Origin of the sequence: Komagataeibacter xylinus (assembly GCF_009834365.1) — a bacterium.
GTDB lineage: Bacteria > Pseudomonadota > Alphaproteobacteria > Acetobacterales > Acetobacteraceae > Komagataeibacter > Komagataeibacter xylinus_D.
On sequence record NZ_CP041348.1, the window covers coordinates 2,402,097 to 2,458,365 of the forward strand.

General features: G+C 63.7%; 52 protein-coding genes, 2 tRNA genes and 1 other RNA gene (2 of these 55 only partly in view). 14 read left to right on the top strand and 41 right to left on the bottom strand.

Translation table 11 applies throughout. The features are described from left to right. From FMA36_RS11470 to FMA36_RS11480, 3 genes are all read left to right on the top strand, one after another. A protein-coding gene (locus FMA36_RS11470; RefSeq protein ID WP_159262398.1) for a DUF927 domain-containing protein crosses the window boundary here: on the top strand, positions 1 to 187 show its 3' portion. It extends 2,411 nt beyond the left edge of the window; the window shows 187 of its 2,598 coding nt (coding positions 2,412-2,598); its start codon lies off the left edge, out of view; it ends in the stop codon at positions 185 to 187. A gap of 315 nt (positions 188 to 502) precedes the next feature. Further along, complete coding sequence (locus FMA36_RS11475; RefSeq protein WP_159262399.1) at positions 503 to 1,195, top strand: hypothetical protein; 693 nt, start codon at positions 503 to 505, stop codon at positions 1,193 to 1,195. Then, positions 1,192 to 1,812 (top strand): hypothetical protein, encoded by a 621-nt coding sequence (locus tag FMA36_RS11480; RefSeq protein ID WP_159262400.1) that lies wholly within the window; start codon positions 1,192 to 1,194, stop codon positions 1,810 to 1,812. The genes FMA36_RS11475 and FMA36_RS11480 overlap by 4 nt, the downstream gene beginning before the upstream one ends. 81 nt (positions 1,813 to 1,893) lie before the next feature. Here the strand turns inward: FMA36_RS11480 and FMA36_RS11485 are convergent, their stop codons facing one another. From FMA36_RS11485 to FMA36_RS11495, 3 genes are all read right to left on the bottom strand, one after another. Then, entirely contained in the window at positions 1,894 to 2,073 is a 180-nt protein-coding gene (locus FMA36_RS11485) for a hypothetical protein (RefSeq protein ID WP_141300422.1), read from the bottom strand. Positions 2,074 to 2,666: 593 nt separating this feature from the next. Next, positions 2,667 to 2,951, bottom strand: a complete 285-nt coding sequence (locus tag FMA36_RS11490) for a helix-turn-helix transcriptional regulator (protein WP_159262401.1) — start codon at positions 2,949 to 2,951, stop codon at positions 2,667 to 2,669. A 12-nt stretch (positions 2,952 to 2,963) separates the two neighbouring features. Then, on the bottom strand, positions 2,964 to 3,422 hold the full coding sequence (locus tag FMA36_RS11495; RefSeq protein ID WP_159262402.1) for a hypothetical protein: 459 nt from the start codon (positions 3,420 to 3,422) through the stop codon (positions 2,964 to 2,966). Between the two features lie 286 nt (positions 3,423 to 3,708). Here FMA36_RS11495 and FMA36_RS11500 point away from each other — a divergent pair, with 286 nt between their 5' ends. Continuing rightward, positions 3,709 to 4,071: a hypothetical protein gene (locus FMA36_RS11500; protein WP_141300416.1), complete on the top strand. Its 363-nt coding sequence runs from the start codon at positions 3,709 to 3,711 to the stop codon at positions 4,069 to 4,071. Between the two features lie 567 nt (positions 4,072 to 4,638). Continuing rightward, entirely contained in the window at positions 4,639 to 4,824 is a 186-nt protein-coding gene (locus tag FMA36_RS11505) for a helix-turn-helix domain-containing protein (protein ID WP_159262403.1), read from the top strand. 8 nt (positions 4,825 to 4,832) lie between these two features. On the opposite strand, the gene FMA36_RS11510 is transcribed toward FMA36_RS11505, so the two are convergent. Next, positions 4,833 to 5,420: a hypothetical protein gene (locus FMA36_RS11510; protein WP_159262404.1), complete on the bottom strand. Its 588-nt coding sequence runs from the start codon at positions 5,418 to 5,420 to the stop codon at positions 4,833 to 4,835. Positions 5,421 to 6,163: 743 nt separating this feature from the next. Here FMA36_RS11510 and FMA36_RS11515 point away from each other — a divergent pair. Next, entirely contained in the window at positions 6,164 to 6,712 is a 549-nt protein-coding gene (locus tag FMA36_RS11515; protein WP_159262405.1) for a recombinase family protein, read from the top strand. A gap of 291 nt (positions 6,713 to 7,003) precedes the next feature. On the opposite strand, the gene FMA36_RS11520 is transcribed toward FMA36_RS11515, so the two are convergent. Further along, positions 7,004 to 7,079 (bottom strand) — tRNA-Asn (locus tag FMA36_RS11520). A 144-nt stretch (positions 7,080 to 7,223) separates the two neighbouring features. On the opposite strand from FMA36_RS11520, the gene FMA36_RS11525 reads away from it, so the two are divergent. Beyond that, positions 7,224 to 8,306, top strand: coding sequence for an ABC transporter substrate-binding protein (locus FMA36_RS11525; protein ID WP_159262406.1), 1,083 nt, complete (start codon positions 7,224 to 7,226; stop codon positions 8,304 to 8,306). Positions 8,307 to 8,312: 6 nt separating this feature from the next. Here the strand turns inward: FMA36_RS11525 and FMA36_RS11530 are convergent, their stop codons facing one another. The 26 genes from FMA36_RS11530 to rnpB form a co-directional block, all read right to left on the bottom strand. Further along, positions 8,313 to 9,251: an ABC transporter permease gene (locus FMA36_RS11530; RefSeq protein WP_159262407.1), complete on the bottom strand. Its 939-nt coding sequence runs from the start codon at positions 9,249 to 9,251 to the stop codon at positions 8,313 to 8,315. Beyond that, the gene (locus FMA36_RS11535) at positions 9,248 to 10,312 is read right to left on the bottom strand and encodes an ABC transporter permease (protein WP_159262408.1); all 1,065 of its coding nucleotides are present in this window, start codon (positions 10,310 to 10,312) and stop codon (positions 9,248 to 9,250) included. Before FMA36_RS11535 ends, FMA36_RS11530 begins: the two co-directional genes overlap by 4 nt. Next, the gene (locus FMA36_RS11540; RefSeq protein WP_159263888.1) at positions 10,312 to 11,871 is read right to left on the bottom strand and encodes an ABC transporter ATP-binding protein; all 1,560 of its coding nucleotides are present in this window, start codon (positions 11,869 to 11,871) and stop codon (positions 10,312 to 10,314) included. The genes FMA36_RS11535 and FMA36_RS11540 overlap by 1 nt, the downstream gene beginning before the upstream one ends. 28 nt (positions 11,872 to 11,899) lie before the next feature. Beyond that, positions 11,900 to 13,027, bottom strand: coding sequence for a BMP family ABC transporter substrate-binding protein (locus FMA36_RS11545; RefSeq protein WP_159262409.1), 1,128 nt, complete (start codon positions 13,025 to 13,027; stop codon positions 11,900 to 11,902). A 111-nt stretch (positions 13,028 to 13,138) separates the two neighbouring features. Beyond that, positions 13,139 to 13,387 carry a hypothetical protein gene (locus FMA36_RS11550; RefSeq protein ID WP_159262410.1) on the bottom strand — a complete coding sequence of 83 codons (249 nt, stop codon included), beginning with the start codon at positions 13,385 to 13,387 and terminating at the stop codon, positions 13,139 to 13,141. Positions 13,388 to 13,852: 465 nt separating this feature from the next. Further along, positions 13,853 to 15,997 carry an NAD-dependent DNA ligase LigA gene (gene ligA / locus FMA36_RS11555; protein WP_159262411.1) on the bottom strand — a complete coding sequence of 715 codons (2,145 nt, stop codon included), beginning with the start codon at positions 15,995 to 15,997 and terminating at the stop codon, positions 13,853 to 13,855. A gap of 1 nt (position 15,998) precedes the next feature. Continuing rightward, entirely contained in the window at positions 15,999 to 17,720 is a 1,722-nt protein-coding gene (recN, locus tag FMA36_RS11560; protein ID WP_159262412.1) for a DNA repair protein RecN, read from the bottom strand. Between the two features lie 39 nt (positions 17,721 to 17,759). Continuing rightward, the gene (locus FMA36_RS11565) at positions 17,760 to 18,644 is read right to left on the bottom strand and encodes an outer membrane protein assembly factor BamD (protein ID WP_159262413.1); all 885 of its coding nucleotides are present in this window, start codon (positions 18,642 to 18,644) and stop codon (positions 17,760 to 17,762) included. An 82-nt stretch (positions 18,645 to 18,726) separates the two neighbouring features. Continuing rightward, a complete protein-coding gene (lpxC, locus tag FMA36_RS11570) occupies positions 18,727 to 19,683 on the bottom strand; it encodes a UDP-3-O-acyl-N-acetylglucosamine deacetylase (protein WP_408885616.1) in 957 nt (318 codons plus the stop codon). Between the two features lie 157 nt (positions 19,684 to 19,840). Continuing rightward, complete coding sequence (gene ftsZ, locus FMA36_RS11575) at positions 19,841 to 21,346, bottom strand: cell division protein FtsZ (RefSeq protein ID WP_159262415.1); 1,506 nt, start codon at positions 21,344 to 21,346, stop codon at positions 19,841 to 19,843. Between the two features lie 78 nt (positions 21,347 to 21,424). Beyond that, entirely contained in the window at positions 21,425 to 22,831 is a 1,407-nt protein-coding gene (gene ftsA, locus FMA36_RS11580) for a cell division protein FtsA (RefSeq protein ID WP_159262416.1), read from the bottom strand. Then, the gene (locus FMA36_RS11585) at positions 22,828 to 23,763 is read right to left on the bottom strand and encodes a cell division protein FtsQ/DivIB (RefSeq protein ID WP_159262417.1); all 936 of its coding nucleotides are present in this window, start codon (positions 23,761 to 23,763) and stop codon (positions 22,828 to 22,830) included. The genes ftsA and FMA36_RS11585 overlap by 4 nt, the downstream gene beginning before the upstream one ends. Beyond that, positions 23,760 to 24,701 (bottom strand): D-alanine--D-alanine ligase, encoded by a 942-nt coding sequence (locus FMA36_RS11590; RefSeq protein ID WP_159262418.1) that lies wholly within the window; start codon positions 24,699 to 24,701, stop codon positions 23,760 to 23,762. Before FMA36_RS11590 ends, FMA36_RS11585 begins: the two co-directional genes overlap by 4 nt. Further along, positions 24,698 to 25,669, bottom strand: coding sequence for a UDP-N-acetylmuramate dehydrogenase (gene murB / locus FMA36_RS11595; protein ID WP_159262419.1), 972 nt, complete (start codon positions 25,667 to 25,669; stop codon positions 24,698 to 24,700). The genes FMA36_RS11590 and murB overlap by 4 nt, the downstream gene beginning before the upstream one ends. After that, positions 25,666 to 27,114, bottom strand: coding sequence for a UDP-N-acetylmuramate--L-alanine ligase (gene murC, locus FMA36_RS11600; protein WP_159262420.1), 1,449 nt, complete (start codon positions 27,112 to 27,114; stop codon positions 25,666 to 25,668). Before murC ends, murB begins: the two co-directional genes overlap by 4 nt. Before the next feature lie 33 nt (positions 27,115 to 27,147). Further along, on the bottom strand, positions 27,148 to 28,263 hold the full coding sequence (murG, locus tag FMA36_RS11605; RefSeq protein ID WP_159262421.1) for an undecaprenyldiphospho-muramoylpentapeptide beta-N-acetylglucosaminyltransferase: 1,116 nt from the start codon (positions 28,261 to 28,263) through the stop codon (positions 27,148 to 27,150). Then, positions 28,260 to 29,426, bottom strand: coding sequence for an FtsW/RodA/SpoVE family cell cycle protein (locus FMA36_RS11610; RefSeq protein WP_159262422.1), 1,167 nt, complete (start codon positions 29,424 to 29,426; stop codon positions 28,260 to 28,262). Before FMA36_RS11610 ends, murG begins: the two co-directional genes overlap by 4 nt. Beyond that, positions 29,423 to 30,823 carry a UDP-N-acetylmuramoyl-L-alanine--D-glutamate ligase gene (murD, locus tag FMA36_RS11615; protein ID WP_159262423.1) on the bottom strand — a complete coding sequence of 467 codons (1,401 nt, stop codon included), beginning with the start codon at positions 30,821 to 30,823 and terminating at the stop codon, positions 29,423 to 29,425. Before murD ends, FMA36_RS11610 begins: the two co-directional genes overlap by 4 nt. Beyond that, a complete protein-coding gene (gene mraY, locus FMA36_RS11620) occupies positions 30,820 to 31,911 on the bottom strand; it encodes a phospho-N-acetylmuramoyl-pentapeptide-transferase (RefSeq protein ID WP_159262424.1) in 1,092 nt (363 codons plus the stop codon). The genes murD and mraY overlap by 4 nt, the downstream gene beginning before the upstream one ends. Beyond that, positions 31,911 to 33,302 (bottom strand): UDP-N-acetylmuramoyl-tripeptide--D-alanyl-D-alanine ligase, encoded by a 1,392-nt coding sequence (locus FMA36_RS11625; protein ID WP_159262425.1) that lies wholly within the window; start codon positions 33,300 to 33,302, stop codon positions 31,911 to 31,913. Before FMA36_RS11625 ends, mraY begins: the two co-directional genes overlap by 1 nt. Next, on the bottom strand, positions 33,299 to 34,771 hold the full coding sequence (locus tag FMA36_RS11630) for a UDP-N-acetylmuramoyl-L-alanyl-D-glutamate--2,6-diaminopimelate ligase (protein ID WP_159263891.1): 1,473 nt from the start codon (positions 34,769 to 34,771) through the stop codon (positions 33,299 to 33,301). Before FMA36_RS11630 ends, FMA36_RS11625 begins: the two co-directional genes overlap by 4 nt. Positions 34,772 to 34,776: 5 nt before the next feature. Further along, positions 34,777 to 36,780 carry a peptidoglycan D,D-transpeptidase FtsI family protein gene (locus FMA36_RS11635; protein WP_408885617.1) on the bottom strand — a complete coding sequence of 668 codons (2,004 nt, stop codon included), beginning with the start codon at positions 36,778 to 36,780 and terminating at the stop codon, positions 34,777 to 34,779. A 40-nt stretch (positions 36,781 to 36,820) separates the two neighbouring features. After that, positions 36,821 to 37,600: a cell division protein FtsL gene (gene ftsL / locus FMA36_RS11640; RefSeq protein ID WP_159262426.1), complete on the bottom strand. Its 780-nt coding sequence runs from the start codon at positions 37,598 to 37,600 to the stop codon at positions 36,821 to 36,823. Then, the gene (gene rsmH, locus FMA36_RS11645) at positions 37,597 to 38,598 is read right to left on the bottom strand and encodes a 16S rRNA (cytosine(1402)-N(4))-methyltransferase RsmH (protein WP_159262427.1); all 1,002 of its coding nucleotides are present in this window, start codon (positions 38,596 to 38,598) and stop codon (positions 37,597 to 37,599) included. Before rsmH ends, ftsL begins: the two co-directional genes overlap by 4 nt. Continuing rightward, the gene (mraZ, locus tag FMA36_RS11650) at positions 38,595 to 39,071 is read right to left on the bottom strand and encodes a division/cell wall cluster transcriptional repressor MraZ (RefSeq protein ID WP_159262429.1); all 477 of its coding nucleotides are present in this window, start codon (positions 39,069 to 39,071) and stop codon (positions 38,595 to 38,597) included. The genes rsmH and mraZ overlap by 4 nt, the downstream gene beginning before the upstream one ends. 323 nt (positions 39,072 to 39,394) lie before the next feature. Beyond that, positions 39,395 to 39,808, bottom strand: an RNA gene (gene rnpB / locus FMA36_RS11655) — RNase P RNA component class A. 94 nt (positions 39,809 to 39,902) lie between these two features. Here rnpB and FMA36_RS11660 point away from each other — a divergent pair. Further along, a complete protein-coding gene (locus tag FMA36_RS11660) occupies positions 39,903 to 40,859 on the top strand; it encodes an alpha/beta hydrolase (protein ID WP_159262431.1) in 957 nt (318 codons plus the stop codon). 374 nt (positions 40,860 to 41,233) lie between these two features. Here the strand turns inward: FMA36_RS11660 and FMA36_RS11665 are convergent, their stop codons facing one another. Further along, complete coding sequence (locus tag FMA36_RS11665; protein ID WP_159262433.1) at positions 41,234 to 41,686, bottom strand: hypothetical protein; 453 nt, start codon at positions 41,684 to 41,686, stop codon at positions 41,234 to 41,236. 7 nt (positions 41,687 to 41,693) lie between these two features. Then, on the bottom strand, positions 41,694 to 43,175 hold the full coding sequence (gene zwf / locus FMA36_RS11670; protein ID WP_159262435.1) for a glucose-6-phosphate dehydrogenase: 1,482 nt from the start codon (positions 43,173 to 43,175) through the stop codon (positions 41,694 to 41,696). Positions 43,176 to 43,429: 254 nt separating this feature from the next. Between zwf and FMA36_RS11675 the strand changes: the two genes are divergently transcribed. Both FMA36_RS11675 and FMA36_RS11680 read left to right on the top strand, forming a co-directional pair. Then, complete coding sequence (locus FMA36_RS11675; RefSeq protein WP_061275776.1) at positions 43,430 to 43,705, top strand: DUF2312 domain-containing protein; 276 nt, start codon at positions 43,430 to 43,432, stop codon at positions 43,703 to 43,705. 106 nt (positions 43,706 to 43,811) lie between these two features. Next, on the top strand, positions 43,812 to 44,501 hold the full coding sequence (locus FMA36_RS11680) for a hypothetical protein (protein WP_159262437.1): 690 nt from the start codon (positions 43,812 to 43,814) through the stop codon (positions 44,499 to 44,501). Between the two features lie 86 nt (positions 44,502 to 44,587). Here the strand turns inward: FMA36_RS11680 and proB are convergent, their stop codons facing one another. From proB to rplU, 4 genes are all read right to left on the bottom strand, one after another. Further along, positions 44,588 to 45,739 (bottom strand): glutamate 5-kinase, encoded by a 1,152-nt coding sequence (gene proB, locus FMA36_RS11685; RefSeq protein ID WP_159262439.1) that lies wholly within the window; start codon positions 45,737 to 45,739, stop codon positions 44,588 to 44,590. Beyond that, the gene (gene obgE / locus FMA36_RS11690) at positions 45,736 to 46,779 is read right to left on the bottom strand and encodes a GTPase ObgE (RefSeq protein WP_159262440.1); all 1,044 of its coding nucleotides are present in this window, start codon (positions 46,777 to 46,779) and stop codon (positions 45,736 to 45,738) included. Before obgE ends, proB begins: the two co-directional genes overlap by 4 nt. Positions 46,780 to 46,927: 148 nt before the next feature. Continuing rightward, a complete protein-coding gene (gene rpmA / locus FMA36_RS11695) occupies positions 46,928 to 47,197 on the bottom strand; it encodes a 50S ribosomal protein L27 (protein ID WP_061275785.1) in 270 nt (89 codons plus the stop codon). A 65-nt stretch (positions 47,198 to 47,262) separates the two neighbouring features. Continuing rightward, complete coding sequence (gene rplU / locus FMA36_RS11700) at positions 47,263 to 47,577, bottom strand: 50S ribosomal protein L21 (protein WP_061275787.1); 315 nt, start codon at positions 47,575 to 47,577, stop codon at positions 47,263 to 47,265. A 244-nt stretch (positions 47,578 to 47,821) separates the two neighbouring features. Here rplU and FMA36_RS11705 point away from each other — a divergent pair. Continuing rightward, positions 47,822 to 47,911 (top strand) — tRNA-Ser (locus tag FMA36_RS11705). A 125-nt stretch (positions 47,912 to 48,036) separates the two neighbouring features. Here FMA36_RS11705 and guaD read toward each other — a convergent pair. From guaD to FMA36_RS11725, 4 genes are all read right to left on the bottom strand, one after another. Beyond that, on the bottom strand, positions 48,037 to 49,380 hold the full coding sequence (gene guaD / locus FMA36_RS11710) for a guanine deaminase (RefSeq protein WP_159262443.1): 1,344 nt from the start codon (positions 49,378 to 49,380) through the stop codon (positions 48,037 to 48,039). A 35-nt stretch (positions 49,381 to 49,415) separates the two neighbouring features. After that, entirely contained in the window at positions 49,416 to 51,620 is a 2,205-nt protein-coding gene (locus FMA36_RS11715; RefSeq protein WP_159262444.1) for an FUSC family protein, read from the bottom strand. A 105-nt stretch (positions 51,621 to 51,725) separates the two neighbouring features. Further along, positions 51,726 to 52,946: a UdgX family uracil-DNA binding protein gene (locus tag FMA36_RS11720; protein WP_159262446.1), complete on the bottom strand. Its 1,221-nt coding sequence runs from the start codon at positions 52,944 to 52,946 to the stop codon at positions 51,726 to 51,728. A gap of 51 nt (positions 52,947 to 52,997) precedes the next feature. Continuing rightward, positions 52,998 to 53,786, bottom strand: coding sequence for a sulfite exporter TauE/SafE family protein (locus FMA36_RS11725; protein WP_159262447.1), 789 nt, complete (start codon positions 53,784 to 53,786; stop codon positions 52,998 to 53,000). Positions 53,787 to 54,008: 222 nt separating this feature from the next. Here FMA36_RS11725 and FMA36_RS11730 point away from each other — a divergent pair, with 222 nt between their 5' ends. From FMA36_RS11730 to sppA, 3 genes are all read left to right on the top strand, one after another. Continuing rightward, a complete protein-coding gene (locus tag FMA36_RS11730) occupies positions 54,009 to 54,410 on the top strand; it encodes an ArsR/SmtB family transcription factor (protein WP_159262449.1) in 402 nt (133 codons plus the stop codon). A 390-nt stretch (positions 54,411 to 54,800) separates the two neighbouring features. Beyond that, positions 54,801 to 55,292 carry a Ros/MucR family transcriptional regulator gene (locus FMA36_RS11735; RefSeq protein WP_159262451.1) on the top strand — a complete coding sequence of 164 codons (492 nt, stop codon included), beginning with the start codon at positions 54,801 to 54,803 and terminating at the stop codon, positions 55,290 to 55,292. A gap of 66 nt (positions 55,293 to 55,358) precedes the next feature. Continuing rightward, positions 55,359 to 56,269, top strand: partial view of a signal peptide peptidase SppA gene (gene sppA / locus FMA36_RS11740; protein WP_159262453.1) — the 5' portion only. Its footprint extends 13 nt past the window's final position; 911 of the gene's 924 nt are visible here — the first part of the coding sequence; it begins with the start codon at positions 55,359 to 55,361; its stop codon lies beyond the right edge, outside the window.

Sequence of the window (56,269 nt, forward strand, 5' to 3'; positions counted from 1 at the left end):
GATGTTCCGCAAGGAGGTGTGCAAGGGACTGGATGCCAAGCGGGCGGCCCGTGCGCTGTGTGATGCGGGCTACCTGCTGCCAGATCCATCGGGGCGGCGCATGTCGCAGTCCGTGCGCATCCCCGATGTGGGCCGGTCGCGCGTCTATGTCGTCAGCAGCGCGATCATGGGGGATGACGATGCGTGACATTCCCCCGTCCGGCTCCGGGTCAGTGTTTTTGCGGTGTTCCATGTGTTCCACGTGTTCCATCTCTCTGGAACCCGCACAAAACTGCCAGTTATCACATGTTCAGGGTGGAACACCGCGCAATTTCGCCGGTGTTCCACGTGTTCCAGATGCGGCAAAAACCGGGGTGGTGGAACACGTGGAACACGTTGGCATCTGCTTACGTGTTCCAGCACGAAGCGAAAAATATGGCTGTTTACCGCCATTAAATCAGCATGGAACACCGGGAACACGTGGAACACCGCATTTTTCATGTGTCGGGCCGGAATGCGACATATGGTGAGCCGTAACCTATCGGACTGGGTATCCGATCTGCTGCCCCAACTGGCACCGGAGCAGGTGCCAGAAATGGCAATGCCACCCGCTAATGATCCGCAGCCGGTCGAGGTGGTTCCTGCCATGCCGTCACCTCCGGCGGAGGGGATCGACCTGTCCAGTGTCACCCATGCCGAGCGCAGGGCGGCTCTGACCGGCTCCGCCATGGCGCTGCTGGGGGAGGCCAGGCATTACGGCGTGTCGATCGTCGTGCGGTGCGGGCATCCGCGCCTGTCCGGCAAGCTGCCACCCGAAGCCACCGAAACCCGTTTCCTGCATCGCCTGGGTGAAAGCCGCCGGGCGGTGGTGATTGCCGCCGATAGCCTGGCACGAGGATGGGCCGTGGAATGGGATGAAGAATACACTGAATCTCGCATCACCCCGCCACGACGGGCAGTGACGGCTGATGTTGAACCCTACGTCGTGGATGCCCGAGCCAATCGCAGGCCCGCGTCATGGGTCGATACGGAGGGTAAGCCTGTGCCGGAGGGATCGGTCTGCCAGTGCTGTCGCGGCACGCTGTGGTGGCGCGAGATGATGCGCCCGCAGGGATGGCGCTGCCGGACCTGCCACCCACCGACCGGGGCTGTGCCGGTCACCGAACAGGATACCCGTGAAGGGGCGGACGGCGCACCGGCAAGGATTGCATCATGAGCAACAAGGATGAAACGCGCCTGATCCGCAGCGTGAAGGGGCGCACCACAAGGGCCGTCCTGTCACCCGATCTGATCCACTGGCCCTCCGTGCGCTATCTGACGATCGAGCCGGTCATGGGGGCGGATGAAATGCCGGTGCCCGATCGCTGGCACCTATATTGCTGGTTTCAGGATATGAGCGTGGGACAGATCGCCAGTGCTGGGCCGTTGTCCGACCAGCGTCGGTCTGCCCTACGCATTGGGGCCATCCATGACGTGATAGTGCTGGATACGTCCCGGCCTTATCCGGCAGGGCCCTCCGTCACCAATGAGGACCGGCTCTGGAAGCGCATGCCCGGCGTTTATGGCGGGGAGGTTATGGGCGAGAGGGTGGCAGCCCATATGGCCTACACCCACAATCTCGATAACACCCAGGCGATAGAAAACACGTTCCGATACCTCTCCCGATGGGCGGAGGGCATCACGGACGCCCGGCTGAGGAACGAGATCCGGCACCAGAGCTTCTGGGCTGCCATGGACTACCTGCAGAAGTTCTTCACGCCAGATGATGAAGACAATGGCGACGACCCAGATGCCGATGACACGGGCGGGATCGGTGATAGGGAGCCGGTATAACTGCCATGACGGAGTGGAGTGTCATTTTGTGCAGGCTCGCCTCTTTATCTTAAAAAAATGGGGGCCGAAGCCCCCATTCCATTAAACCCGTCCGTCCCGGATTGTTGTCCGCTTTCCATTCTTGAATTCGGAAAGCCGTCCCTGATTGATCTTGTAGTCTGCGGCAATGAGGTGCTGATGTTCACCAGCACTGAGGCGCAAACGGATATCAGCCAGTTCAGCAGGGGAAAGGTGACGGATTGGTCGTTTCTGGGCTGCCATCGCAGGCCCTCCTGTAACAAGTTTCCACTTGACACCAGGACCCCAGACGGTAAAGGCTGCCTTTACTGCGGCGGTGGTGATTTTCTCCTCTTACCGTTTCGGGCCCTAACCCGGTTGTGGCTTACGAGTTGATGCACCAGCGTTGGATGGCTTGGGGCTGCAACCCCAGCCATCCGAAACCAATGCATCAGCATCACCAAAATATATCTCGTACTTTCCGCCGGTTTGGAAGTACTCTCCTTTGGTATTCTTCTATGAATACCAAGCGTTCCAAAATTCATAGAAAATATCAGCGAATTTTCGCAGTCGATTTTTGATGCAAGAATTTTAGAACTAACTGCGAACAGACCGAATCGACTGTTCACGATTCAATTTCCCTATCTTACTGCGCCTAAACATAAATGTTGTGTCACATACACGAGTCTGCGGAGAGGACGTCGACAGGTGATGGAGCCGCTAAATGGTGCACCTGAGCGTATGGAATGGTTCTTGGTCATATCTCCCATACAGGTCGTTATGCCGCCCAAAATGAGGGGCACAAATCTGATTGGTTTGCCGGTTTCAATCAGGTTGAGAGTTCCGAAATCGACTGATCATCGACCAGACTTCTTTTGTTTTTTACGATCAGCACCACTGCGTATGTCCGCACATATTTTCGCTATCAGTTCGTCCATCTCTTGTCGCCTTTCTGCTGCTGCACCAATCCCCATTGTTTCATCAACCTGATGACGATCCCATCGCGGCATACGTGGGCCCAGATGATAGGTTGGTTGAGGAATTTTTCCTTCCTGCTGAAGGCGGGCAATGCTGTGATATTTGACGGAGAGGTAATCAGCCAGCCCCTGTCGATCCAGCCAGCGTGGTAACGAATCATCCATTGTCGCGTCTCCCTACGCACCAAACAAACGGCTGAAAAATCCCTTCCGTTTGCTTTCACCATTATCGTCGGCAGCCACGTCAGCTTCGGCTGCATCAGGCAATGTCGAATGGTCCGGCATTGGGTGTGCGCTGCTCGCGGACACCTCCGTCATGACGTCCGCCTTATCACCTGCCATCGGTATTTCGGTTGGCCGGGCTTCATTATCCTGACTGCTTTGTGCGGGGGCGGCTGATTTCCGTGCCATCGTGGTGCGCTTGCGATGAATGACCTGTCGCTTCGGCCGGGCCAGTTCATGCTCCTGCCGGACGCGGGCCAGGGTGGTGATGAACGAGCTGAACGTGAGGGAGAGCCGCTCCTGTTTCCTGAGCATCTCCCAGACGGCTTCCCGGCTGTATCCATCCTGCATCTTGCGCTCGATCCACGGTAGTCGCTTGCGCATCACGGCGACGGCTTTTCGCTTGATCGGCATGGGCAGGTCGCTCCGCTCAGGGGATGGGGACTATGTTTCAGGCCATTGTGCTGGGTGGCGGGTGCCTTTTCAAATATGTCTCCGTTTTGTGTCCTTAATCTGGTCTATACACAATACGCAGTCCTGATGGACTGTAAGGCATTGAAAAACCTATGATAAAAAATCATAGCCGCTCAGAAACGGAAAAAAGTCTAATACCAGACCGGCATTTTTCCTTGGGAAACTGCCAACGCGGGTAATAATTTTTGACCCGTCCTTTTAGGCAGGTCGAGAACAAGGATTTCCCATGCCAATCATCACCTTCAAAGTGACCGAACAGCAGAAAATGGACCTCGATGCGGTGTGTGGGGCGAACCAGTCCCAATACATCCGCGACGCGGTGTTCAGGCAGGTGGAACAGAGTGAGCGATTGGACAGGATCGAATACCGGCTGTTTGACCTTGAGCGCACTGTCGGGCGGCTGGCGAACAGGCTGGATAAGGCTCATGCTAAGCCGGATGCACCCGTGAAAGCGGACGTGTCGCCGGAGGTTATGGGGATGCTGGCCGAAGTGGTGCTGCAGTTGCGTGGCATCATACAGCCGGGCAAGACGACCTCCGCCATAGCGAGTGTGAAACAGGCGGGCTGGCCTGCGCTGAGTATCCGGTAAGCCCCCCCCCTCCCGCGCCACTGGGGATCTGGGTAGTTGATTTGACCATCCAGGCACGTCCTTGCGCGTGTGCAGTTCGCTTATGGTTCGTCCGTATTTCGGACGATCAGTGCCGACGGATTTCGTCGCCACAAAGAGCTACCATTTTGATCCGCCGGAACTGGCGAACCAATCCTCGCGCGCGCGTATCTCGCAGCGAAGGCGGTCAGCGGGTCATGGCCCTGTCGCGCTATTGCGCGCGTGTGGGCCTGTCTCATGTGTATCACTTCCACCGCTTAACGCCCCCAGTCGGGGTATTTCCCGAGTGACGGATTCCAGCCCATCAATGCTAACATTTGCTAACAGGCACTTTGCGCAGGAATGGCGGAATACAGCCAAAAATAACACAGTCCTTCGCGTGCGCGCGCGTACTGGTCTGTTAATCCCGGCATTGCCGGGGTAGTTCAGCCCGCAATATGATGCGGCATGACAGGTATCAAACCCATATCCGAATGGACGCCGCCGGAGGTGGTGGACGTATTCAGCATCAGGCGAGGCGCACGAAACCCACAAAGGCGCTATTGCCCAATGTCGCAGGCCGCATTTGCCAGGCGGTATGGCTTTACCGCTTCTGCCATGGCCGACTGGGAGCAGGGACGCCGGAAGCCTGATCCAGCAGCCCGCACCTTGCTAGCGATGATCCAGAAGGATCAGCAGGCCGTGGACCGGCTATTGGGCCACAAAGATGCTGAACCAGCCAAGCAACGCCAGTGAACGGCGTTTTAGGCGGCCGGATAGCGTTTGAGAATACGGCTGATAAGTGGTCCGGCGCTGGCCATGAAAGCATCGTCCAAGTCCATTTCCGTCTGTATGATCTGCTCTTTGATCCGGTCATAAGTGCTGCGCCACATGCCTTTGGGGCGCCTTGGGATGCGGGTATATCGGTCGATGCTTCCCTTTGCTCCCAATCGCCGGAACAGCTTGCGGCGTCTGATATGCAGACGGTCCTGATCGTCCGTGTTGCGGGTGGCATAGGTCATCCGGAAACAATGGCGGCAGGCGAGCTGGCGGGCATTGCTGGACAGGTGCAGGGCAGAGACCCGGCGTCCACAGTAAGGGCACAGGAGCCACGGCCTTTGCCCTCCGTAATTGCAGGGCGACCATGAGATACGAATGGGTATGCTGACGACATAATGCCCATCTTTGTCTTCTGTCTCGACCTTCCATGAAAGCCGGAGGGTGTCCTCAGCATATTCTCCACGCATATCTTCACAGGTGGCATCACCCCATGACAGACGGGCTTTCCATCCCTCCGTAAGCGCCCCCATCTTCGCCAGGTCACCGACCTTGACTTGGCGGGTTACACCCACACGAGGTCTGCCTTCATACGGTCTGCCCGATCCCAAGCCTCCCATAGCTGTCCCCCTTTTGATTTCCGCTGTTGGTATTTCCGAAATCATTAGGAAAATTATACCATGAACACACGGAAAAATGGCTGTATCCAGCAGAAAACCAATGATTTTTCGGTATGCGTTGTTCTTTGAAAAATAGACCCTGTTTGGGCAGTGTAACTCTACACCTATTTCTCGTCAGAGATCGTAGAGGCATGACCTGCCAGTTGACGGTGTTTCGTAGCTGATAGGGGATTGTCCCCCACCTCCGGGCTGAAAAGCAGGATCTCGAGCAACTTGTCAGGAATGGGTTCCGCTGTCACATCCGCGAACTGCTGGGAGAGGGAAGTCTTCACCCACGTTCCGAAAGGGTCATCTTGGCCTACTGGATGGAGGTGACGACCGGATACGGCGTTCTTCTTGCCCATTGACCCCGCTCATGCGTTTTTCTCGCTGTATGCATAATGGTCGGGTGGAGCGTGTGGTTACATGCGTGCATAGCATACCTGACAGCCGCAGTCCGGAATGGGCATGAAATCCGGATGATATGTCCCGGTGCTTCCCGGTGCGTCTACGTGTTCCAGAAGGGTATACCGATACGGTGCAACGGAGCGGAACACCTGAATGGCGGCTTTCCGTGTTCCATTAGGGTTGTCTAATTGCAAATGGAACATTATGGATGAAGGTCTAGACCCAAACGGAACACTTTTAGGGATCATACCATGCGATACGGATATGCCCGCGTCTCGACCATCGACCAGAACGCTGCCACGCAGGAGGAGGCACTCGCCAACGCCGGGTGCGATATGATCCGTGTCGAGAAGAAATCCGGCACGAGCAGGGAAGGGCGGTCCGAACTGGATACACTGCTGGCCTTCCTCCGGACGGGTGATGTTCTGGTGGTGACGCGCATAGACCGGCTGGCCCGTTCCATAGCTGACCTGCAAACCATCATCGCGGAGGTGAAAGCCAAGGGGGCGCAACTGCAATGCACCGAGCAGCCCGTCAATACCGGGACGGCGGCCGGCAAGGCCTTCCTCGATATGCTGGGTGTGTTCGCGGAGTTCGAGACCAACCTCCGCAAGGAACGCCAGATGGAAGGGATCGCGGCGGCCAAGGAGCGTGGTGTCTATAAGGGGCGCAGGCCATCCATCGACCGCGACCAGATCCATGCCATGAATGCGGAGGGGATCAGCCCGACCGAGATTGCCCGGCGGCTGGGAATTGGTCGCACGTCTGTTTATCGGTGCCTGGGGAAAGTGGCTGGCTGATTAGGTCTCATGCACCAGGGCGCAGTCATCCACAGCAAGGCTTCCTTACAATTTTCAACCAGAGCAAAGAGGCTGTCGCCTGTAGGCTGGTGACAGCAGGCAGGGCCGCTTGGGATGTGAAAATGATGGGGGTGATTATGAGGGTTTGGAACAGGGCCAAATCGCGTTCAAACCGGTCTGGACGTGTCAGAACGTCCCCGGAAAGCGCATCGCTCATCATGGGTTTAATCGTGGGTCCAGATTTCACGAAATCCGTAACCTACTGATTTAACACTAATTTTTAAGGAAAGGTGGCTCCCGAAGTAGGACTCGAACCTACGACCCAGCGATTAACAGTCGCTTGCTCTACCAACTGAGCTATTCGGGATCAGCGTTGGTGAGCAGCTTATAGCCACACTGATGGGGGAGCGTAAACCCCCCTTTTGAACTTTTTTAAAAAAAGGGAAAAAAGGGAACCCCGACAGGCTAAAAGCAGGGTAATGCCTTCGCATCTTGGGAGAAACCGCAGCCAATGGTCGAACAGAACAGGGAAGGCAAGCCACGCCAGTTGCTCCGCCGTGCGCTCGTGCCCATGCTGGTGGCAGGTGGATGTGCCGTGGTGGGTTCGCAATGGATGCAGAGCCGCCAGCAGGCGCGGATCGTTCGCCGTGATGATGTCCTGCTCGATGGCCAGCCCCATGACATGACGCTGGCATGGCCCTACGCGCAGTCCTCCACCCTATATAACGTTGCCCTGCGGCAGGATTTCTTTTTGCAGTACCGCCTCAACGTGCAACTGCGCGATAATGCGGCCAGCGGGCGTGACGCCATTGCCGACCTGCAGACCGGGCGCGCCATGGCGGCGGTAGCCCCCGTGCTGTCATGGCTGCAGGCGTGGCAGGCCAGTCCTGATCTGCCGGTGCGGCTGGTCATGGGGTTGCAGGCGGGCACCTTTCGCCTGCTGGTGCGGCGCAAACTGCGCATTGCCAAGATCGAGAATCTGGTGGGCCGCCGCATTGCCGTGCTCAATGCCGATATGGCCGACCGGCTGTTCTTTTCCATCATCCTGCGCCGCAAGGGGCTGAACCCTGACACCGCGCCCAACTGGGTCATCCTGCCGCCTGATGAAATTGATGACGCGCTTGCCGCAGGCACGGTCGATGCCGTGGCCCTGCATGACCCGCTGGCCTGGCGATTGCTGGGTAACCCGGCTCTTGATGTTGTGGAACTGGTCAATAGCGTGAACGGGCTATATGCCGGGCGCACCAATCTGGCGCTGGGTCTTTCCACCGATGTGCTACGTGATACGCCCTCAGCCGCCGTAGCCCTCGTGCTGGCGCTCTATAACGCAGCCCACTGGCTTCCCGCCCACATGGCCGAGGCCGCCAGCCTGCTCGACGGGCGCGTTGATGGCATGCAGCAGGACGCCATATTGCAGATGATGCGCCACGAGGTGCTGGGCATCAGCCCTGTAGGCAATGACCTGAAAACCCAGATCGCGCGATATGTCGATGAACTCAAGCTGCTTGGCCAGTTCCCCGACAGCCTCAATTCAGCCAGCTACGCCCGTCGCATCTCGGTCGATATTTTGCATCCTGTCCAGCCCCGGCCATAAGGCTTCCTACCGCACGTCGCGGTAATAGGGCTGGGCCAGGGCAGCGGGGGCTGCCATGACCCGGCGCATGCGGTGCCACACCACCACCGGCACGATGATGAAGGCCATGGTGCCGATATAGGGCAGCATGTTGAGGAAGGCAGGGTCAATCGGCCAGTTATGGGCCTGTCCCACAAAGGACAGCGCCGTCACCAGCCCGAACAGAAGCGCCGAGAGGGTGACGATGATGGGCCGGTAGCCCGCAAAGATCACCAGCGCCAGCGCAATCCATCCACGTCCCGCCACCATGCCCTCTGACCAGACCGGCACATAGGTCAGCGTCAGGTAGCCGCCCGCCATGCCCGCCATGGCGCCGCCCAGTGTGACGTACCAAAAACGCATGGCCATGACCGGAATGCCCGCCGCATCCGCCGCCGCCGGGTTCTCACCCACTGCGCGCATGTTCAGCCCGTGCCGGGTGCGGAACATGATGAAATGCACCGCCAGCGGCAGCAGCACGTAAATCGGTATGATCAGGATATTCTGCCCGAACAGCGCCGGGCCGATAATGGGGATGGAGGACAGCAGCGGGATGGTGACGTGCCCGAAGGTTGTCTCTACCGGCTGGCCGGCATAGCTGTGGCCCAGCGCGGTTGAAAGCCCCAGCCCCATGAAGGTGGTGGCCAGCCCGCACAGCACCTGATTGGCCCGCATCACCACCGCGCCAAACGCAAACACCATGCCACCCACGGCCCCAACCAGAACGGCCACCAGCAGCCCGACCCACGGCGAATGAACGGATGAGACGGTCATCACCGCCGTCACGGCCCCCAGCGCCATGAGGCCTTCCACCCCAAGGTTGGTTACGCCCACGCGCTCGGCCAGCACTTCGCCCAGTGCGGCCAGCGCCAGCACGCCACCAGCCAGAACGGCGGTGGCCAGCATGCCTGTCAGCAGCATGATCATGAGGCTTTTCCCCTGGCTTGCGTGGTGGCGACAGGCCGGTAATGGGCCAGTTCATCGCCAATGGCGATCATGAACAGGATCAGCCCGGTAATGGCGAGGATGACCGAGGCCGAAAGCTGCTGCGTCTGCATGACAATGCCCGAATCAAGGATCAGCGCCATCAGCAGCGCTGCCGGGATCACATTCAGGCACGACCCGCGCGCCAGCACGGCCACCACAATGCCCAGATAGCCAAAGTTGTTGGCCATGCCGCCCTGCAGCCGGTGCACCGTGCCCGCGACCTCGAACATGCCCGCAAGCCCCGCCAGGCCGCCCGAAAGCAGCATGACCGAGATGATGCGCAGGCGCACCGGAATACCCGCATAACGCGCGGCCTCCGGGTTGGCCCCGCCAATACGGATCTCGTACCCCCACCGCGTGCGTGACAGTATGAGCGCCAGGCCCACTACAATCACGATGGCGACGGGAAAACCCCAGTGCACGATGCCCCACATTTCAGGAATGGACACCGGAAGCCGCTGCGTCGAGACCTGCGCCCCGCTGATCCGGTCGCGCCACGGCCCCGTGGTCAGGTAATAGGTGAGCAGGGAGGCGATGAAGTTGAGCAGCAGCGTGGTAATGATCTCGTTCACACCGGCATAGGCGCGCGCCAGCGTGGGCACGGTAATCCATGCCATGCCGCCCAGTATGCCCGCAATGGTCATGAGCGGCAGCATGACCAGCACCGGGCCATGCAGGCCGAGGGCTACGCCGGTCGCGGCAATGGCGCCCGCATAGAACTGGCCCTCCGCCCCGATATTCCATAGCCCGATGGTGCCACATACCGTAACCGCCGCCCCCGTGAGCAGAAGCGGGCACATGAACAGCGCCAGATCCTCCAGCCCGAAGCGCGAGCCAAGGGTGGAGCGCAGGATCAGTTCCGCCAGCATGGCCGGGCTGTGGCCCGACAGGGCCAGCACGCCCGCGATGATGCATAGCGAGACCACGATGGCCACCAGCCGCAGGGCAAGAATGCGGCCCGCAGGGGCCGTGGGCAGGCGCTGAAAGGCGTGTGTCGCCATTACTGCGGCCCTCCCGGCTGGAGGTCGGTTGGTTCACGCCCGCCCATCAGCATGCCAATGGTGGCGATGTCTGCATTTTCTGCATCAATCACCGCCATCATGCGGCCGTGGAACATGACCCCGATGCGGTCGGACACGTTCAGCAGGTCTTCCAGATCTTCTGAAATGAACACCACGGCCACTCCCTGGTCACGCAGGTCGGTCAGATAGCCCAGCATGGTGGCAATGGCCCCGATATCCAGCCCGCGCGCGGGGTAGGCGGCCACCAGCACCCGGCTGGCAATGCGGATCTCGCGCCGCGCCACCAGCCGCTGCTGGTTGCCACCCGAGAGGTTGCGGATGGGCATGCCAAAATCGGGAATGCTCACCTGTGCCAGTTCAGCAATGTCATGCGCCAGCACGCCCGCAGCCCCCGCATCATACAGGCCGTGGCGGCCAATTGGTGGTTCGGCATATTCACGCAGCGCCATGTTGGTGGTGATGGACAGCGAGGGCGCAAGCGCGCTGCGCAGCCGGTCCTCGGGGATGTGGCCCACGCCTGCATGGGCAAACAGGGCCGGGTCGGCGCGTTCCACCACGCTGCCATCAAGCAGAATCTCGCCCGATGTGCGGGCCATCAGGCCGGTCAGCACATGGGTCAGTTCGCGCTGCCCGTTGCCCGCAACGCCGGCAATGCCCAGGATCTCGCCGCCATGCAGGTCAAGGCTGACATCGCGCAGCGTGTCCACGCCCCGCCCGTCGCGCACGCTCACATGGCGGAGCTGCATGATGGGCTGCGGGGCAATGGGGGCAGCCCCTTCAGGCCGCGCGCGCATGTTGCGCCGCACGATGTCGCGCCCGACCATGGTGGCCGCGAGCATGGAGGGATTGCAGTCCGCCGTTCTGAACGTGCCGACCTTGCGCCCGCCGCGCAGGATGCTGACGCGATCAGAGATTTCCATCACCTCATCAAGCTTGTGGCTGATGATGATGACCGCATTGCCCTGTGCGCGAAAGGCCCGCAAGGCACGAAACAGTTCGCCCGTCTCCTCCGGTGTCAGCACGGCGGTGGGCTCATCCATGATCAGCAGCCGCGCCCGGCGGGCCAGCACGCGCAGAATCTCCACGCGCTGCTGCTCGCCAGCCGAAAGGTCGGCCACGCGGGCCGCAGGATCGACGGGGAAGCCGAAGCGCTCCGAAATCTCGCGCGTGCGGGCCTCCATCACGGCGGGCGAGGCGAGGCGGGGGGCCTCATCCCAGCCCAGATGGATGTTCTCGGCTACGCTAAAAGCCTGCACCAGCTTGAAGTGCTGGTGCACCATGCCAATACCCGCGCGGATGGCCTCCTGCGGGGAAGTAAAGCTCTGGCCGTAGCCATCGAGGATGATCTCGCCTTCCTCTGGCTGGTAGATGCCGGTCACCACGTTCATGAGCGTGGACTTGCCAGCCCCGTTCTCGCCAAGCAGGGCATGGATCTCGCCCGGCCACACATCAAGGTCCACGTCCTTGTTGGCGATCACGCCGGGGAAGAACTTGCCAATGCCGCGCAATTGCAGCACCGGCGGCGTACCCGGCGCCATGCCGGCGGGGCCAGCGGGGGAGGCAGGGTTATTCAAGGCCCGATACTCCCGCCACCGCCCAGTCGGAGTGATAGATTTCGAGATCGCTCAGCGCCGTGCCCGCGGGCACGCGCAGGCGACCATGGTTGTCGTGTATGGGGCCGACAAAGGGGTTGTGGCCCGCCAGCATGCGCGTGCGCATGTCATCGGCGCGGGCGGCGACATCGGGCGGTACGGTCGGCCCCCAGGCATCGCGGTCCACGCCGTGGCCCAGGGTCAGGAAATGCCCTTCCGGCTGCCATGTGCCTGCCAGCAGGTTGCGTACCTGGCTTATGTAATACTCGTTGAAGTCGAGGCACACGGAGCTGACATAGGCCTGCGGCCCGTAATCGAGCATGCCGGTATTCCACATGGCCGCCTTCAGCCCGCGCTGTATGGCCACGCGCAGATAGGCCGGTTCATCCATGATGCCGCACAGGAAATCACACCCGTTATCGGCCAGCGCGGTGGCCGCCTGGGTTGCCGCCTGCGGGTCGAACCAGGCATTGATGGTGATGCTCTGGAGCGTGATGGCCGGATTGACCGACTGCGCGCCCAGCAGCGTTGCATTGGCCGAGGCATAGACCGAGGGGATGGGAAACGCGCCCAGAAAGCCGATCTTGTTGGTTTTGGTCATGAGGGCCGCGGCAATGCCAATGACGTAGCTGGCATACCAGTGCGCCACGTAATACCAGCCCAGATTGCCGGTCACATTGGTGCCATCGCATTCCATGAACGCAACATCAGGCGCGCGGTCCGACACATCCTTGATGAAGTCGCCATATTCCGACGTCGCCATGACCATCTGCGCGCCTTCTGCCACGAACTGGCGGAACAGTCGCGTGGCATCGGCGGAGTAGGGCACGCTCTCCACATAAATGGTGCGCAGCTTGGGGAAGGTGCGGCGCACGGCCTGCACGCCCCGGTCATGCACCATCGACCAGCCGCCATCGGTAATGGGGCCGGTATGGCCAAACGCCACGATGGCGTCGGATTCAGCCAGTGGCCTGCGCCATGCGGGCTGCGCTGCCGCGCGTGCGTGGCGGGGCAGAAGCAGGCTGGAGCCTGCGCCACCCGCAAGGCCCAGCATCTCGCGGCGCGTTGTCAGCAGTCGCCCCCGCGACCCTGAAACTGTCATAAGATGTCATCCCCCTGAAAATCCATGCCGCACCCCACTGCGGCGGCCTCGCGTGCTGGTCGGTCTGGTGCTCCCGCGCGTGTAAGCCCGTGTTCGATTCCGGCATAAATGTTACGCGACAGGACCATGCAAGGCCACAGTTATGTTGTGCATCAGGGTGTTGCCTTTTTTCAAAAAGGCGATGGCTGGTGATCCATCAGGGGAGCATACCCATGCCTCTACAACCGGTTCAGGGTCATCAAAATTGCCCCATGTCCATACCGGGATGACGTCATGTCTGAGCAGGAGTGCGATCGTGGCCCGGTCATTGATCGTCAGCGCCGCGCCACTTTCGGGTAGGGCGGCATAAAATGCCTGCATGAGGCTTTGTGCCTGTGTGGGCGTCAGGGCGTGGCACGACAGGAACAGGAAACTGTATCTGCCGATCGAACCGCGCCCACCATGTCCGCCGTGCTGTCCGGACCGCAATACACGATGCAGGTGGCCAGCCCGTTGCCATGTGCCTCTTCATGCGCACGCTGCCCGGCCACACGGTGTTGCATCCGTGGGCAAGCAGGTCGTGCACTGCAGTCGTTTTCAGCAGGCTGGAATAACGGCTGATCCGCTTCAGCCTGTGGCGGGCGGGATCGGAGAGGAAGAGGTAATACGCAAGTACCTGCGCCCGGCACAATGCCAGCACTCATGCCGAGGCACGCATGATCACGACCGGCCAGGCAAAGCCTGCTTTCCTATGAAAAATTTTTTCCGCTCAGGCTGGTAAGCTGGCCATACATGTTCGGGCATGCGTCATGGGCCTGTCAGCCCTCAGCCCTCAGCCCTCAGCCCTCAGCCCTCAGGTTGCGGGGCAGGGGGCATGCCCGCAAGGACGCGCCAGTTGGCCTCATCCATCGTCTCGATACCCAGTTCGGTGGCCTTGCGTGCCTTGGAGCCCGCTTTTTCACCCAGCACCACAAGATCGGTCTTTTTCGAGACACTATCTGATACCCGCGCCCCCAGCCGCTCGGCCACGGCGCGGGCCTCGGGGCGGGTCATTGTGGTCAGCGTGCCGGTAAACACGATGGTCTTGCCCGACAGGCTGCCTGCCTCGGGTGCTTCCTCATCAAGCACGCGGGTGAGTTCGCCGGTCAGGTCATCCAGCGTGGCGCGGTTATGGGCCTCGGCAAAGAAGGCGACCAGTTCATCGGCAATGGTCGTGCCGATGCCGGTGATGGAGCCGAGTTCCAGCCGTTCGTCCGACCCCACGATGGCGGCCTTTTCCATCTGCGTGTGCCAGTTGGCCAGCGAACCATAATGCCGCGCCAGCAGGCGGGCATTGCTGGTGCCGATGCGGCGGATGCCCAGCGCATAGATCAGGCGCGAGAGTTCAATGCTGCGCCGGGCTTCGATCGCGTTGACAAGATTGCGCGCCGAGACCTTGCCCCAGCCGTCACGGGCCGCGATTTCTTCCTCATGCGCGCCAAGGCGGAAGATATCGGCAGGCGTGCGCAGCCAGCCCAGTTCATGAAACTCGACAATGGTGCGGTCACCCAGGCCATCAATATCGAACGCATCACGCGAGACGAAATGGATCAGCCGCTCCACCACCTGCGCGGGGCAGGTCAGCCCGCCCGAGCAGCGCCAGACCACCTCGCCCTCGGGCCGTTCGGCATGCGCCCCACAGACCGGGCAGGTATGGGGGAAGGCGAAGGGCTGCGTTTCATGGTCGCGTGGCAGTACCACGCCGGTTATCTGCGGGATCACATCACCCGCGCGCTGCACATGCACAAGGTCGCCCTCGCGGATGTCCTTGCGCGCGATTTCATCCTCATTATGCAGGCTGGCGCGGGTCACGATCACGCCGCCTACATTCACCGGCTCCAGAAAGGCCACCGGTGTCAGCGCCCCGGTGCGGCCGACCTGAATGTCGATTTTTTCCAGCCGGGTAATGGCCTGCTCGGCGGGGAATTTCCACGCCACCGCCCAGCGTGGCGCACGACCCGCAAAGCCCAGGCGCTCCTGTAGCGCGCGGTCGTCGAGCTTGTACACCACGCCGTCAATATCGTAATCTAGCCCCGAGCGTTCGCGCGTCAGGCGCTCCATGAAGGTTTCGGCGCCGTGCGCGTCCGGCACCTGCGTGCTCAGCGGATTGACGCGAAAGCCCCATGCACCAAGCTGCTCCAGATAGTCATGATGCGTGGCAGGCAGCGGGCCATCGCAATAACCTGCGGCATAGGCGAACAGCGAAAGCGGGCGTTTGGCCGTAATGGTGGGGTCAAGCTGGCGCAGCGAGCCTGCGGCGGCGTTGCGTGGGTTGGCAAACGGCTTTTCGCCCGCCTCTTCCTGTGCTGCGTTCAGCTCAAGGAATGCCTGCTTGGGCAGGAAAATCTCGCCCCGGATCTCGATCGTGTCGGGGTAGGGGGCGGGAAGCTGGTCGGGAATATCGCGCAATGTGCGCAGGTTGGCGGTCACGTCCTCGCCTTCCGTGCCGTCGCCGCGCGTGGTGCCGCGCACGAAGCGCCCGTGCACGTAAGTCAGGCTGATCGACAGGCCATCGATCTTGGGTTCTGCCACGAAGGAAAGCGCGCGGGCCTGCTCCTCACCCAAACCCAGAAAGCGGGCGATGCGGCTGACAAAGCCCTCGAATTCCTCGCGCGAGAACACATTGTCCAGCGAGAGCATCGGCACCATGTGCCGGTGGCGGCGGAAGGGGCCGCTGGCCGGTGCCCCCACCGTAGCGCTGGGGCTATCGGTCTGGGCATGGCGGGGGAATTCAAGTTCCAGCCGCGTGTTCAGGCGGCGCAGCGCGTCATAGGTCGCATCATCCACCACCGGCGCGTCGTGCTGATGGTAGGCGGCATCGAGTGCTGGCAGCAGGGTGGCAAGCTGCTTGAGTGTTGCGGCTGCATGGGCCTCGGTCTGCGCGTCTGCCGCGTAATTGGCCAGCAGCGTGCGGGCCTGCTCGGCCAGGTCATCGGTCGGGGCGGCGGGCATGTCAGACCCCTTTCAGCAGGCTGTCGGCCGCGGCGCGGGCGGCGGGGGTAATGGTGTCGCCTGAAAGCATGCGGGCGATTTCCTCGCGCCTTGCCTGTTCATCAAGCGGTGCGGCATGCGTTTCGGTGCGGCCTTTGTTCACGCTTTTGCTGATGCGCAGATGGGCATCACCGCGTGCCGCCACCTGCGGGCTGTGGGTCACGACCAGCACCTGCACGCTACGGCCAACAGTATAAAGCCGCTCGCCAATGGCCGAAGCGGTGGCGCCCCCCACGCCGGAATCGACTTCATCAAACACCAGCGTGGGAATGGCCGAGCGCCCGGCCAGCACGACCTTGAGGGCAAGCATCAGGCGCGAAAGTTCGCCGCCCGAGGCCACCTTGGCCAGAGGCCCCGGCGGCTGGCCGGGATTGGCCGCGATCAGGAACGAGGCCTGTTCCTTGCCACGCGCGTTCCATGCTTCGGCCTCAAGCGGCACCAGGGATACGATAAAGCGCGCGCGCTCCAGCTTGAGCGGCTTGAGTTCGGCCATCACCGCCTGCTCCAGCCTGCGGGCCGCCTTCTCGCGTGCGGCGGTCAGTTCAAGGGCGATCTCCTCAAACCGGGCGCGGGCCTCGGCCACGGTTTTCTCCAGCCCTTCAATGCGGGCATTGCCCGAATCGAGGGCGGTCAGCCGTTCGGTAAAGGCGGCGAGCAGCCCCGGCAGTTCGGGCACGGACACGCCATGTTTGCGGGCCTCGGCACGCAGGGCGAACAGGCGCTCTTCGGTCTGTTCCAGCAGGCGCGGGTCGGCCTGTGCGTCAGATGCCAGGCGCGAGAGCATGTTCTCGGCCTCGGCCAGCGCTTCTTCCGCGCGTTCCAGCGCGTTGAGCGCTTCCTGTGCGGCGACCTGCTCGGCAGCGCCCACGGCCTCGGGGTTGAGGTCGGTGGGAGCGGGCAGCAGGCGCTGCAGGGCGCGGCTGGCATTGCGCAGGGCGGATGCCGGGCCGGGGGAGCGTCGGTCGCGCGGCGCAAGGTCGGCCAAAGCTGCGGCAATGGCTTCGGCGCGGCGTTCACCCTGCTGCAGCGCCTGTCGCAGGCCGGCAAGCTGGGCTTCCTCGTCCTCCTGCGGGGCAAGGGTGCCCAGATCCTCCACCGCCTGGCGCAGCCAGTCTTCCTCACGTGCGGCATTTTCCATTTCCGCCCGTGCGGTGGCGAGTTCTGCCGTGGCTTCGATCCATGTGCGGTAGGCGCCTGCCACGCGACCCCGCAGGGGGGCGGGCACGCCAAAGGCATCGAGCAGGTCGAGATGGGTCGTCTGATCGGCCAGACCCATCTGCTCGTGCTGGCCCTGTATTTCCACCAGCAGGGTGGCGGCGCGGCGCAGCAGGCTGACAGCAACAGGCTGGTCGTTGATATAGGCGCGCGAACGGCCATCAGTCGTGACCACGCGGCGCAGCAGGATCGGTTCGCGCTCGTCATCGAGCATGATGCCCTGCTCGCGCAGCAGTTCATGCAGCGGGTGGGCGGGCGCGATCTCGAAACTGGCGCTGACACTGGCCTGCCCGCAGCCCGCGCGCACGAGCGAGGCACTGGCCCGCTCGCCCAGAGCGAGGCCAAGGCTGTCAAGCAGGATGGACTTTCCTGCCCCGGTCTCGCCCGTCAGCACGGTCAGGCCGGGGGGGAAGGCGAGGTCCAGTTTTTCGATCAGGACCACGTCCCGTATCGAGAGCTGTGTCAGCATGATCGGTTCCTGTTCAGCACGAAGGATCGTTGGCGGAAATCAGAAAACCGAATGCCACGCCCGCTGGAAGACGTTGCGCCCCTGCTTGTTGTCCTTGCCGTCCACGCCCTTGATCAGGTGATGGGCGCGCAGGTGGATGTAGGCATCTTCGTACCACTTGCTGCTGGGGTAGTTATAGGCCAGCACGGAGCCGGTCTTGCGGGCCTGTTCCAGCAGGCCCATGTCCAGATATACTTCTACCAGCCGCTCGAGTGCCTCGGGCACGTGGTTGGTGGTCTGGAAATCCTGCACCACGCGCTGGTAGCGCCCGGCGGCAGCGGGGAAGTCGTTCTGCTGCTGGTAGTAGCGACCCACCAGCATTTCCTTGCCCGCCAGATGGTCGCGGCACAGATCGATCTTGAGCTGCGCATCACGCGCATAAGGGCTCTGGGGGAAGCGGGTAATCACCTCTTCCAGCGCATCCATGGCCTCGATTGTGCCCTGCTGGTCGCGCTGCACGTCGGCTACCTGCTCGTAATAGCATAGCGCGCGCAGGTAGAAGGCATAGGCGGCATCGGTGCTGGTGGGGTGCAGTTCCAGAAAGCGGTCAAGCTGCTGCACGGCCTCGGGATATTTGTTGAGCAGGTAGTTGGCATACCCCTCCATCAACTGCGCATTGGCCGTGTACTGGGAGTAGGGATAGTTGCGCTGAAGCGTGTCAAACTGGTTGACCGACAGCAGGTAGCGGTCCGAGCGCAGGGCATCGACACCGTTATTGTACAGTGTCTCGGCCGAGCCGACACGCGGCGCGCGCTCGTTGATGGTGCTTGCGCTGTTGCCGCATGCCGCCAGCAGGCCTGCCAAAGGCAGGAACACCAGCCAGCGTGCCGGCTGGCAGGGGCTGCGCGAAGGCTGCGGAGTTTGATGTGATATGCGTGCGAACATGCCAGCTCTTCCAGTTACGGGAGCTTTATATCATGTGCCGGGTGTGGGTGAAGTCTCCGCGTGCGGATTTCACACTCCCACATCACGCGGCCTGCGTACAGGGCTGGCCCACGGGCGTGTCGGCAGGGGCGACATGCCAGTTCGCCTTATCGGCAAACAGCTTGCGCAACAGGCGGTTATTAAGGGTATGGCCTGATTTGTGCCCCCTGAAATGCCCTTCGAGCAGGCCACCGGCCAGATACAGGTCGCCAATCGCATCAAGCACCTTGTGGCGCACGAATTCATCCGGGTGGCGCAAGCCTGCGGGGTTGAGCACGCTGTCGCCATTGACCACCACGGCGTTGTCGAGCGAACCGCCCTGTGCGAGCCCGATGGCGTGCAGGTGCTCGATCTCGGGCTGGAGCACAAAGGTGCGCGCCCGGCTCAGGTGCTGGCGGAACAGGTGGCCGTCAACCTGCGTTGCATAACGCTGCTGACCAATGGCGGCGGCAGGAAAGTCTATGGAAATATCAATGGCCAGCCCCGCTCGGCTCGCGGGGGAGAGTTCGGCAAACGCGTCGCCTTCTTCCACCCGCACGGGCCGGATGACATGGATATGCTGGCGGCGGGCCGCCTGCGGCCTGCGGCCTGCGCATTCGAGCAGGAACACGAATTCGGCGGCTGAGCCGTCGAATACCGGGATTTCCGGTCCATCCACCTCGACAAGCACGTTATCGATGCCACAGCCTGCGAGTGCCGCCATCAGGTGTTCCACCGTGGCAATGCGCGCGCCCTGTGGCCCGTGACCAAGTACCGTGCTCAGCTGGGTGTCCACTACCGTGTCGTAACGGGCGGTGACAGGCGGCATGGCGCAGTCGGTGCGATGAAAGACGATGCCGGTATTCTCTGCTGCAGGCGAGAGGCGCAGGCTGATTCGCGCGCCGGTATGCAGCCCGGTGCCCACGCTGCTGATCGGCTGGCTCAGGGTATGCTGCATCTGCCCATCATGGCTGACTGGCGACATGAAGGAAAAATGTGCGGGCGGCACCATGCCGTTCATTGCCTGTATCCTTGACGGAAATGTGGGAGAACTCGCGGTAACTGGCATGGTCTCATGCTAGCGCCTTGTTTCCCGTTGGAACAGTCAAGGATTATTGCCTATTGTTACCTGTCTGCAAGGAACTGGCGTGGTCCGGCCGGACCACGCCAGGGTTGTGTCAGTGCGAGCGCCGACGCAGGAAGGCGGGAATATCAAGCCCCCCATCATCAGGCGGCGTGGTATTGCCCGGCGCAGGCGGGGCTGGAGGCTGTGCCATGGGCTGCTGCTGCACCGAAGGCTCGGTGCGCTGGGGCTGCGGCGCCTCGGGCTGCGGCGGGGTGGAATGGCGGCGCAGCGCCCCGGTCACGATGCCGAACAGGCTACGGGGGGCGGCCTGTGGCTCAGGCGCCTGGGACCGGGCATTTTCCGTAAACAGGGGCGAGCGGGGCGAACTGCGCTGCGCCTGCGGTGGCACGGCATTGGGGGAGGGTGCGCGTGGTGCGCCAAGCGGGCGTTGCCCGGCACCGGGAGCCGGAGCATGACCGGGCCGGGGCGGTGCGGCGTGCTGTAGCGGTGGCGCGGGCGGAGACTGCGGTGCGGCCTGGGCCGTGTTGGGGGCCACAGGCTGCGGTGCGGCCGCTTCGGGCGCGGGCTGCGGCGCGCTTGCGGGTTCCGCTGCCTCGGCAGGCTGGGTGGTGCTCCGGCCCGCGGGCGGGTTGTCGATGCCAGTGGCCACGACCGAGACGCGGATCTTGCCATTGAGCGAGGTGTCGATGGCGGAACCGAAGATGATGTTGGCGTCTTCCGCCACTTCCTCGCGGATGCGGTTTGCCGCCTGGTCCACTTCGAACAGCGTCAGGTCTTCGCCACCCGTGATGTTGATGAGCAGGCCCTGCGCCCCCTTCATGGAGGTATCTTCAAGCAGCGGGTTGGAGATCGCGGCCTCGGCGGCGGCAATGGCGCGGTTATCGCCTTCGGCGTCGCCCGTGCCCATCATCGCCTTGCCCATTTCCGCCATGATGGTGCGGATATCGGCAAAATCGAGGTTGACGAGGCCCGGCGCCATCATCAGGTCGGTCACGCCGCGCACACCCATGTACAGCACGTTGTCCGCCATTTTGAAGGCATCGCGCCAGCTCGTGCTTTCATTGGCCATGCGGAACAGGTTCTGGTTCGGGATCACGATCAGCGTGTCAACGAACTGCTGCAACTCGGCAATGCCCGCCTCGGCCGACTTGGTGCGGCGCATGCCCTCGAACATGAAGGGCTTGGTCACCACGCCCACGGTCAGGATGCCGCGCTCGCGTGCCATGCGTGCAATGACGGGCGCTGCCCCCGTGCCGGTGCCGCCACCCATGCCCGCGGTGATGAACACCATATGCGCGCCATCAAGGTGGCGGGAGAGTTCATCGCATGCTTCTTCCGCCGCGGCGCGACCGATTTCGGGCTTGGCGCCTGCGCCAAGGCCCTGCGTCAGGTGCGGGCCAAGCTGGATGCGGCGGTCGGCCTTGCTGTGCGAAAGCTGCTGGGCATCAGTGTTGGCGACAATGAATTCCACACCCTGCAACTGCGAGTGGATCATGTTGTCCACCGCGTTGGTACCACCACCGCCAACCCCGATCACTGTAATGCGGGGGGTGAAATCGGAATGATTCTGCTGCGGGATGGTCAGGTTGAGGGTCATGCTGGGCTCCCGATGGATGGGGGGTAGGCGTGCTGGCATACTAACGGCAAAAGTACAATAAAGGGTTTCCGTGCAAGATCATACCCTATCACGTATGAAATCCACAAAACGTCTTACAAGGCCGCCGGGGCGGGCATTGCGCGTGTCGGGTTCGCCCATTTCATCGGCGGCGCCCGCAGCCCAGGCCAGTAATCCGGCCGATGTGGAGAACATGGGCCAGGTGGCTGAGTTTTCAGGCAGGCCCACAATGCGGCGGGGGCGGCCAAGACGCACCTGCCGGTTGAGGATGCGCGCCGCCATCGGCCCGATTCCCTCAAGCAGAGAACCACCGCCGGTCAGGATCACGCGGCCGTCGGCTGCAGGCCCTACGGCTGCCATTTCCAGCCTGTCACGTATCATTTCCAGGGTTTCCTCCACGCGTGGATGTATGATCGAGACAATCTTTGAGCGTGAAATTCTGACATAATGATGGTCGTTATCGCCAATCAATTGCACGAGGATGGGATCGTGATCATCGCCCGCGAGCAGTTCGGCCGAGCCATACATGGTCTTGAGCCGCTCGGCGCTGTCGATCGAGGTGGAAAGTCCCTGTGCAATATCGCGTGTGATATGCAGCCCCCCCACCGGAATCGTGGCCGTGTGCAGCAGCCTGCCCTCGCCAAACACGCCGATTGAAGTCAGTCCGCCGCCCATGTCCACCACGGTTGCGCCAAGGTTGCGCTCGTCCTCGCTCATCACCGCAAGCCCCGAGGCCAGAGGGGAGGACACCATGCCCGCGATCTTGAGTTCCACGCGTGACAGCACGGCCTCGAGGTTGCGCAGCGCCGTGGTGTTGGCATCGATCACATGCAGCCGTGCGGAGAGCAGGTCGCACAGATGCCCGCGCGGGTCGAGCACTTCCTGCGTATCATCCACCGCATAGTCGAGGGGCAGGGTATGGATGGCCGAGCGCCCTTCAGAGATGGCGCGCAGCCGCCCTTCGGCAATGATGCGACTGACATCGCCCTCGGTGACCTCGCGCCCGCCAATGGGCCAGCGTGCGTTGATGTGACGGCTCTCGGGGTGGCCGCATGACAGGTTGACGAAAATCGAATCGCGCCGCTCGGTCGCCATGTCTTCTGCCTGCGCCACGGCGTTGCGTATGGCCGATTCCGCCTCGCGCAGGTCCACGATACCGCCCGAGCGCACCCCGTGCGAGCGCCGCCAGCCATGGCCAAGGATGCGAATGGTGTTGTCAGGCTCGCCCCGCCCGATCAGGCAGACGATCTTGGTCGAGCCGATATCAAGCACGCTGAACGGCCCGGTGCGCAGCTTGCGCGTGGGCATGCGCTCGGCGGCGGGCACAAGGGTTGCGGGCGCGCGCGGGCGGGGCACGCGGGCTGGCACGGCAGGGCCACGGATGGCTGGTACCGCAGGGGTTGCCGGTGTGGTCGTGCGTGTTGCGGGAAGGGTCGTCCCGACCGGTCCCGGCACTGGATAGGTCATGCCCGCCTCCGTTTCAGGCCGTTATCGGGGGAAAGCCATGGCCGCGTGGGTACCTGCTCGCCCGTGGGGGCTGCCTGTGGCGGGCTGTCGCCCTGGTCGGATCCATTGCTGTTGTCATTCGGCGTCACGGGGTTCTCACGGATGATCAGGCGGTCTGGCAGGCGCATGTCTATGGCGATAACGGGCCGGTCGAGTATTTTTATGGTTTCCTGCATTTGTGCAAGACGCTTGAGCGCTGCAGCTTCCTGCCCTTCGGGCAGCAGGATGGTCGTGCCGTTGCGCAATGTCAGGTTCCACCGGCGCTGCCCCACGCGGGCTGCGGCCACGACATGGCTGCTCACCTCGGGCTGGGCCGTGAGTTCATCGATCATGGCGGCGGCGGCGAGATTGGCGTCGGGTCCAACCACAAGCGGCAACTGGCGGAAGGCCTCGGCATCCTTGCCGGTCATGCCCTTGTCACGTACCTGGTTGCCCGCCCGGTCGATCAGCATGAAATGTCCGTGATTCTGCCACACGGCAAAAGGCTGGCGCTCGAACAGGTGGATGAGGATGGTGCCCGGCAGGTGGCGCTCGACCACGGAATGATCGACAAAGGGCAGCGCGTCGATGCGCTCACGCGCGGCCTTGACCGAAAAGCCGAGAATGAAATCTCCCGTGCGCACGCCCAGCGCTTCCTGCAATGCGCTTTCGCTGGTCAGCACGCAGCCGGTCACGTCAATCTCGGTAATGCGCAGCGGCAGCATGTTGATGATCCGCCCCCTGAGTGTGGCAAAGCGCGGGTCCGAGCCGACATGGCGCAGCACCGTGATGCCGCCCGCCACCAGCGCCCCCAGCACCAGCACCAGCAGGGCCGGGCGGATCAGGCGTTTCTGGCGGCGCAGGAAGATCGAAAGCCTTGATGGGCGGTCGCCGCTGTCGGTCGGTCGCCTCATGTACGGCAGGTCGCCTGGTCGATCATCCACTGGCACAGCGTGGCGTAGTCCATGCCGCAGGCGGCGGCCTGCTCGGGCAGCAGCGATGTAGGCGTCATGCCCGGCTGGGTGTTGGTTTCCAGGATCACGAGGCGGCCGGGCAGGTCGGCGCCCGCCGTGTCATCATAACGGAAATCGGTGCGGCTCGCCCCCCGGCAGCCCAGCGCGCGGTGGGCGGCAAGGGCGAGGTCGCGTGCCTGTTCAAAGGCGGCGGGATGGATGCGCGCGGGCAGTTCGTGGCATGAGCCGCCTGCGGCATATTTGGCCTGATAGTCATAAAAGGTGGGGCCGCTGCCGGTGGGCGTGATGTCGGTCACGGTCAGGGCGCGGTCATGCAGCACGCCCACGGTCAGTTCGCGGCCGGGAATGTATTCCTCCACCAGCATGTGGGTGCCGAATGTCCACCCCCTTGCCACCTCGGCGCGGCGGTTGCTGCCTGCGCGGATGATCTCCACCCCCACCGATGACCCCTCATTGAGCGGCTTGACCACGTAGGGCGCGGGCAGCGGGTCGGCGGGTTCGAGTTCGGCGGGAGTGATGCACATGCCGGTGGCAATGGGCAGGTCCGCCGCGGCAAACACGGCGCGGGCGGCATCCTTGTCCATGGCGGTGGCCGAGGCCCGCACGCCGGAATGGGTGTAGGGAACGCCCATCCAGTCGAGTATGCCCTGAATTGACCCGTCCTCGCCAAAGCGGCCATGCAGGGCGTTGAACACGGCGTCGGGCCTGCTTGCCTGCAGGTCGCCCACCAGGGCCAGCAGGTCGGCAGTGGGGTCGATGGTGTGTACGTCATGGCCAAGGCTGCGCAGCGCGTCCACCACGTTGCGCCCGCTATCAAGGCTGACGTCGCGCTCGGCGGAGAGACCGCCCATCAGCACGCAGATGCGGCGGCGTTTCATGTGTCTTCTCCCGTGTGATGGGGGGCGGGCCGCCCGATGCGCCTGATCTCCCACCGGAGCGTGACAGCAGTATGGTCATGCACGCGCTGGCGCACGAGATCACCAAGCTGCTCAAGGTCGGCGGCGGTTGCGGTGCCGGTGTTGAGCATGAAGTTGCAGTGCTTCTCGCTGATCTGGGCACCACCCACCACAAGCCCGCGGCAGCCTGCGGCGTCGATCAGTTCCCACGCCTTGCGCTCCGATTCGTCAGGGGCGGGATTGCGGAAGGTGGAACCACCTGTGCGGGCACGCACAGGCTGGGCGCCCTCGCGAGCAGTGCGGATCTCGTCAATGCGCTGGCGGATGACCGCAGGCGGCGCCTCCTGCGCGTTGAGGCGGGCGCGCACCACCACGGCGTGGGGCGGCAGGCTGGCATGGCGGTAGCCAAAATCAAGCGAGGCGGCGGGCAGGCGCAGCATTCCGCCATCGCGGGTCACGATCTCCACCCAGTCCAGCACGGTCGCCATGTCCGAGCCGTAAGCGCCCGCGTTCATCGCCACCGCGCCGCCGATCGAGCCGGGAATGCCCGCCAGGAATTCAAGCCCTGTCAGCCCGGCTTCAGCAGCATGCTCGGCCACCGTCATGTCCAGGCAGGCCGCCCCCACGATCAGGCCATCGCCATCGCGGCGGATGGTTGAAAAACCACGGGCGAGGCGAATGACCAGCCCGTCAATCCCGCCATCGCGCACGATCACGTTCGAGCACGCGCCCAGTGGCAGCACCGGCACCTCAAGCGGCAGGCGGCCCAGCACCTGGGCCAGATCCTCGGCGCTGGCGGGCTGGAACAGCAGTTCGGCCGCACCGCCCACGCGGAACCATGTACGCGGACCCAGGGCGGCCTGTGGGGTCAGGCGGCCACGGGGGCGAAAGCCCTCCGTGTCCAGACACTGCGCCCATTGCGGCAGGGTAGGGGCAGGATCAGCGGTCATGAATGGGCATCCGCCTTCTGGGCGGGGGCATGGGCAATGCCCTGCAGTTCTGCCAGCTGGGCAGGCAGCGCCTGCGCCCAGTTGGTGATGCTGCCCGCGCCAAGGCACACCACGAAGTCACCGGGGCGGGCAATGGCGTTGATCATTTCCGCCAGGTGCTCCGGCCCCGGCAGCGGCACGACCGAGCGGTGCCCGCGCTCGCGCAGGCCCTCGACCAGCGCATCGCGGTCAATGCCCTCGATCGGCTGCTCGCCTGCGGCATACACATCGGCAATGATGACCGTGCCCGCGTCGTTCATGCAGGTGCAGAACTCGTTGAACAGGCTCTTGAGGCGCGAATAACGGTGCGGCTGCATGACTGCAATCACGTTGCCAGCGCCTGCCTGCCTTGCGGCCTTCAGCACGGCTGCGATCTCGACGGGGTGGTGGCCGTAATCATCGATGATGGTGATGCCCCCGGTCTCGCCCGTGCGGGTGAAGCGGCGCTTGACACCACGGAAGGCGGCAAAGGCCGAGCGGATGGTGGCGTCGTCGATTTCCATCTCGGTGCCGACTGCAATCGCCGCCAGCGCGTTCTGCACGTTGTGGTGGCCCAGCATGGGCAGGCGGAACGGCCCCGCCCGGCGCGAGCGGTTGCGGTTGCGGTTGGTGATCACGACCTCGAAGGTCGCGCCCAGCTTGTCGGTAATCACTTTCTCGGCGCGCACATCGGCCTGCGGCGAGAAGCCATAGGTGATGATGCGGTGGTCGGACAGGCGCGGGATCATCTGCTGCACGGCGGGGTGGTCGATGCACAGCACGGCAAAGCCGTAGAACGGAATGTTCGAGACAAACTGGTCATAGGCCGCCTGCATCGCCTCTTCCGTGCCCCAGTGGTCGAGGTGCTCGGGGTCCATGTTGGTCACGACCGTAATGACCGAGGGCAAGCGCAGGAAAGAGCCATCGCTCTCATCGGCCTCGACCACCATCCAGTCGCCCGAACCCATGCGGGTGTTGGTGCCATAGGCCTCGATAATGCCGCCATTGATGACCGTGGGGTCAAGCTTGGCGGCCTCGAGCACGGCGGCAACAAGGCTGGTGGTGGTGGTCTTGCCATGCGTGCCGCCAACGGCAACCGACCAGCGCAGGCGCATGAGCTCGGCCAGCATCTCGGCGCGGCGCACCACCGGGATCAGGCGCGCGCGTGCGGCCACCACCTCGGGGTTGTCGCGCTTGACGGCGGTGGAGGTGACCACCACCTGCGCGCTGCCAAGGTTGGCCGCGTCATGGCCAATTGTGACGGGAATGCCGGAAGCACGCAGGCGCGCGACATTGGCACTCTCGGCAATGTCGGAGCCCTGCACCGCATAGCCAAGCATATGCAGCACTTCGGCAATACCGGACATGCCAATTCCGCCAATGCCGACGAAATGAATGGTGCCAATCGAAAGGGGCAGGGCTCTCATCTACTCAGGTCTCCGTATTCGCGCTGCCGGGAATTAAGCGGTGCGGGGCATGTCAGGCAAGCGGGCTTCTATCATATCGGCCAGAAGGTGGGCGGCATCGGGGCGGCCAAGGCGGCTCGCGGCCTGCGCCGTGCGGACCAGCAGGTCGCGGTCAGCCAGCAAGGTGCTCAGGCGCTGCGTGAGCGCGGGTGCGCTAAACTCGGGCTGGCGGATCATCCACGCAGCCCCCGCATCGACCAGCGCCTGCGCGTTTGCCCCCTGTTCATCGCGTGCGGCAATGGGCAGCGGCACCAGCACGGCAGGGCGGCCTGCAACCGTCAGTTCCGCTACCGATGAGCCACCCGCCCGGCCAATCACCAGGTGGGCTGCGCGCAGCAGGCCGGGCACGTCATCAAGAAAGGGGGCTATGGTGGCGGGAATGCCAGCCGTTTTATAAGCCGCCTGCACGCGTTCGACATCCTCCGCGCGGGCCTGCTGGGTCACCTGCAGCCGCGCGCGCAGCGCAGGCGGCAGGGCGGCAAGGGCGGGCGGCACCACGTCGCTGAACACACGCGCGCCGAGTGATCCACCCCACACCAGCAGGTTGAGCACGCCATTGGAGGGTTCATAGCCTTCCCCCGCCAGTGCCGCGATGTCAGGCCGCACCGGCATGCCGGTCAGCGTGGTGGGCACGCCTGTCGGTACGCCTGCCACCGTGGGGAAGGAGGTGGCGATGCCATCCATGCGCGGGGCCAGGAAGCCATTGGCCTTGCCCAGCACTGCATTGCCTTCATGCATGAACAGCAGCGGGCGGCGGCTTTTGCCCAGCAGGCTGCCGCCAAGCAGCGGCGGCACGGAGGGGTAGCCGCCAAAGCCGATGATGGCGGCAGGGCGGATGCGCCCGATAATGCCGCGTGCCTGCAGCGTGCCCCGCGCCAGCGCGAGCGCAGCCCGGCTGGCCCGCACCAGTCCACGCCCGGCAATGCCTGCGCCAGGCAGCACGAATTGCGGGCGACCGGCAAACACGCCACTGTCGCGCCCGCCTGCGCGCTGGTCGGTCATGAGGATGATGTCATGCCCCCGGCGCACCAGTTCGCAGGCCAGCGCCTCGGCGGGGAAGAAGTGGCCGCCGGTGCCCCCGGCTGCGATGGCAATGCAGTGTTGGGTCATGACGATACTCTCTGTGCGGGGGAAGGAGCTGGCGTAAACTGCCCGAAGCGGGTCTCGTTGGGCCGGTTGCGGGTCAGCGCCAGCACCAGCCCGATGGTCAGCGCCACCGACATGGCCGATGAACCGCCATAGGAAATGAAAGGCAGCGTCATGCCCTTGGTCGGGATGAGGTGCAGCGTCGAGCCCATGTTGACAAAGGCCTGCAGCCCGAAGCCCGTCACCAGCCCCGCGGTTGCCACCGCAATGAAGGGATCGTTCTCGCGCAGCAGCTTGAGCAGCGTGCGGATGACGATGGTGGCGAACACGCCAATGATGAACAGGCACACCAGCATGCCGAATTCCTCGCCCGCCACCGCGAACACGAAATCGGCATGCGCATCGGGCAGCAGGTCCTTCACCCGGCCTTCACCCGGCCCGCGCCCCAGCAGGCCGCCATTGCCAAAGGCGCGCAGCGCGGTATCGATCTGGTAGTGGTCACCCACCGCCGGGTGCAAAAACCGCTCCACGCGTGAGCGCACATGCGGAAACACCATATACGCGCCAATAAATGCCGCCACCATGCTGGCCACACCCGCGCCCACCAGGAACAGGCTCAGCCCATCAACAAAAAGCTGGGCCAGGAACACGGTGGTGATGACGCTCAGCATGCCGATATCAGGCTGCGACTTGAGCAGCAGCAGCACGAGCGCGAACAGCCCCAGCGCCACCAGCAGGCCGGGAAAATACGTTCGCACCCTGCGCTCGGTCAGCAGCCAGGCGGTCACCACGGCAAAGAAGGGCTTGAGGAATTCGGATGGCTGGACCGACATCATCGGCAGTGCGATCCACCGCCGCGCGCCCTTGATCTCGATGCCATGCACAAGGGTCAGGAATGTGGCACCCAACGCCAGCACGAAGCCGATCCACCCCACAAGCCGCACCCCGCGGAGCGAAAGCAGCGAGGTGGCGCACACGATCACCGCTGCGAGCACCAGAAAGACGACCTGCTTGAAAATGAACATATCGCGCGAGGCGCCAATGCGCACCGCCACCGCCGGGCTTGCCGCCAGCATCAGGATATAGCCGAACCCGATCAGGATGCACACGCAGATCAGCGTGACCCGATCGATGCTCCGCCACCATCGCGCCAGATGCGAGGTGTTTATGCGCGACAGGCCACTCATTGGGCGCGGGTAGCCTCCGGCCCGGCGGCAAGGGTCTGCACAAGGGCTGCGAAGCGCGCGCCACGGGCCTCGAAACCGCTGAACTGGTCAAAGCTTGCGCAGGCGGGCGAGAGCATCACCACGTCCACGCCTAGTGCGCGAGCGGTTTCGCGCGCCTCGGGCACGGCGCGCTCAAGGGTTTCAACAATGCGGTAGGGCACCCTGTGCTGCGCAAGGGTGCGGGCCAGCACCGGCGCGTCGCGTCCGATCAGCAGAGCCAGCGCCACGCGCCCGAACAGGGGCGCAAGCGGTTCGATCCCGCCCGCCTTGGCCGTGCCGCCCGCAATCCACACCATGCGCTCATGGCAGGCCAGCGCGCGGGCCGTGGCATCGGCATTGGTGGCCTTGCTGTCATTGATGAAGCGGATGCCCTCTACGCTGCCTACCGTTTTCTGCCGGTGGTCCAGCGCGCTGAAGCTGCGCAGCGCACCTTCCACCGCAGCCCGTGGCAGGCCCAGATGCAGCGCCATGGCGGTGGCGGCGGCCGCGTTCTCGCGGTTATGGGTGCCGGGCAGGTCTGGCACATGGGTCAGGTCGGCAATCATGCCGTGGCGGTCGCACAGCGCATGCGGCGTGCAGTAGAAATCACATTGCGCGATGTCCGCGCCGCTGATGCAGGCCACGGTGGCGCGGGTAGGCGCAAGGTAGCGGTTCAGGCTGGCGTAATCGGGCAGGGTCGCGCCCAGAACGGCCAGATCACCCGGCCCCTGATGGTCGAATACATGCATCTTGGCCCGCGTGTAGCCGGTCATGTCGCCATGGCGGTCGAGGTGGTCGGGCGTCAGGTTGAGCAGGCAGGCGGCATCGAAATGCAGCTGCTCCAGGCGCTCGAGCATGTACGATGACATTTCCAGCACATACACGCCATCATCCGGCAGCAGCGGCAGGCTGAGGGCGGCGGGGCCAAGGTTGCCGCCAGCGGCTACCGGAATGCCACCACATGCCAGCATGTGCGCCAGCAGTACGGTGGTGGTGGACTTGCCATTGGTGCCGGTAATGCCTGCAAAACGCGTCCGGCTTCCCGCTGTCCGCACGGCGCGGAACAGCAGTTCGGCATCGGACAGGATTGGCACGCCCGCATCCATCGCCATGGTGGCCAGCGGGTGCGGGCTGGGCAGATGGTGCGGAATGCCGGGCGAAAGCACGAGGGCGGCAAGCCCCAGCATGTTGGTAAAGGGTGCGAGCTTAAGGTGCGGGTGGGCCGCGAGGGCCGCGCGCGCTTCGGGCCGGTCATCCCATGCCTGCACGCTGGCACCCATGGCCAGAAGGGCGTGAACGGCGGCATTGCCGTTGCGACCCAGACCGGCCACGCCATAATGGTGGCCCGCGAACAGGGTGAGGGGGAAGGCGGCGCTCACCGCAGTTTCAGCGTGGCCAGACCACACAGCCCCAGCACGATGGACACGATCCAGAACCGGATCACGATCTTGGATTCCGCCCAGCCCTTTTTCTCGAAATGGTGGTGCAGCGGCGCCATCAGGAACACGCGCCGCCCGGTGCGCTTGTACCAGAACACCTGGATGATGACCGAGAACGTTTCCACCACGAACAGCCCACCCACGATGCACAGCACCAGTTCATGCTTGACCGCGACCGCCACCGCACCAAGCGCGCCACCAAGGGCGAGCGAGCCGGTATCACCCATGAACACGGCGGCAGGCGGTGCGTTGAACCACAGGAAGCCCAGCCCCGCGCCCACAAGGGCGGAGCAGAACACCCCAAGCTCGCCCGTGCCGGGCACGGCGTGCAGTTGCAGGTAATCGGCAAACACATGGTTGCCCACGAGGTAGGAAATCAGCGCGAACACGAGGGCCGCGACAATGACCGGCACGATGGCCAGCCCGTCCAGCCCGTCGGTAAAGTTCACGGCGTTGCCAAACCCGGTGATGGTGATCATGGCGAACAGCGGAAAGGCGTAGCCCAGCGGCAGCAGCAGGTCCTTGACGAACGGAAAGGCGAGGTGGTTGGCAAGATCGGGCGGCATCATGTGCTCGAGCCAGATGCCGCCAATCAGTGAGGCCCCGAACTCGCAGCCCAGCCGCATGCGCTTGGACACGCCATCGGTATTGCGGCGCGACAGCTTGAGGTAGTCATCGGCAAAGCCCACCGCGCCAAAGGCCGCCGTGGTGAGCATCACGGCCCAGACAAAGCCGTTGGTCAGGTCCGCCCACAGCAGGGTGGAGCCGAATAGCGAGAGCAGGATCAGCACGCCGCCCATGGTGGGGGTGCCGACCTTTTCAATCAGGTGACGCTCCGGCCCGAGCTTGCGGATGGGCTGGCCCCCGCGCTGGATGCGGCGCAACTGCGCGATCAGCGGATTGCCCAGGCACAGGCTGATGACCAGCGCGGTCAGGCACGCGGCCCCCGAGCGGAACGTGATGTAGCGGAACAGGTTGAGCACGGAGGTATGGGCCGTGGCATGGTGCTCGAACAGGTCATAGAGCATCAGGCCGGTCCCACCCTGGCATCATCTTCGCGCAGGGCGGCAACGACATGGCGCATGCGGCTGCCAAGGCTGCCCTTGACCATGACCGTGTCGCCCGCGCGCAGGGCAGTGCGCACCAGGGGGGCAAGCGTGGAGGAATCCGGCGTCCATGCTCCGCGCAGGGCAGGAGGCAGGCTGTCAAAAAGTATTTTCATATTCGGGCCGCAACAGAAGACAACATCCGCGTTTGCACGGACGGCAGGGAGAAGGGAGGCATGCTCATGCCGCGCAAACGCGCCGAGTTCAAGCATGTCGCCCAGCACGGCGATGCGCCGCCCCGTGGCAACCAGCCCGAGCAGGTCGAGTGCGGCGCGGACAGAGGCCGGTGAGGCATTATAGCTCTCATCGAGCAGGGCAACATTGTCATGCATCACCTTTGCAAGCGCACCCCGCCCGGCACCGGGGCGGAAAGTGGCAAGACCGGCCACGGCAAGGTCCATGTCAGCGCCCGCCGCATGGGCCGCAGCCAGTGCCAGCATGGCATTGACGGCCATGTGCCGCCCCGGCGCGTTGACGCGCACCACACCCTGCCAGTCTGGCAGCGTAAGGCTGAAGGTGCTGCCATGTGCATCCTGTGCCACGTCACCCGCTTGTGCGGTGCAGTCCGGTGTGGTGCCCACGCGGCATAGCGTGGCTTCTACGTGGGCGGCATTGCGCTCAAAATGATCATGTCCCGTAATGTCGGCGGGCATGACGGCGGTGCCCCCTGCGGGCAGGGCCAGCAGGAGTTCCGCCTTTTCGAGCGCGATGGCGTCGATGCTGCCCATGAGCCCCAGATGCGATGCGGCGACCGTGGTCACCACCGCCACGTCAGGCCGCACCATGGCGGCGAGCGGCGCGATCTCGCCTGCGTGGTTCATGCCGATCTCGCACACGCAATAGGCACTTGCCGCGGGCAGGCGGGCCAGCGTGAGCGGCACGCCCCAATGGTTGTTGTACGACGCCACGGCGCAGTGGGTCGGCCCGCACGCGCCAAGTGCCGCATGCAGCATGTCCTTGACCGAGGTCTTGCCCACGCTGCCGGTCACGGCCAGCATGCGGCCCGCAAAACGCGCGCGGGCGAAGCGGGCCATGCCCTGCAGGGCGGCCAGCGTGTCATCCACCATCATGATGCGCGGATCATCACCACAGGGTTCATGCGCCACCACGGCGGCAGCCCCCGCGGCAAGGGCGGCGGCGGCATGCGCATGCCCGTTGCTGTTCTCGCCAATCAGCGCAATGAACACATCGCCGGGCTGAAGCGTGCGGGTATCGATCGAGACGCCGGAGCCTGCAATAGCTACTGCGCTGGAGGATGGGAAACGCCCCGATGTCGCGGCCTCAAGGTCCGCGCGGCTCCATAGCACTGTCATTCAGTCCCCGTCAGGCCACGGATCACCGTGGCGTCATCAAATGGCAGCACCGCATCACCCACGATCTGCCCCTGTTCATGGCCCTTGCCCGCCACCACCAGCACGTCGCCCGCGCCCAGCATGTCCAGTCCTGCCGCAATGGCCTGTTTGCGGTCGCTGATCTCGATGGCGCCGGGGCTGGCCACCATGATGGCCGCGCGAATGGCGGCGGGTGGCTCGCTGCGGGGGTTGTCATCGGTCACGATCACGGTGTCGGCCAGTTGGGTGGCGGTGGCGCCCATCACGGGGCGCTTGCCCCGGTCGCGGTCGCCGCCAGCCCCCATCACAATCACCAGCCTGCCCGGCGTGTGGGGGCGCAGCGAGTGCAGCAGGCGGGCGATGGCATCGGGCGTGTGGGCGTAATCGACATAGGCAGCGGCCCCATTCGGCAGCACGGCGGCGCGTTCGAGCCTGCCGCGCACGCCATGCAGGTGCGGCAGGAGGGCGAGGGCGCGCGCGGGCGCATCTTCCGCACTGCCTGACAGGGCTGCGGCCATGAGCAGGTTATCGACCTGAAAGCGCCCGACCAGCTTTACGCTGATCTCGCTTTCTCCCGCAGGGGTGGCGATGCGCAGGTCCTGCCCCATGGGGGTGGCGTGGGTGGAGAGCAGGCGCAGGGTCTCGCCCTGCGTGCCGATGGTGCGCAGCACGAGGTTACGGCGTTGGGCAATGGCGCGCATGGCGGCACAGGTCTCGGCGTCCATGTCCGCATTGAGGGCGGCAATGCCACCTTCGGGCAGGATTGTGTCGAACAGGCGCAGCTTGGCGGCACGGTAATGCGCGGTGGTGCCGTGATAGTCCAGATGGTCGTGGGTGAGGTTGCTGAAACCCGCGGCATAGGGCGTGATGCCATCCAGCCTGCGCTGTTCCAGCCCGTGCGATGATGCCTCGATGGCGACGTGCTCTACCCCGCCCGCCGCCATCGCGCCAAGCAGGCGCATCAGGCCCACGCTGTCTGGCGTGGTGAGCACGGGGCCGCAATCGGGCAGCGGGCAGGGGGCAACCGCGCCCAGCGTGCCGATGGTGCCTGCCTGCAGGCCCTGCAGCACCCAGATCTGACGCAGGAATTCTGCCGTGCTGGTCTTGCCGTTGGTGCCGGTTATGGCCGCGATATGGGCGGGCAGGCGGGGAGCCAGCGCGCGCGCGATCAGGGCCGTCGCGCGGCGTGCATCGGCCACCTGCACGCAGGCCACACCCGGTGGCGGCACGAAATCGGGTTCAGCCTGCACCAGCACGGCCACCGCACCATTGGCCACGGCCTGCGGAATATAGGCCCGTCCATCCACCCGTGTGCCGTGCAGGGCAGCAAAGATCACGCCTGGGCCGGTGGCGCGGCTGTCTGCCGTAATAGCGGTAACGGGGCCGGTTGTGGCAGGCAGGGGCTGCACGGCGTCCACACCCGCGCGGTGCAGGAGTTCGGTCAGGTCCATGTCGGTCATCCCCGCTCGCGCTGGTGGTGGGTGGGCGTGCGCCCGGCTTCATTACCGGCATGCAGGGCGTGGCTTGCGGGCGTGGCCTCCGTTACGTCACGCGCGGCATGAGTGCGGGGGGCGTGGGGGGCTGTTTCATGCTCGTGCTCATGCAGCCTGGCCGTGCCGGGGTCGTAGCCCGGCCCCAATGCGCGGTAGCCACGCGGTATGGCAGGCCGCATGGGAATGGCCAGCGAGGCTTCAATCGCGGCTTCATGCTGCGTATCGGGAAACAGTCCGAGCATGGGGGCGATGCGCGTGATCATGTGTGCCGCAGTAGGGGCGGCGTTCCACCCCGCCGTGGTCCAGCCATGGGTCTGGGCGGTGGGCTTGGGGCTGTCGAGCATGACGTAAATGGCATAGCGCGGCGCATTCATGGGGAAGATGCCGGTAAAGGCCGAAACGTTGACATGCTTGAGGTAGCCGCCATGCGCGCCGATCTTTTCTGCCGTGCCGGTCTTGCCGCCCACGTAATAGCCCGGTGATTCCGCCTTCTGCCCCGTGCCCTTGGCCACGTCGAGGCGGAGGATCTTGCGCAGGATATCGGAATTGGCAGCCGAGATCAGGCGCTCCGCATCTGCGGGCATGGCCGCATCGGCATCGGTGGGGGCATCCGCCGCCGTGGCGGGGCTCTGGGCCGCGACAAGCGTGGGCCGGAGCAGGAAGCCGCCATTGGCCGTGGCCGCCGTACCCCGCACGATGGAAAGCGGCGGCTCCGCCACGCCATGGCCGAACGCCACCGTCATGGTGGTCGAAACCCCCCAGTTATGCACGGAAGGGATGATGGGCCGCCCGGCCTCGGGCAGTTCGATCGGCACGCGCGAGAAGAAGCCCATGTGCCGCAGCCACTCCTGCTGGCGGGGCGCACCCGCATCGAGTGCGATATGGGCGGCAGCGGGGTTGGAGGAATAGGCCATGACCTCGGGCAGCGAAAGCCACGGGGAGAAGTGGTCGTTCTTCATGTCCGAGATGGTAAAGCGGCCGATCTTGATGGGCGTGCTCGAAAAACTGTCCCAGATATGGGCAACGCCTTCCTGTAACGCCATGGCCACGGTCTGGAGCTTGAAGGTTGATCCGGGTTCGTACATGCCCGTCACGGCGCGGTTGAAGCGTGCATCGGCGGCAGCGCGGCCAAAGTCGTTGGCGTCATAATCGGGCAGGCTGACCATGGTGATGATCTCGCCGGTATGCACATCCATCACGATGGCGCAGGCGCCGATGGCCTGGAACATGTCCATCGCGGACTGGAGTTCGTCATGCACCACGTTCTGCACGCGTACGTCGAGCGACAGGCGCAGGGGCTGGCTGTCACTGTCGAGGCGCTTGTCAAAATACCGCTCGATGCCGGCCACGCCGTGGTCATCGATATCCACCCCGCCCAGAATATGAGCGGCCACGCGGCCCATGGGGTAGCGGCGGCGCTCGCCGGGTTCGAAATAGATGCCGGGAATGCCAAGGTTGTTGATGGCAAGTTCCTGCGCGGGTGAGATGTCACGCGCCAGATAGACGAACTGCTTGTTCAGCGACAGGCGGCGCTTCGTCTCGGCTTCGTCCAGGCTGGGCAGCGCATGCTTGAGGCGGTGGGCGGCATCGGCTGCGTCGATCATTTCCTGCGGGTTGGCATAGACCTGGGCGACAGGCAGCGACATGGCCAGCACCTGCCCGTTGCGGTCGGTGACCGAGGCCCGGTGCACCTGCGGCAACACCACGTCGCCCGCGATCATCCCCTTGGGGTCGCTTTTGGGGATGGGGGGCACCTGCGGCGCGATCTGCTGCTGCTGCGGCGGCAGGGGGTTGATGATCGTAGCCAGCGTCAGCTTGAGCGCAATGGCAGAAAACAGCAGGCAGAACCCCCCGGCCACAACCACCAGCCGCGCATGCATGCGGTCCTGCGCCATAAGCGTGCGCAGCCTCCCCCCGGGGGGAGGCTGGCCACCGCTGTCTGGCTGGTTACGGAAAGGGTTTTGCATACGGGTTCCGGGCTACAGGGCCGGTAGGAAAAGAACGGGATCAGTTGTTTACGGGCACTGGTGGCGGCAGGCTGGTCACATGCGGCGTGCCCAGCGAACTGCCCCCCATGCGGGGCGGAGCGGTGGGGTGCCATGCCGCCTCGGCTATGTTCTGGCTGCGCGGGCGGTCGCTCGCGGCCATGCGGGCGGGGGTGATCATGCTCTCACGCGGGCTGGGCGGCAGGTGCACGGGCTCGGCGGCCGCCATGCGTTCGGGCTGGCGGGCATGCTCGGGTGCGGCATGCACGGGCGCGCGCGGCTCGATCTGGGCCATGGCGTGGGCCAGCCCGTCATGCTGGGCTGCCGGTTCGCTGTGGCGGGGGGAGGGAGCCGCCATGGCATGCTCGACATGGGCAGGCGTTGCTGCGGGTGCGGCTATTGCGGGCAGGGCGGCCACGGCCTCATGCACGGGGGCAGGGGCTGCATGATCGGCGGCAAGGGTGGCTACCATCGTCGCACGGGGGGCGGGCACGGGGTGGTGCGAGGGCATGCCAACAGGCGGCAGGTGGGCGCTGAGTGCGGACATCTGCACGAACTGCGTGGGCGCGACGGGCTGCAGTGCCTTGTCGTAACGGCTGGCCAGGGTGCCCAGCCGGTCGGGCTGGTTCAGCATGGCCCATTCAGCGCGCAGCATGGCGGTCTGCGCACGGGTGCGCTCGGTCTGCTCCACGATCTGGGCAATCTGGTGGTCGAGTGCTGTGGTCTGCTGTTTCTTGTTATAAAGGAACAGACCGGACACGGCCGCTACCATGGCAAAGAAAAGCGTTACAAACCGACTCATGCGGCAGGTTCCGATGCTGCGATGGATGGGGGGGCAATGCATTCCATCGCGCGCAGTCTTGCGCTGCGTGCACGTGGATTACGGTGGGTTTCTTCCGCTCCCGGCCGGATGGGGCGTCCGGTCAGGAGCCTGAAGCCGGTGGGCCCCGCACGCTCGGTCATGGCGCGTGGGTCATGGCGGGAGGGGGCGGGCACGCGGCCTGCCGCGCGCAGCATGGCCTGCTTGACCAGCCTGTCCTCCAGCGAATGGAACGAGACGACAACCAGCCGCCCGCCGGGCGCCAGCAGGCCGGGGGCCTGTTCCAGCACGGCGCGGATCTGGCCAAGCTCGTCATTGACGTGAATGCGCAGCCCCTGGAACGTGCGCGTGGCGGGGTCGATGCCCGAACGGTCGGGGCGCACGACCGAGCGCACCACATCGGCAAGCTGGGTGGTGCGCAGCAGCGGAGCCTCGGCGCGGGCCGTCACGATGGCGCGCGCCACCCGGCGTGACAGGCGTTCCTCACCATAATGGTAGATGATGTCGGCCAGTTCCTCCTCGGGCAGGGTATTGACCACGTCGGCTGCTGTCGGCCCGGTGTCATTCATGCGCATGTCCAGCGGACCATCCATGCGGAAGGAGAAGCCGCGCTCGGCCTCGTCGATCTGGTAGGACGAGACGCCAAGATCGAGCACGATGCCGTCCACCTTCGTCACGCCACTTTCGGCCAGCAGGGCCGCCATGTCGGCAAAGCCACCATGAAGCAGGTGCAGCCGCGTGCCGTCCTGCCCGGCAGGGAAGGTGGGGGCAAGGGCCTCGCCGCGCGCGATGGCGGTGGGGTCGCGGTCGATGCCCCACAGCTGGCAGTCGCAGCTCGCCAGGATGGCGCGCGCGTAGCCGCCGCCGCCAAAAGTGCCATCGACGTAACGACCGGCATCATGCGGGGCGAGGTAGTCCATCACCTCGGCCAGCATCACGGGCACATGGCCGGGGTCGTGTGGGGGGAAGGGGCCGTTCATGATGGTGTGCCCGTGGTGGGGAGCGTGCCCCGGCCTGTTGTGAGGCTGCGGGCGCGCACGCGGGCATCGGCGCGGCGGGTAGCTGCTGCCTGTGGCTCCCAGATCTGGAAGGTGCGGCCCAGCCCCATGAAGGTGACCTGGTCGGTCAGGCCCGCGTGGGCGCGCAGGGATTCCGGCAGCAGGATGCGACCTTCGCGGTCAGCCTCGAACGGATAGGCATCGGCATAGAGGGCGGTGGCCAGGTCGTCGTGATCTTCAGAAAAAATGTCCATTTCATCCAGCGGGCGGGTCAGTGCGGCAAAAGCATCAGCGGGCCATGCCTCGAGGCAGGGATGCAGATGGGACGGACGCAGGATGGCCAGCGGCTCGCCCGATTTGGCCCGGGCACGCAGCGCGGCACGGAATGCAGAGGGAATGGAAACGCGCCCTTTTGCATCCAGCCGGTTCTGGTGTGTGCCCAGGAATACACTCACGCTGCGCGATGCCCTCCCTCGGCAAATTTCGAAAACCCAGTGCTCAGCCCCCGTGGCGCCTGTTACCGCGCCCCTTTCTGAATCTGGTGTGAGCATGGGATAACATGGGATTTTATGGGGGGTCAATTAAAGATGCAGGAAAGATGGCCAAAAAATACAGTTATTGCAGCACAGGTGAGTGATGCGGCATGTAAAACCGTACCGAGCGCATCCAATATGGCAGGAATGTGCCTTGTTTATGATTTGTTCTTCGGCGTTAATACTTGTAAACAACTCTGGGTAGAGTGCCTTGCCCAAAGCGGTCGAATTCTGGAAATGGGGAAAATGCCAGACGGTCTGTAAGCCGGGTTCTGTCCGCCCCTTGCGGGGCGGGACGATCATTCCTCTGCGATGCGCATTGCTACGCACCTGACGCGACCAACCCGAACGACAGGGCGGAAAAACCCCTGATGGCGCCTTGCGGCCCATCCGCCGTTCCTATTCGGTCTTGCTCCCGGTGGGGTTTGCCCTGCCATCCATGTTACCATGCATGCGGTGCGCTCTTACCGCACCGTTTCACCCTTGCCCCCAACGTCGCCCGCATTGCTGCGCGCGCCGCCGTGAGGGCGGTCTGTTTTCTGTGGCACTGTCCCTGGGGTCGCCCCCGCCGGCCGTTAGCCGGCACCGTTTTTCCGTGGAGCCCGGACTTTCCTCCATCACGCGTATGACCACGTGGCAGCGACCGTCCGACCGTCTGGCATGCGGAAACTGGCGGTGCATGCGCGCAGCGTCAAGCGATAAATGAGGGGGCCTGTGTTCTTTCAATCCGTTTTTCAGCCTGAAAGGCGCTCCATGCCCGATTCAACCGCCGCCTCCCGCCCTGGCCTGCTCACCCGCACATTGCTGGGCGGCATGCACTGGTGGCACGCGCGGCGGCGTAACGTCGAGCCCCATACGCTGGAGGATATGCGCCGCAAGCTCGACCGCCCATGTTTTCCCATGGGGCTGTCTGCGCTGCAGGTGCGGCGCGTGATCAACTGCCGCGTGCCGGGGCGTGACGGCCTGCTGGCCGCCCGGCTGTATGTGCCCTATGGCCGGGTGCATGGGGTGGTGCTGTTCATGCATGGGGGCGGGTATGTGCATTGCGGGCTGAACTCGCATCACGGCATATGCTGCAGGCTGGCGCGGCAGTCAGGGGCGGCAGTGCTGTCCATTGATTACAGCCTGGCCCCCGAGAACCGCTTTCCCCATGCGGTGGAGGATTGCTGGGCGGCGTTGCAGTGGCTGGCGGGCGAGGCGCATCGCTGGGGCGGCCCGATTGCGGTCGCGGGTGACAGCGCGGGCGGCACGCTGGCCGCCGTGCTGGCCCAGATGGCGCGTGACCGGGGCGGCCCGGCACTTGCCATGCAACTGCTCTATTATCCCTCCCTGTATGGGGATCGTGACGTACCCTCCCGCGAGACCTATGCCACGGGCTACATGCTCTCCACCAAGCTGATGGAATGGTATGCCGAGCAGTATATCTGCACGCCGGCCGACCTGCATGACCCACGGCTTGCGCCCATTTTCGCGCCCTCGCTCGCTGGCCTGCCGCCTGCCGTGATCGGGCTGGCGCAATGCGACCCCCTGCATGATGAAGGCACCGGCTATGCCCACGCCCTGCAGCAGGCAGGAGGCCAGGCCGAGACCCGCACCTGGCGCGGCACGGTGCATGGGTTCCTCAATTTCTACGCCTTCCTGCCTGCGGGCCGCGCGGCCATAAAATATGGCGCCCATGCCCTGCGGCGCGTGCTGCGCGGGCACGCCTGAAAAGCAGGAAAAGTTTTGGGTGAAGCTTTTTTAAAAAAGCTGCCCTTAAAGGCGCCAGAAAATCGCGGATATCGTCTGCTGCGGGGGCTTTGGCGGAGCGCTTAGATCAGAATATCCAGACTGTATCAGGCAAGGCATCAAGGTTTCTTTGTAATAACCTTTTTTACCTTATATGTGCCTTTTATTTTAATTTCAGTATCGCTTCTTATATTATTCATGAATGCATCGAAGCTTTGAGCGATCCTTGATGTTGCGTCATTACCCATATAGTCGCCTCAACTTCTGATATTTCCTTTTGAGACGGCAAAGCTTTTACATTTCTGATATTGATCATGTCCCGACCCTGCTTGATTGGCTGCTACACCCCCTGCGCCTTAAGGCAGCGGGTGGAACATGCCGGGCGACTGCCAGTCGGTCAGGGCCTTCTGGTCCAGCCGGTCGATGCGCAGCGTGAACAGTAGCGGCAGCGTATTGCGGTCACCGGGGCATTTGCCGGAATGTTTTTCCATGACCTGAATGCGGGTGGCATCGGCCGGGTCGTTGCCATTGACCACAAAGAGCAGGCAGTCCTTCGCATCCGCCGTCATGCCGTTATGGGTGACGATGGTGCGAAAGTGCTCGACAAGTGCCGTGTTGTCGAACCAGCTCGTGCGCGAGAAGGTCAGCTTGTCGGCGGCCTGGTCCAGCCACCCCATGCGGCCCACGAGGATGACGAGGGCCGCCATGGGGATGAGCATGAGCACGCGGCGGATGATGCGCTGCTTCAGCGTAACCGGCGCGCGCCTGCGGCTCAGGCGCGGGGGGGAGGGGGATGTGTCATTGCTCATGCGGCGGTTATTTCTTCATGTCCTCATGCCACAGATGGCCCGACTGCGAGAGCAGGTTACACGCTCCTTCCGGCCCCCACGTGCCTGCGGCATAGGGTTCGAGCGGGGCCTTGTTCTCGCGCCAGCCCTGCTCGATGGGGTCGATCCAGCGCCATGCGGCAGCCACCTCGTCGCGGCGGATGAACAGGATCGGGTCGCCACGCACCACATCGAGCAGCAGGCGCTCATAGGCATCGGGGTAGCGGATGTTGAAGGCTTTCTCGAACTCGATGTTGATGTCGGCCTGGCGCAGGGCCAGGCTGTCGGTGGGGGTGGGGTCCTTGGTCGAGACGGACAGCATCACCCCTTCATCAGGCTGGATGCGGATGATCAGGCGGTTGGGTTCGGGCTTGTTGGCGAAGATCGAGCACGGGGCCGATTTGAACTGGATCACGATCTCGCTCGATTTTTCCGCCATGCGTTTGCCCGAGCGCAGGTAGAACGGCACGTTGCCCCACCGCCAGGTCAGGATCTCGGCTTTCAGCGCCACGAAGGTTTCCGTCTCGCTGGTCACGCCTTCGCCGAGGTCTTCAAGGTAGCTGCCCACCGTGCGCTCGCCAATGGTGCCGCGCATGTACTGCCCGCGTGAGGTATAGATGGCCACGTCATCGGCCGAGATGGGCTTGAGCGCGTGCAGCACCTTGAGCTTCTCGTTGCGCACGCTGTCGGCCTCGAGCGAGACCGGCGGGTCCATGGCCACGAGGCACAGTACCTGTAGCAGGTGGTTCTGGATCATGTCGCGCAGCGCGCCCGAGCGGTCGTAATACGCGCCGCGGCCTTCCACGCCCACGGTCTCGGCGGCCGTGATCTGCACGTATTCGATCGCATCGCACGTCCATAGCCGCTCGAACACCGGGTTGGCGAAGCGGAGCGCAATCAGGTTCTGCACCGTCTCCTTGCCCAGATAGTGGTCGATGCGGAAGATGTGGTTCTCGGGAAAGTGACGGCCGACGCTGTCATTGATGGCCTCGGCGCTGGCAAGGTCGGTGCCGATGGGTTTTTCCAGCACCACGCGCGACTGTTCGGTCACCAGCCCCTCACGGCTCAGGTTCTCGCAGATCTGGCCATACAGCGCGGGCGAGGTGGCAAGGTAGTAAACCCGGATGCGCGTTGCGGGCACCGTGTCGAGCAGGGTCTTCAGCGTGGGCCAGTCGCTCTCGGCTTCCGCGCCGTTCAGGCTCACGTAATGCACCATGTTCACAAACCGCTGCACCGTTGCCTCATCGAGTGCCTCGGGCTTGACGTGCTCGTGCAGGGCGGCTGTCGCGCGCTGCTGGTAGTCCGCGCGTGACAGTGGCGAGCGCGCGGTGCCGATGATGCGCGAGGCATCGGGGATCTGCCCATCACGGTAGCGGTGATACAGCGCAGGCAGCAGCTTGCGCATGGTCAGGTCGCCCGTGCCGCCGAAAACGATGTAGTCAAAGGTGTCAACGGGGGGAAGATGTGCCATCGAACGTGGGCCTCCTGCCTGTATCTGGTGCCCCGCATGGCCGGGCGGGCATGCTTGACGTATGCGGACATGACGCGAAAGCGGCATATGGGGTGCAGCTTCGATTACGGCCCGGCTCTCTGGCCTGTCAAGTTGGCATTGACCAGCGGGCGGTGGCGCGATAATCCCGCCGTTCCATCCCGTCGCCTAGTGACATTCCCTTCATGTGTGCGCGGGCGGGAACGGCGCAATCACGATATCTGGAGAAACCTGCCATGAATGCTGACAATTTCGAGGCGGACGACAACCCCGCCGCAGTTGGTGGTATCGCAGCCGATCGCCTGCGCAGCATCATCGAACGCGTTGAGCGGCTGGAAGAAGAGCGCAAGGCGCTCGCGGGCGATATCAAGGATATTTTCACCGAGGCGAAGTCGGCAGGCTTTGATGTCAAGGTGATCCGCCAGATCATCCGCCTGCGCAAGCAGGAACCGGCGGAAGTGGAAGAACAGGAAACCCTGCTCGACATCTATCGTCGCGCGCTTGGCATGTAACCCGCGCAGGTTGTAGGATCGTCCCCTCCAACGCCCTTGCCGGCCGGTGCGTGGTGGCTGGCCATGGCCGTGCCGGGGCTCTCTGTCCGTTCAGGTTGCACGCTGCATGATGTCGTCGCTTTTTCCACAATGGATGCCCGCGTGGACGCAGGCCGTGCTGCTGGTGGGCGGCATGCTGTTTACCCTATTGTGGATGCTGGTGCCGTTTGCCGTGTTTGGCGTAAAGGGGCGGCTTGATAACCTGGCCATTCAGCTTGATGACCTGCAGGCCGAGCTGCGCGTGCTGGCGCTGGGCCTCAACGGCCAGTCAGCACAACAACAGCCCCCCGCTGTGGCGGATGCGCTGACCGAGCGGGTGCCCGCGCCCACGTCAGGGGATGCGTCGGTGTGGGAGCCTGCGCCACCTGTGGATATGGGGCCGGAGGAGCGCAGCGCGTCGCGTGATATCCCCGCCTATGAACGGCGCGTGCCGCGTGCCCGGCCTGCGCCATCGCCCTCGTGGCCTGCTGCGCCTGCGCCCGTGGCTCCCGCACCACACAGGCCGATGGAAGAGGATGCCTGGCCCCCAACCACGCCGTCGCGTGAGCCATCGCCCGCCCAGCCTTATGTCCCCCGCCGCCCCGAGCCGTCCTATGATGCGGGGGCAGAACCCGGCCTGGCGGACTGGAGCCGTGAACCGGTGCGGCCTGCCGCTCCGCGCGTGACACCTGCGCGCCCGGTCCGGGCTTCGGTCTGGCCCCCTGAGCGCCGGACGCGCGCCGAGCCTACCCTGCGCTGGCCGCCGCGCCCAGAGTGAGCGCGGCGCGAGGGCATCCTTTTTTTAAAGGTGAGAAGGGTTCTGAAGCTTTTTGAAAAAAGCTTCATCAAAAACTTTTGTTTGTATCAGCCCGTCAGGCTTTCCATTTTCGCCAGCAGCACGAGATCGTCGCGGTGGATCAGTTCATCCGCGCCCTGCCAGCCCAGCAGGGTCTCGATCTCGTCTGACTGATGGCCCGCGATGCGTCTGGCTTCGTCTGCCGCATAGGCGGCCAGCCCGCAGGCAATTTGCTGCCCGCTCCGGTCCACCACCGCAATCATGTCGCCGCGATCAAATTCGCCGGTCACGTCGGTTACACCCGCAGGCAGCAGGGAAGACCCGCCTGCCAGCGCCCGCACCGCGCCATCATCAATCACCGCCTGGCCGGCAGGCGTAAGGCTGCCCGCAATCCAGTTCTTGCGTGCCGAGCGGGCATCGGCTGCGGGCAGGAACCATGTGCAGCGTCCGCCATCACGCAGGCGGGCCAGCGGATGCAACCCTTCGCCTCTTGCAATGGCCATGGCGCAGCCTGCCTGTGTTGCGATGCGGGCTGCCATGAGCTTGGTGCGCATGCCGCCCGAGGAATAGCCCGGCGGGGGCGCGCCGCCCATGGCCTCGATGCTGGCGGTCAGTTCCGCTATCACGGGCAGGTGGCGGGCATCGGGGTTGGTGCGGGGGTCGGCGGTGTACAGCCCGTCGATATCTGACAGCAGCACGAGCTGGTCGGCATTGATCATCTCGGCCACGCGGGCGCCAAGGCGGTCGTTATCGCCAAAGCGGATCTCGGTAGTGGCGATGGCGTCGTTCTCGTTGATGATTGGCACGCAGCCAAGTGCAAGCAGCGTGTTGAGCGAGGCCCGCGCATTGAGGTAGCGGTGGCGGTTCTCGGTATCATCAGGAGTGAGAAGGAGCTGGGCCGCTGTTATGTCGAAGCGCGAGAGGGCATCGGTCCAGGCCTGAGCGAGGCGAATCTGCCCGACGGAGGCAGCGGCCTGCTTTTCCTCCAGTCGCAGCACGGGGCGCGTCAGCCCGAGCTGGTGGCGGGCCAGGGCAATCGCACCCGATGAGACGACCACAACTTCCGTGCCCTGCGCGCGCAGGGCTGCAATATCCTGCGCCACGCTGTCCAGCCAGGGCTGGCGGGGAGCCGCCTGCTGCGGGTCCACGATCAGGGCGCTGCCAATCTTGATGACAACGCGCCGCGCGTGGCTGAGCTGGGGCAGGGCGGTCTCGATCATGTCTCGGGGGTCTCCGCTTTGTGCTGTTCGGCCTTCTCGGCGCGGTCGCGGGTCACGTAATCCTGCAGGCGGCGCAGCACGGTATCGACATGCATGTGCGCGACCGATGACATGGTCATGATCTTCTGCCCGCAGGCCTGCTCAAGGGCGGTGACCCGTTCCTCGATTTCCTCGGGTAGTAGGGCGTCGATCTTGTTCAGCACGATGATCTCGGACTTGTCCGCCAAGCCGCCGCCATATTCGCGCAGTTCGTGGCGGATGGTGCGCCATGCGTCCACCACTTCTTCCGTTTCGGCCGTGCCATCGATCAGGTGCAGCAGCACGGCGCAGCGTTCGACATGGCCTAAAAACCTGTCGCCGAGCCCGCTGCCTTCATGCGCGCCCTCGATCAGGCCGGGGATATCGGCAATCACGAATTCTTCCGTGACGGACAGCCGCACCACGCCAAGCTGCGGGTGAAGCGTAGTGAAGGGATAATCCGCTATCTTGGGCCTGGCTGCCGATACGGTGGACAGGAAGGTGGACTTGCCCGCATTGGGCAGGCCGACCAGCCCCACATCAGCAATCAGTTTCAGCCGTAGCCACACCCAGCGTTCCTCGCCCGGCCAGCCCTTGTCGGCCCGGCGTGGCGCGCGGTTGGTGCTGGTCTTGAAGTGCGCGTTGCCGCGCCCGCCATCGCCGCCGCGGCACAACAGCAGCCGCTTGCCCGCCACATCAAGGTCGCCAAGCTTGGTCTCGCGGTCTTCATCAAAGATCTGGGTGCCGATGGGCACCTTGATCACCACGGTCTCGGCGGCGGCGCCCGTGCGGTCGGAGCCTGCGCCATTGCCGCCCTTGCGCGCGCGGAAATGCTGGGTGTAGCGGAAATCGATCAGGGTATTGAGGTTATCGACCGCCTCGAAAATGATATCCCCGCCACGGCCGCCATTGCCCCCGTCCGGACCGCCAAATTCGATATACTTTTCACGGCGGAAGGCCACGACACCGTCGCCCCCGTCGCCGGATTTTACATAGATTTTGGCCTGGTCAAGAAACTTCATTGCCTGCGATCCGGTTGGGGCGAGAATGCGTGCCCCGTGTGCATGCATGATACCAGAAAATGGCGTGCTGGCGTCATACGAAAAAGGGGGCGGCCAGAATGACCGCCCCCTTCAATTCGGGTAATCCCGTAGTGATAAGGCGTATGCCTTATTCCGCTGCCAGCGGCAGGGCTTCCACGGAAACGTGCACGCGGCCTTCAGCGCGGCGCACGAACTTCACATGGCCATCTACCAGGGAAAACAGGGTGTGGTCGCGGCCAACGCCAACATTCACACCCGGCTTCATCTTCGTGCCGCGCTGGCGCACGATGATGTTGCCTGCGATGACGCTCTCGCCACCAAACTTCTTGACGCCAAGACGACGCCCGGCGCTATCGCGCCCGTTACGGGACGAACCGCCTGCCTTTTTTTGTGCCATTGCCTGAACTCCTTAAAACTGAAATCTCTGATCTGACCTGCCCGGACCAAAGGCCCGGAGAGGGATCAGGCGGCGTTGATCGCGGAGATGCGCACCACGGTCACCGGCTGGCGGTGGCCATTCTTGCGGCGGCTGTTCTGCCGGCGGCGCTTCTTGAAGATGATGACCTTGGCCAGACGGTCCTGCGCGATCACGGTTGCCGTGACGGTCGCACCCTTGACGGTCGGCGCACCAATGGTCGTGCCGCTTTCGCCGCCAACGGCGAGAACCTGGTCGAAGGTGATGGTGGCGCCGGCTTCGGCTTCCAGCTTCTCGACCTTCAGGACGGCATCTTTCGCAACGCGGTACTGCTTACCGCCGGTACGGATAACTGCAAACATTCTCTATCTATCTTTCCGATCTCTTGGCGTGCGCGGCATTGCGGGAATGCAGGCGGCACGGCCCAGTCGCTTTTTTATATTGGCCACATTGCAGCGGCGCCCCGTCCGCGCGGGGTGAATGCGGGCTTTTACTGGCTGCGGGAGGCGAGGTCAATATTTTTATGGCGCCGTCGAATAGCTAAAAAAGACCCCTTGCGCGGGGGCGCGTGCCACCCTATAAGCCGCTGCATCACCGCGTGCAGTTGGAGAGGTGCCGGAGCGGTCGAACGGGGCGGTCTCGAAAACCGTTGTGCGTGCAAGCGTACCGTGGGTTCGAATCCCACCCTCTCCGCCACTGCATCGCGTGTGTTCTTCCCTGAAAAACAAAAGTTTTTGGTGAAGCTTTTAAAAAAAGCTTCAGAAAACGGCTGCCTTTTTTAAAAAGACAGCACTCCGGAACTTTTGTTGTCAGGTCACCGCTTAAAGTGTGACCCCCTGTTCACGGTCATGCACCTTTATGCCGCCTGCATAGGTTGCACGTATGCTGCGGTCATCGCCCAGCATCATCAGCGTGAACAGAAGGTCGGCCGTGTTGTCGCACATTTCCGTCCGCAGGGCCTGCAGGGGCGTGGCCTTCGGGTCGAGAATGCACAGGTCGGCGTCCATGCCTGCCGCTACCGTGCCGATCCGTCCATCAAGGTGCAATGCGTGCGCGCCGCCCTGCGTTGCCAGCCAGAAGGCCTGCACAGGGTGCAGGCGGTGGCCGTTCATCTGCGCGATCTTGTAAGCCTCGTTCATGGATTGCAGATGCGACAGGCTGGTGCCCGCGCCAATATCGGTGCCCAGCCCCGTGCGCACCGGGCGTTTTGCGTCCATCACGTCAAACAGCCGGAAAGCCCCGCTGCCCAGGAACAGGTTCGACGTGGGGCAGTGCGCCAGCGCGCAGCCGCTTTCGTGGCAGCGGCACAGGTCCTGCTCGTCCACATAAATGCCGTGGCCCATCACGCTGCGCGGGCGCACCAGGCCCGCGCGGTCATATACATCAAGGTAAGAGCGGCTGTTGGGAAAGAGTTCGGCCACCCAAGCCACCTCTGCCCGGTTCTCGGCCAGATGGGTCTGCATGAACAGCGTTTCGTCCTGCGCCAGCAGCGCACCTGCGAGTTCAAGCTGCTCGGGCGTGCTGGTGGGGGCGAAGCGGGGAGTAACGGCATAAAACTGGCGGTTTTTGCCATGCCAGCGCTCGATCAGCGCGCGTGATTCATCATAGCCACGCTGGGCGGTATCGCGCAGGAAGTCGGGCGCATTGCGGTCCATCAGCACCTTGCCCGCCACCATCAGCGTGCCGAGGCGGGAGGATTCGGTAAAGAACGCATCGACCGATTGCGGATGCACGGTGCAGTACACCGCCGCCGTGGTGGTGCCGCAGCGCAGCAGTTCGCGCAGGAACGTGCGCGCGATTGTTGCGGCATATTCCCCATCGGCAAAACGGCGTTCGGTGGGGAAGGTGTAGCGTTCCAGCCATTCCAGCAACTGCTCGCCATAGGCTGCGATCATGGGCAGTTGCGGGTAATGGACATGCGTATCCACAAACCCTGCCGAGATCAGGCATCCCCGGTAATCGGTGACGTCGGTGCCGGGGGGGAGGTGGGCCACGGTTTCGCCGTAGGGGCCGACATGGGTGATGCGCCCGTCGGTGATCACAACCAGCCCGTCAGGTTCCTCCACCAGCGCATCGGTGGCCGGCATGAGAAACGGGTTGCCCCGAAAGGTTACGATATGGCCGCGAAGGGCTGCGTGGGCCAGGGGCGTGGGGGCAGGGGTCATGTTGGCTCCATTTCCCTGCCGGTCCGGGCGTTGTGTCAGGACATCTCGCTGGTGCGGTAAGGCTGGGAGGCATCAAGGAAAGCGGCGTTGGCGCCAAGTTCATAGGAAATGACCAGCAGATACGCAATGGCGCGGGTGATCTCGATGCGCGACGTAATGTTGCCTTCCGCCGCCTCAAGCCGGCGCAGGCTGCGCGTGGCCCCGCGCGCGACCCGGGCCGTGCGGCCAAAGCGCCCGTAGCGCCCGCTGAACTGCGACATGCGATTGAGGAACAGTTCAATGGCGCGATCCGCCGCAGGCGGCAGTTGCCCGCGCTCAAGTACCGTGCGCAGCCGGATGATGTTCAGCCCGATGGTCATGGCCGAGAGCGTGCCCTGCAGATAGGCCTCGATGGTGGGCGTCGGCGTAGGGCCTGCATGGCGGATCAGGCGAGAGAAACGGTCGGTATTGCGCCCGATCCACGATTGTGTGCGCGGCATGGGCTCGGCGGAGGCGAGGTGACGCAGGTCATGCAGTGTGCGGTTGCGCATGCGCCAGCGCTCTTCGTCATTATCGAAGGGCAGCACCGCGCGGAAGATCAGCACGGCAAAGCCGATACTGCACAGCAGCGCGAAGGAGGCGTTGAAATACGCAATCTCGTTCAGGCGCGTCTGGTTGCCCGGCCCCACGAGGTTGGGCAGGAACAGGCAGTACGAGGCCGCTGCCCCCGCCGTGGCCGGGTTGCGCGCGGCAAGTCCGCCCGCAATCATGGGCAGGGCGAGTACGGCTGCCAGCATCTCGAATTCTGCCGGTCGCGGCATGACCAGCATGACCAGAAAACCCGATACAAGAACCGCCCAGCACGCCCCGCGCAGGAAGTTCATGGTGCCTACCACCGGGTTCTCGCGCGTGGCGAACAGGCCGCATGTCACCGCGACCATGGTGATGAAGCCGATGCCGTTGGCCCAGGCCGTGACCTCCCATATCAGTGCGGATGCGCCAATGGCCACGGCGGCGCGGATGCCGTTATAGGCGGCTTCCTTGAAGTCGCGGTGCGCCTCGATGCGGAAATGGAAGTGATCGCCACGGATCTCGTGCTGGCTGGCGTCGAACTCGGCAATGGCCTGTTCCAGTTCACCCAGCAGTTCATCGAGCGCGTTGTGCAGGATGCGGCAGTTCAGCAGGTCGTCCACCTCGGCCGTCTCGGTGCTGGGCTCCATGCTGATTTCATGGCTCAGCGCATCAATGATGCGCTGGCGGCATACGCCGCGCAGGTCCTGCAGGTCCTGCTGGATGTGCGGAATTTCGGAATCATTTTCCAGCCGCGCGGGCACGCCGAGCAGGAAGGTGCGGGTGAGTAGCGAGGTCTCGGTAAACTGCTCGTTGGTGGTTTCCAGCGCCTTGATGCGCGCCATCATGCCCAGACCGCGTGAGAGCAGGACTGACACGGCAGCAAGGGCCGCGCGCGCGTGGTCGCCTTCATGCCCGTGCGGGCCCATCTCGACTTCACTGAACTCGATCTGGTCATTGATGCTCAGGATGGTGCCAAACAGGGCGCGCGAGCGCACGAAGGCCGCGTCATCGCCCGCAAGCAGGTTGGCCACCGCCTCGGTGGAACTGCCCAGCGCCATCTGGATCTTCTGGCGCATGTTGCGCCGCGCGCTCGAGGCGAGGTTATGCGCGAACAGCACCGCCACCAGCGTCTCGCACGTAATGCCCAGCACGATATAGGATGTGCGCGACATGGTGATCATGAAGATGTTGTCAGGGTCGCGCGTCGCGGCAAGCGCAATGATGGCGCAGGTATAGCCCGAAAGCACCAGCGCATAGGAGCGGAAGTTGCGCACCAGGGTCGCGCACATGCAGCACAGCCCGATCCACATGCTGATGGCGGGAAAGAACAGCCATGGCGCCTGCGGAAACGAACAGACCAGGATCACCGCGCTGATCGCCCCGATGGCGGTGCCCACCAGTCGCCACCGCGCCTTGGAAAGGCTCTCCCCGCGTGAGCCCTGGGCCACGATCCACACGGTCATGGCGGCCCATGGCGGGTCGTCAAGTTCCATCCACATGGCGATGGTCAGCGCCATCAGGGCCGCGACCGTGGTGCGCACGGCAAAGCCAAGGGCTTCTGGCGTGGGGGCGTAGAGCCATTTCAGGCCGCTCATGCGCGCATAGCCTGGCGCGCGGATGGTGGGGAAATGCTTTCCGCTGAAAAGGCGGGTCAGGAAAGAGGGCAGAAGATTGAGGTCTGCAGGCACGATATACGGCTTCCGGCGGCAAGGGGCCCCATACCCATAGCCCATCTTGGCATGACGTAATGGTGTTGCGAGCGCATATCAGGCATCGGCTTTCCTCGTGACGGATTATGTCACGACAGGGCCGAGGCGGCCTGCGGCCAGGCGCAGGTCATTAACAAAGCGGTCATATTCGCGCGCCCGCGCCGCTTCATCTGGCAGGCGCAGCAGGTATGACGGGTGAACCGTTACGAGTCCGTCCGATCCATCTTCCATGGTGATGATGCGCGAACGCTCCCGGCTGATGGTGACGCTGCGCCCCAGCAGCGCCGAGGCCGCCGTGACACCCAGCATGACCACGACCGCAGGGCGGATGATCCGCCGCTCGGCGGCAAGCCATGGGGCGCAGGCCGCAATTTCCGCCGGGCCTGCCTTTTCATGGATGCGGCGCGTGGGCGTGCGGCGGAATTTGAAGTGCTTGACCGTGTTGGTCACATAAGTGTCATCACGCCCGATTCCGGCTTCCTGCAGGGCGCGGTCGAATAACTGCCCTGCCGGGCCGACAAAGGGGCGGCCTGCGCGGTCTTCAATATCACCGGGCTGTTCGCCTACGAACATCATGCGCGCTGTTTCCCGGCCTTCGCCAAACACGGTCTGGGTGGCATGGGCCGCCATGGGGCAGATCAGGCATGTTTTTGCCGCCAGCGCCACCGCGCGCAGCGATGTGATGCGGTCAATATCAAGGTCGGGCACCATGGGCATGGCGGGCGGCGGCAGGCTGGTCGGGTCAAGCGTTTGCGGGGCCTGGCCGAGGGGTTCGCGCAGCATCTCGTGGCCGGTCCAGCGCAGCGTGCGGTCCGGCATGTCAAGTTGCCAGGGGGCGAAGGAACGTTGCAGGGTCAGGAACCGCGCATTGCTTTCGGGCACAAGGCTGAGCGTATCCACGCGGCCCTGACAGGGGGCTGTGGCATCATGATGGGAAAGGGCCTCGCGGATTTCATCACGCAGGTGCCGGGTCTGCGCGATTACGTCTTCCTTCGCCGCGGCCATGCGGTCTGCCACATCCTGGCCAGTCGGCATGTCCATGACATGGTCATAAACCAGCATATAGGCGAGGGCGAAGCGGTCGGGCAGGGCGGACTGCACCATGGTGGCCGCAAGCTCCATCACCGCGCGCGACACGGTAAATCGCGCGGCGGCCGGGTCTGGTGCGGGCAGGGCTGCGGATTCGGTTGCGATCCGCCATGTAATGTCGGCAGGCGGGGCGTGGCGACCGGCAAGGCTGCGTGTGGCCAAGCGCCAGCCCGCGAAGTCGGCAGCATGGGCAAGGGTGACGGTTATGTTCGGCATGATGGCAGTCTCATCGCGGTGGCAGGCAGGCCCAGTAGCGCCCGCGTGGTGTCAGACAAGGCCCATGGCCTGCGCGCTGCGCCACATCATGTAGAATGCCACGATAAAGATCAGGCATGCAAAGATCAGCCGCAGGCGTTGCGGCTGGCGGCCCAGCCTGCGTGCTGCCAGCGTGCCGCCCAGGCCGCCTGCCATGCCGCCTGCCACCAGTATGGCCGCCATGGGCAGGTCAACCATGCCTGCCGTGGCATAGCTGACCGATGTGGTCAGCCCGAAGGCGCACACCGCCACCAGTGAGGTGGCAATGGCGTTGAGCATGGGCATGCCTGTTGCCGCCAGCAGCGCAGGCACGATCAGGAAGCCGCCGCCAATACCGAAGAAGCCCGAGCAGAATCCTGTCGCCACGCCATAGAGCAGCACCGGCGCCATGGTGGTGCGCTCGGTCGGGACAGGGGCCTGCGCATCTGTGCTGCAGCCACGCGCCATCAATCCGCCAACGCCCAGCATGACCAGCGCGAACAGAAACAACAGGTGCTGCCCGTTGATGATCTTGCCGCATGCAGCCCCCACCAGCGCGCCCCCCACGCCCGCGCTGGCGAACAGACCGGCGCATTTCCACCGCACGTTGCCAGCCCGGGCATGGCTGGCAAGGTTGAACAGGGCATTGACCGTAACGGCAACCGCACTTGTGCCGATGGCGCGGTGCGGGTCGGTCATGCCAGCCACGTAAAGCAGCAGCGGCACGGCCAGGATGGAGCCGCCGCCGCCCACAAGCCCGAGCGTGAAGCCGATAACGCCACCGCAGCCCAGCCCGAGGGCGACCTGCACAAGATCAGTCATGGAGCGTGCTGCCGGGCATCGGGCGCTGGCGTGAGCGGCTGGAGGGTCATGCGGTAAGTCCGGTTTGCAGCATATGGGGCCTGATAAATGGTTTATCTTTTTATTATATTATGTATGTATTTTATCAAGCGCTATATTTCCCTCGCGCGGCAGGTTGCTGTTGTGCGGGGCATGAATATGGTACAGCACGCGCATAAACCGCCAGCTGAGAGGGAAAGCTCCATGCCCAAAATGCCGAGAACACGCGAAGTGGCTGAAAGCCTTGTGCAGCGCTTGCGGCTCCTGGCCCAGCCACAGCGGCTCATGGTGCTGGCCTGCCTGCTCGATGGTGAAAAGAGCGTGGGCCAGATCGAAAGCGAGACCGGTATCGGCCAGCCAACCCTGAGCCAGCAGCTTGCGGAACTTCGGCGCGCCGAAATTGTTATAACCCGCAAGGAAGCCCGGCAGGTCATTTACAGTATTAAGGATAGTATGGAGGAAATGCGCGTGCGTCTGATCTGTGCTGTCTGCGATCCTGATTTCGACATGGAGCGCCTGGCCGGACTGGTGCGCCGGGGCGCAGCGGGCCCAAGCCCGGCCAAGGATGAGCCAGCGGCCTGCTTCGCCCGTATATATGAATCGTGATGCGCGATTGAAGGCGTATTTCAGAACAACATATTGATAAAACTAATAAAAGTTTTTATGGCATGCCGCCTTTGTTCAAAATGGCGGCATGATTTCAAAGCGTCCTGAAAAAATCGTCCCCAAAAAAACGGCCATATGATGGCGGGTGACCTGCTGCAGGGTGTTTCAGGCGCATATTTGAATCAATTTTATACAAATAGTTGCTTTTTGTGGTCGGCATTATTTAATACTGGATGTTCCATATAATATAAGAGGTATAGGTAATCAGAATAAGCGTAGTTGGTTCAATGTTCAGTATTGTATTCAGCGTTCTGTCCGTATATGTAGACGTAATGAGGGATCGTGAATAAATCACGAAATTTTATTGTAAGTTAAAGAGGCGCAAAAACCATGTCTGATACTGAACAGGATTTCTCATGTCTGGAACTGACCGCGCAGATCGTGTCGGCACATGTTTCCAATAACAGTGTTGGCGCCGATGTGCTGCCTGACCTGATCCGTAATGTTTATACGGCACTGTCAACGGTGGGTCGTCCGGCAGAAGAGCCTGAGAAGCTTCAGCCCGCCGTGCCCATCAAGCGCTCGGTGTTTGCCGATTACATTGTCTGCCTTGAAGACGGCAAAAAACTCAAGATGCTCAAGCGCCATCTGCAGAGCGCCTATGGCATGACCCCCGACCAGTATCGTGAGCGCTGGGGCCTGCCGGCTGAATACCCCATGGTTGCTCCCAACTATGCCGAGCGGCGCTCAAGCCTCGCGCGTGAAATCGGGCTTGGCCGCAAGATTACCGCAGCCTCCGCCGCCGCTGCAGCAGCAGCAGCACCCGATGCTGGTGGGGCGGAAGGTGGCCGTGGGCGACCGGGCCGCCGACGCAAGGCGTGATACGAGCCTGTTTTTACGTTTGATCCTGTCTTCGGTATGGGCGGTATCCGTGGTATTGCCCTAACCATGGATACAAGCCCCGATATGTCTGTGCATGCCACGTCACGCCGCCGCCAGCTTCTACTCTGGCGAGGGAGTGCCGTGGCTTTTTTTGTTCTGGCCTGCCTGCTGGCCATAGGCCGCTCGGGCGGGTTTGGCGGTCATGCCCCGCATCTTGTCCATCTCAAGCTTGCCGGGGTCATCGGCACGGATGAGCATGAGAATGTCGAGGCGCTGAAAAAGGCGGCGGATGATGCTTCGGTCAAGGGGCTGGTTCTTGAAGTCAACAGCCCTGGTGGCGCCGTAACAGGCGGCGAGGTGCTGCATGATGCCGTGGCGGCATTCGCGCGCAGCAAGCCGGTTGTCGTGTCCATGGGCAGCGTGGCAGCTTCGGCGGGGTATATGGTGTCGGTGCCTGCCAGCCGCATTTTCGCCAACCGCTCCACCCTGACCGGCTCGATTGGCGTGCTGCTGGAATCGCCCGATGTTTCTGGCCTGCTCGAACGGGTGGGCGTGCATGTGGACCAGCTTGTATCCGGCCCCATGAAAGGCCAGCCTTCCGCCGTGCAGCCGCTCTCGCCACAGGGGCGCGAAATGTTGCAGGGCGTTATTGCCGATCTTTACGGTTTTTTTGTTACCGTCGTGGCGCAGGACCGGCACATGAAGCCCGAGCGCGTGCGTGAACTGGCCGATGGCCGCCCCTATACCGGACAGCAGGCGCTCGGGCTTGGGCTGGTTGACCAGATCGGCTCGCTTGATGATGCGCGGCAGTGGTTGCTCAAGACCGCGCGTCTGCCCGATGATGCGCCTGTGACCGATATCGGGCCGCAGGCAACCCGGGTAAACTGGCGGCACTGGATTGCGGGTGTGTTATCGGGCGTGCCGGGTGCGGAAATGCTGCTGAAAGAAAGTAGTATGCTTGACGGGGCCGTTGCGAT

Excerpts from the sequence above, each read along its gene's own strand:
- FMA36_RS11475 (WP_159262399.1), top strand. The coding sequence starts at position 503 with ATGGTGAGCCGTAACCTATCGGACTGGGTATCCGATCTGCTGCCCCAA.
- FMA36_RS11480 (WP_159262400.1), top strand. The coding sequence starts at position 1,192 with ATGAGCAACAAGGATGAAACGCGCCTGATCCGCAGCGTGAAGGGGCGC.
- FMA36_RS11485 (WP_141300422.1), bottom strand. The coding sequence starts at position 2,073 with ATGGCAGCCCAGAAACGACCAATCCGTCACCTTTCCCCTGCTGAACTG.
- FMA36_RS11490 (WP_159262401.1), bottom strand. The coding sequence starts at position 2,951 with ATGGATGATTCGTTACCACGCTGGCTGGATCGACAGGGGCTGGCTGAT.
- FMA36_RS11495 (WP_159262402.1), bottom strand. The coding sequence starts at position 3,422 with ATGCCGATCAAGCGAAAAGCCGTCGCCGTGATGCGCAAGCGACTACCG.
- FMA36_RS11500 (WP_141300416.1), top strand. The coding sequence starts at position 3,709 with ATGCCAATCATCACCTTCAAAGTGACCGAACAGCAGAAAATGGACCTC.
- FMA36_RS11505 (WP_159262403.1), top strand. The coding sequence starts at position 4,639 with ATGTCGCAGGCCGCATTTGCCAGGCGGTATGGCTTTACCGCTTCTGCC.
- FMA36_RS11515 (WP_159262405.1), top strand. The coding sequence starts at position 6,164 with ATGCGATACGGATATGCCCGCGTCTCGACCATCGACCAGAACGCTGCC.
- FMA36_RS11525 (WP_159262406.1), top strand. The coding sequence starts at position 7,224 with ATGGTCGAACAGAACAGGGAAGGCAAGCCACGCCAGTTGCTCCGCCGT.
- FMA36_RS11530 (WP_159262407.1), bottom strand. The coding sequence starts at position 9,251 with ATGATCATGCTGCTGACAGGCATGCTGGCCACCGCCGTTCTGGCTGGT.
- FMA36_RS11535 (WP_159262408.1), bottom strand. The coding sequence starts at position 10,312 with ATGGCGACACACGCCTTTCAGCGCCTGCCCACGGCCCCTGCGGGCCGC.
- FMA36_RS11540 (WP_159263888.1), bottom strand. The coding sequence starts at position 11,871 with ATGGCGCCGGGTACGCCGCCGGTGCTGCAATTGCGCGGCATTGGCAAG.
- FMA36_RS11545 (WP_159262409.1), bottom strand. The coding sequence starts at position 13,027 with ATGACAGTTTCAGGGTCGCGGGGGCGACTGCTGACAACGCGCCGCGAG.
- FMA36_RS11550 (WP_159262410.1), bottom strand. The coding sequence starts at position 13,387 with ATGCAGGCATTTTATGCCGCCCTACCCGAAAGTGGCGCGGCGCTGACG.
- ligA (WP_159262411.1), bottom strand. The coding sequence starts at position 15,997 with ATGCCCGCCGCCCCGACCGATGACCTGGCCGAGCAGGCCCGCACGCTG.
- recN (WP_159262412.1), bottom strand. The coding sequence starts at position 17,720 with ATGCTGACACAGCTCTCGATACGGGACGTGGTCCTGATCGAAAAACTG.
- FMA36_RS11565 (WP_159262413.1), bottom strand. The coding sequence starts at position 18,644 with ATGTTCGCACGCATATCACATCAAACTCCGCAGCCTTCGCGCAGCCCC.
- lpxC (WP_408885616.1), bottom strand. The coding sequence starts at position 19,683 with ATGAACGGCATGGTGCCGCCCGCACATTTTTCCTTCATGTCGCCAGTC.
- ftsZ (WP_159262415.1), bottom strand. The coding sequence starts at position 21,346 with ATGACCCTCAACCTGACCATCCCGCAGCAGAATCATTCCGATTTCACC.
- ftsA (WP_159262416.1), bottom strand. The coding sequence starts at position 22,831 with ATGACCTATCCAGTGCCGGGACCGGTCGGGACGACCCTTCCCGCAACA.
- FMA36_RS11585 (WP_159262417.1), bottom strand. The coding sequence starts at position 23,763 with ATGAGGCGACCGACCGACAGCGGCGACCGCCCATCAAGGCTTTCGATC.
- FMA36_RS11590 (WP_159262418.1), bottom strand. The coding sequence starts at position 24,701 with ATGAAACGCCGCCGCATCTGCGTGCTGATGGGCGGTCTCTCCGCCGAG.
- murB (WP_159262419.1), bottom strand. The coding sequence starts at position 25,669 with ATGACCGCTGATCCTGCCCCTACCCTGCCGCAATGGGCGCAGTGTCTG.
- murC (WP_159262420.1), bottom strand. The coding sequence starts at position 27,114 with ATGAGAGCCCTGCCCCTTTCGATTGGCACCATTCATTTCGTCGGCATT.
- murG (WP_159262421.1), bottom strand. The coding sequence starts at position 28,263 with ATGACCCAACACTGCATTGCCATCGCAGCCGGGGGCACCGGCGGCCAC.
- FMA36_RS11610 (WP_159262422.1), bottom strand. The coding sequence starts at position 29,426 with ATGAGTGGCCTGTCGCGCATAAACACCTCGCATCTGGCGCGATGGTGG.
- mraY (WP_159262424.1), bottom strand. The coding sequence starts at position 31,911 with ATGCTCTATGACCTGTTCGAGCACCATGCCACGGCCCATACCTCCGTG.
- FMA36_RS11625 (WP_159262425.1), bottom strand. The coding sequence starts at position 33,302 with ATGACAGTGCTATGGAGCCGCGCGGACCTTGAGGCCGCGACATCGGGG.
- FMA36_RS11630 (WP_159263891.1), bottom strand. The coding sequence starts at position 34,771 with ATGGACCTGACCGAACTCCTGCACCGCGCGGGTGTGGACGCCGTGCAG.
- FMA36_RS11635 (WP_408885617.1), bottom strand. The coding sequence starts at position 36,780 with ATGCAAAACCCTTTCCGTAACCAGCCAGACAGCGGTGGCCAGCCTCCC.
- ftsL (WP_159262426.1), bottom strand. The coding sequence starts at position 37,600 with ATGAGTCGGTTTGTAACGCTTTTCTTTGCCATGGTAGCGGCCGTGTCC.
- rsmH (WP_159262427.1), bottom strand. The coding sequence starts at position 38,598 with ATGAACGGCCCCTTCCCCCCACACGACCCCGGCCATGTGCCCGTGATG.
- FMA36_RS11660 (WP_159262431.1), top strand. The coding sequence starts at position 39,903 with ATGCCCGATTCAACCGCCGCCTCCCGCCCTGGCCTGCTCACCCGCACA.
- FMA36_RS11665 (WP_159262433.1), bottom strand. The coding sequence starts at position 41,686 with ATGAGCAATGACACATCCCCCTCCCCCCCGCGCCTGAGCCGCAGGCGC.
- zwf (WP_159262435.1), bottom strand. The coding sequence starts at position 43,175 with ATGGCACATCTTCCCCCCGTTGACACCTTTGACTACATCGTTTTCGGC.
- FMA36_RS11675 (WP_061275776.1), top strand. The coding sequence starts at position 43,430 with ATGAATGCTGACAATTTCGAGGCGGACGACAACCCCGCCGCAGTTGGT.
- FMA36_RS11680 (WP_159262437.1), top strand. The coding sequence starts at position 43,812 with ATGATGTCGTCGCTTTTTCCACAATGGATGCCCGCGTGGACGCAGGCC.
- proB (WP_159262439.1), bottom strand. The coding sequence starts at position 45,739 with ATGATCGAGACCGCCCTGCCCCAGCTCAGCCACGCGCGGCGCGTTGTC.
- obgE (WP_159262440.1), bottom strand. The coding sequence starts at position 46,779 with ATGAAGTTTCTTGACCAGGCCAAAATCTATGTAAAATCCGGCGACGGG.
- rpmA (WP_061275785.1), bottom strand. The coding sequence starts at position 47,197 with ATGGCACAAAAAAAGGCAGGCGGTTCGTCCCGTAACGGGCGCGATAGC.
- rplU (WP_061275787.1), bottom strand. The coding sequence starts at position 47,577 with ATGTTTGCAGTTATCCGTACCGGCGGTAAGCAGTACCGCGTTGCGAAA.
- guaD (WP_159262443.1), bottom strand. The coding sequence starts at position 49,380 with ATGACCCCTGCCCCCACGCCCCTGGCCCACGCAGCCCTTCGCGGCCAT.
- FMA36_RS11720 (WP_159262446.1), bottom strand. The coding sequence starts at position 52,946 with ATGCCGAACATAACCGTCACCCTTGCCCATGCTGCCGACTTCGCGGGC.
- FMA36_RS11725 (WP_159262447.1), bottom strand. The coding sequence starts at position 53,786 with ATGACTGATCTTGTGCAGGTCGCCCTCGGGCTGGGCTGCGGTGGCGTT.
- FMA36_RS11730 (WP_159262449.1), top strand. The coding sequence starts at position 54,009 with ATGCCCAAAATGCCGAGAACACGCGAAGTGGCTGAAAGCCTTGTGCAG.
- FMA36_RS11735 (WP_159262451.1), top strand. The coding sequence starts at position 54,801 with ATGTCTGATACTGAACAGGATTTCTCATGTCTGGAACTGACCGCGCAG.